Genomic DNA, 56,054 nt, shown 5'->3' with positions numbered 1-56,054 from the left:
GACCGTCGATGATCGCGCGTTGAAGCTTTTGAATTTCCATGATTACCGTTGATACAAATGATGTTGAACAATGTAGTCCCATACGGCGGATGGGACCTGCGCGCGGACTTCGTCTTGCGACGCGCCTCGTGCGCCTTCGTGTGATGCGCTCGCTTCCTCGCGGATCGCCGTGGCGGATACGTCGATGAGAAGCGCGGTGTCGATCAGCATGTGACCGTGCGTGCTGGCCTGCAAGACTTCCGGGGATGCCTCGCGTGCTTCGAGTTCAGCGGCGACGGGCGCGGGCAGCGACGCGACATCGAAGCCGGGACGCGTCTCCACGCAGACATGCGCGAATTCGAAGAGCCGTTTCCAGTCGCGCCAGGTATTGAGCTTGACCAGTTGATCCGCGCCGATCAGCAACGCAAGCGATGCCTCGGCGCCTTCCTGCTCGCGCCAGCGGGCAAGCGTCTCCACCGTGTAGGTCGCGCCTTCGCGCTCGACTTCATCGGTGGCGACGGTGATCTTCACGCCCTCGATGTGCAGCGACTGCGCCGCCGCGCGCGTCATCGCCAGCCGGTGATGCGGCGCCGATACGCCTTCCTTCTGCCACGGCTGACCCGCGGGCAACAGCACGAGTTCGGTCAGGCGCAAGAGCGCGGCGAAGCGGCGCGCGAGCGCCAGATGCCCTTCGTGAATCGGATCGAAGGTGCCGCCCAAAATGCCGACGCGCTTTTTGCAAGGTGTGCCCGGCGCGATCACAGCCATTGCCGGCGCACCAGGAAGTCGGAATAGAGTCGCGCTTCCGGCGTGCCGGGCTCGGGCGCCCAGTCGTAGCGCCAGTTCGCAACCGGCGGCATCGACATGAGAATGGATTCGGTGCGCCCGCCGCTTTGCAGACCGAAGTGCGTGCCGCGATCGAACACGAGGTTGAACTCGACGTAACGTCCGCGCCGATATGCCTGAAACGCGCGTTCGTGCTCGCCGTAAGGCGTGTCGCGGCGCTTGTCGATGATTGGCAGATACGCTTCGAGAAACGCGTCGCCGACGCGCCGCATCATCGCGAACGAACGCTCGAAGCCGGGCTCGGAGAAATCGTCGAAAAAGATGCCGCCGATACCGCGCTGCTCGTCGCGATGCTTCAGATAAAAGTACTCGTCGCACCACGTCTTGAAGCGCGGATACAACTCCACACCGAACGGGTCGAGCGCGTCGCGGCAGACGCGGTGGAAATGCCGCGCGTCGTCCTCGTAGCCGTAAATGGGCGTCAAGTCCATGCCGCCGCCGAACCAGAAGATCGGCTCTTCGCCGGGCTTGACCGCCGTGAGCATGCGCACGTTCATGTGCACGGTTGGGCAGTGCGGATTTCTCGGATGCATCACGAGCGACACACCCAGCGCCTCGAAACCGCGCCCGGCGAGTTGCGGACGCGCGGCGCTAGCGGAGGGCGGCAGCGCGTCGCCCGCCACGTCCGAAAAGCCGATGCCGCCGCGCTCGAAAAACTCGCCGCCTTCGAGAATGCGCGTCACGCCCCCGCCACGCAGATGCGCGCCGGGCTCGCGAGTCCAGGCATCGGTCGCGAACGAACTGCCGTCGAACGCGCCGAGGGCATCGGCAATACGCGTCTGCAAGCCCGTCAGGTATTGACGGACGGCGGCGATATCGTGGGCTGCGTCGTGCTGGTTCGTTTCACTCATCGATTGCTGCAATGCGCCATGACAGGCGTTATGTGGATTCTCTAAAAACGCGCTGCCGGACGCGGAGGTCCGGCAGCGCGGGAAAAACGGCTCGATTTCAGGCGAAAAGCCTTATCCGTGCTTGCGGTTCACCGCCCGGTAGCCAATGTCCCGGCGATACTGCATGCCATCGAACGAAATCTGATTCACTGTATCGTAGACCACGGACTGCGCGCCGCGCACGGAATCCGCCAAACCCACGACACACAACACGCGCCCGCCTGAAGTGGTGAGCTTGCCGTCCGTGAGCGTAGTGCCCGCATGGAACGTGACGGCGTTGTCCGTTTCAGGCGGAATGCCGTTGATGCGGTCGCCCTTGCGCGGCGTCTCCGGGTAGTTGTGAGCCGCGAGCACGACGCCCAGCGCCGTGCGCCGGTCCCAGTCGAGCTCCACGCTGTCCAGCTTGCCGTCGATGGCCATCTCCACGACCTTCGAGAAATCGCCCTTGAGGCGCGCCATGATCGGCTGCGTTTCGGGGTCGCCCATGCGGCAATTGAATTCGAGCGTCTTGGGCGTGCCGTTGGCGTCGATCATCAGGCCCGCGTACAGAAAGCCGGTGAAGCGGATGCCGTCGTTTTCCATGCCGCGCACGGTCGGCAGGATGATCTCGCGCATCACGCGCGCGTGCAGTTGCGGCGTGACGATCGGCGCGGGCGAATACGCGCCCATGCCGCCAGTGTTCGGGCCCTTGTCGCCGTCGAGCAGACGCTTGTGGTCTTGGCTGGACGCGAGCGGCAGCACGTGCTTGCCGTCCACCATGACGATGAAGCTCGCTTCCTCGCCGGACAGGAACTCTTCGATCACCACGCGCGCGCCTGCGTCGCCGAGCTTGTTGTCGGCGAGCATGGAGTCGATCGCGTCGTGTGCTTCCTCTGCGCTCATCGCGACCACCACGCCCTTGCCGGCAGCGAGGCCATCCGCTTTCACGACGATCGGCGCGCCTTTCGTGTCGATGTAGGCGTGCGCGGCGGCGGCGTCGGTGAAGGTTTCGTAGTCGGCCGTTGGAATGTTGTGGCGCTTCATGAACGCCTTCGCGAAGTCCTTCGAGCTTTCGAGCTGCGCGGCTTCCTTTGTCGGCCCGAAAATCTTGAGCCCGCGCGAACGGAACAGATTGACGATGCCCGCGGCGAGCGGCGTTTCCGGTCCGACGACGGTCATCGCGACATGCTCGCGTTCGACGAAATCGGCGAGCGCCGAAGGCTCGGTGATGTCGATATTGCGCAGGCGCTCGTCCTGCGCGGTGCCGCCGTTGCCGGGCGCCACATAGACGATCTGCACGCGCGGCGACTGGGCGAGCTTCCAGGCCAGCGCATGTTCGCGACCGCCGGAACCAACGACGAGTAACTTCATTTGAATCCCCGAAAAGCTTGAGTGAAAGCAGTAGCCGCGCGCTGACGCCGGGCGGACCAGGCCAATGCCCGAGTCCACGCCGTCACCGGCATGACAGGTCGAAGGCGGCTCGCGCGGACTTCAGGCTGCGTCACCTGCCTTCTCATCAAGCGAAAGCCGTTCCAGCATCGCGGCCCGCCGAGCGCGGCGGACGGGCGCAACAGCGGCGCTTATTCGTCGTTGATGGCGGCGTTTGTATAGACTTCCTGCACGTCGTCGAGATTTTCGAGAGCGTCCAGCAGTTTTTGCATTTTCAGGGCGTCGTCGCCGCTGAATTCCACTTCGCTTTGCGGCTTCATGGTTACTTCGGCGAGTTCCGCCTTGAAGCCGGCGGCTTCGAGCGCGTCCTTCACCTTCTGGAAGTCGTTGGCGGGGCTGATCACTTCGATGCTGCCGTCGTCGTTCGTCACCACGTCGTCCGCGCCTGCTTCGAGCGCGGCGTCCATCAGCTTGTCCTCGGGCGTGCCCGGCGCGAACAGGAACTGGCCGACATGGTCGAACATGAACGATACCGAGCCGTCCGTGCCCATGTTGCCGCCGAACTTCGAGAACGCGTGGCGCACTTCCGCGACCGTGCGGGTGCGGTTGTCGGTCATGGTGTCGACGATGATCGCCGCGCCGCCGATGCCGTAGCCTTCGTAGCGGATTTCCTCGTAGCTCGCGCCATCGACGCCGCCGACACCGCGCTGGATCGCGCGGTTGATGTTGTCCTTCGGCATGTTGGCGTCGTACGCCTTGTCGACCGCGAGCCGCAGCCGCGGGTTCGAGTCGACTTCGCCGCCGCCCATGCGGGCCGCGACCTGGATTTCCTTGATGAGGCGCGTCCAGACCTTGCCGCGCTTTGCATCGGCTGCGGCCTTCTTATGCTTGATGTTGGCCCATTTCGAGTGACCCGCCATTACCTTTCTCCATCGCGCGCGGACGTCGTGCCGCGCCTTGGTTTGCTGTGATGCTGTAGATGTCTGTTCGATGCGCTGCCGCGTCTTTTTAAACGGCAGCCGGGTTCGTGCGTCGGGCGCGCGGCCCGAAGGCAAGCCAGTCAGGCTCGCGGCAAGATCCGATTAGGAACAGACCGAAATTTTATCATGCTGGGATGGCTTGGCAGGCGGCTTGCGTCGATTGGGGAAAACGAGCGGGCGAAGGCGAATTCGGGGAAAGTGCGCCGCGCAAAAGCCATCGCACAATAAAAAACCGCCGCGCATGTCGCGCGGCGGTCTCGAGACTTGATTTGCGAAAACGGGTTGCGATCAGTTCTTCGTGCCGAACAGCCGGTCGCCTGCATCGCCGAGACCGGGAACGATATACGCATGATCGTTCAGATGCGAATCCAGCGAGGCGACGTAAAGCTTCACGTCCGGATGCGCGTCCTGGAACACCTTCACGCCTTCGGGCGCCGCCACCAGCGCCACGAACACGATATTCTCGGACAGCACGTTGCGGCGCTTCATCACGTCGACGGCGTGGACGGCCGAGTAGCCGGTCGCGACCATCGGATCGCACAGAATGAAGACGCGCTCCTCCAGGTCGGGCGGCAGGCGCACGAGATACTCGACCGGCCGGTGATCTTCCGCGCGATAGACGCCGATATGACCGACGCGCGCCGAGGGGATCAGGTCGAGCAGCCCGTCCGACATGCCGATGCCCGCGCGCAGCACCGGCACGATGGCGAGCTTTTTGCCCGCGATCACGGGCGCGTCGATCTCGACGAGCGGCGTCTCCACGCGCTTGGTCGTGAGCGGCAAATTGCGGGTGATCTCGTAGCCCATCAGCAAGGTGATTTCCCGCAGCAGTTCGCGAAACGTGCGCGTGGACGTGTCCTTGTCGCGCATGTGGGTGAGCTTGTGCTGGATCAGCGGGTGATCGGTGATGAAGAGATTGGGAAAACGGCTGTCCTGTTTCATGGGTCTCGCGCGTTCGCGCGTCCTGCTGGTGTGCTGCTCGTGTGATGGGATGCCGTCATGGGCGATGCGTGAGCGCCGGCGCTCACGCCGCGCGCCGGGCGGACAGTGGCGACAGTTTACCGAAAACCCCGCCGTTGCCTAAGAACATTTGCCGCATTCATCGGCAAGCCGCATGGCCCGCCCGACGTTGCCGCCCCGATTCTCTTAGAATTGCGCGGAAGGCGTGACGGTCATCTCACGCGCTCCGAACCGAAACAGTCGAGACAACCTCTGGAGGATGGACGATGGACATGGGAATCGCAGGGCGCACCGCGCTCGTCTGCGCGGCAAGCAAGGGACTCGGGCGCGGTTGCGCCGAGGCGCTCGCAGCCGAGGGCGTCAATCTCGTCATCACCGCGCGCACGGCGGAAACGCTCGAAGCGACGGCCGCCGCCATCCGCGCGGCCTATGGCGTGGACGTGAAGACCGTGGCCGGCGACATCGCCACGCCCGAGGGCCAGGCCGCCGCGCTCGCCGCGTGTCCACAGCCGGACATCCTAGTCAACAACGCGGGCGGGCCGCCGCCGGGCGACTTCCGCAATTTCACGCACGACATGTGGATCAAGGCGCTCGAAGCCAACATGCTCACGCCGATCGAACTCATCAGGCAGACCATCGACGGGATGATCGGGCGCGGTTTCGGACGCATCGTCAATATCACGAGCTCGTCGGTGAAGGCGCCGATCGATGTGCTCGGGCTCTCCAACGGCGCGCGCTCCGGGCTCACGGGCTTCGTCGCGGGTGTGGCGCGCAAGGTGGCGTCCACGGGCGTGACCATCAACAATCTGCTGCCCGGCACCTTCGACACCGACCGCGTCGCCGTGACGTTCGAAGCGCAGGCAAAGGCGCAGAACATCAGCATCGACGAGGCGCGCAAGCGTCGCGCGGACGCGCTGCCCGCTGGACGCTTCGGCGAGCCGGACGAGTTCGGCCGGGCCTGCGCGTTCCTGTGCAGCGCGCATGCGGGCTACATCACCGGGCAGAATCTGCTGATCGATGGCGGCGCTTATCCGGGCACGTACTGAACGCAGCCGCGCAGCGCGCGCATCAGCGCGAAAGGCGCACTTGATTCTCGACACATGGCGAACTGAACCGACGGAGACATTCAAGCGATGACCAAGGCAATCCGATTCGACAAGACAGGCGGCCCCGAAGTCATGAAGTGGGTCGACGTGAACGTGGGCGAGCCGGGCAAGGGTGAAATCCGCGTGAAGCATCACGCGGTCGGGCTCAATTTCATCGATGTGTATTTCCGCACCGGGCTTTATCCGATGCCGCTGCCCAACGGGCTCGGCATGGAAGGCGCGGGCGAAGTCACGGCGGTGGGCGAGGGCATCACGCAATTCAAACCGGGCGATCGCGTGGCGTATGCGTCGCGTCCGCCGGGCGCTTATGCCGAGGAACGCGTGATGGCGGCGGATTTCGTCGTCAAGCTGCCGGATGCGATCAGCTACGAAGATGCCGCGTCGATCATGCTGCAAGGACTGACCACGCAATATCTGCTGCGCCGGACCTATCGCGTGAAGGCGGGCGAAACGGTGTTGATCCACGCGGCGGCGGGCGGCGTCGGCCTGCTCGCGGTGCAGTGGGCGAAGGCGCTCGGCGCGACGGTGATCGGCACGGTCGGTTCGGACGAGAAAGCGGAGATCGCGAAGGCGCATGGCTGCGATCACGCGATCGTCTACACGCGCGACAACTTCACGCAGCGTGTGCGCGAGATCACCAACGGCGCGGGCGTGCCGGTGGTCTACGATTCCATCGGCAAGGACACGTATATCGCGTCGCTCGACAGCCTCTCGCCGCTTGGATACTTCGTGAGCTTCGGCAATTCGTCGGGTCCGGTGCCGCCTATCGATTCATCCGAACTCGCCGGGCGCGGTTCGCTTTACTTCACGCGTCCGACGCTTTTCAGCTATATCGCCAAGCGCGCCGATCTGGATGCCATGGCGGCGGAACTGTTCGAAGTCGTGTCGTCGGGGAAGGTCAGGACGAACGTGCGGCAACGTTATTCGCTGGCCGACGCGCCCCGCGCGCATGAAGACCTCGAAGCGCGCAAGACGACGGGCTCGACCATTCTTTTGCCTTGAGCCTTTCCCGCGTGACGGATTCTCACTGAAACTAAGAAATAGAACAGCATCGATATGAGCGAGCCGTCCGTCACCGTCGTCCTGATCGAGGACGAAAAGCAGATTCGCCGCTTCGTGCGCGTGTCCCTGGAAGCCGAGGGCATGACCGTGCACGAAGCGGAAACCGGCCAGCAAGGTCTGATCGAAGCGGCGACGCGCAAGCCCGATCTCGTGATCGTCGATCTGGGGCTGCCGGATACCGATGGCCTCGACGTCATTCGCGAACTGCGCGGCTGGACCGAATTGCCGGTGATCGTGCTCTCGGCCCGCACGCAGGAAGCGGAAAAGGTCGCCGCGCTCGATGCCGGCGCCGACGACTATCTCACCAAGCCGTTTGGCGTTTCCGAGTTGATGGCGCGTATTCGCGCGCATTTGCGGCGGCGCAATCAGGCGGCGGGCAGCGAGACGCCGGCCGTGCGTTTCGGCGATGTCACCGTCGATCTCGCGTTGCGGCGCGTCACGAAAAACGGCGAGAGCGTGCATCTGACGCCGATCGAATATCGCCTGCTTGCCACGCTCGTGCGGCATGCGGGGCGCGTCTTGACGCATCGGCAATTGCTGAAGGAAGTGTGGGGACCGTCGCATGTGGAGAGTCCGCATTATCTGCGCATCTACATGGCGCATCTGCGGCAGAAGCTCGAGCGCGATACGGCGCAGCCCGAGCATATCGTCACGGAAACGGGCGTGGGATATCGGCTCGTGGGAGTCGTGTGACGTGCGTCGTTCGAATTACGCGGTGACCGCGGCGTAGGTATCGAGCACGGCGTCGAGCGGTTCGTTTCCGCCGACGAAGCCGATGACCCGATCCCGCACGCCAAGCGCCACGCAACGCAGCGCAATGCGCGCGACATCCTCGCGCGACACGTCGGGCATCTCGACCGTGGTCTCGTCCGCGAGCGCAATCGTGCCGCGCGCGGGTTCGTCGGATAGCGGGCCAGGACGCAGGATCGCGTAAGGCACGCCGCGCCGCATGACGTAGGCATCGGCTTCGCGTTTCATGCGCGAGTAATGACGCAGGGAAAGCGGATTGCGCTCCGGATGAAACGCGGTCAGCGCGCTTACGACGACGAGTTGCCGCACGCGCCGGCGCTTTGCGTAATCGGCGGTGCGCATGACGGCGTCGCGATCGATCGCACGTTCCTCGTGCACGCCTTCGCTCTCGGACGATCCCGCCGCGTAGATCACGTGCGTGATGTCGTCGAAGACATGCGAGAAGTCCTGATCGAGATCGCCGAGCACGATTTCGGCGCCCAGCGCCGCGAACTCGCTCTTGTGCGCGGATTTGCGAAGCAGCGCCCGAAAAGGCGCGGCGTGGTCATGAAGACCTTGCGCGATAAGCCGGCCCGTGCGGCCGTGCGCGCCGATCAGCAGAACTTTCATCGTCTTCATTGAGTTCGCTCCCTTGCGGTGGCCGGCTCGACAATCAAAGTAGGCGATTTCGGCGCCTTGTGCTATCCGTGCTTGCGCGGCCTCGCGTCACTCCACCGCGCTTGCCGGCCGCGCATTGCCACGCCGCCGCGCGCGCCGTTCCTCTGCGCGCACACGGAAGCGGTCCATATACAGATAAACCACCGGCGTCGTATAGAGCGTCAGCATTTGACTCACGATCAGCCCGCCGACGATTGCGATGCCAAGCGGCGCGCGCATCTCCGATCCTTCGCCAGTTCCGAACGCGAGTGGCAGCGCGCCGAGCAGCGCGGCGGCGGTCGTCATCATGATCGGGCGAAAGCGCAAGAGACACGCTTCCTCGATGGCATCGCGCGAAGTCTTGGCGCCGTGCCGCGTGGCCTCGATAGCGAAGTCCACCATCATGATCGCGTTCTTCTTCACGATGCCGATCAGCAAGATGACCGCGATCAACGCGATGATGCTGAACTCCGTCTTGAACAGCAGCAGCGCAAGCAGCGCGCCGACGCCCGCCGACGGCAGCGTGGAGAGAATCGTGATCGGATGGATATAACTTTCATACAGAATGCCGAGCACGATATACACGGCCGCGAGCGCCGCGAGAATCAGGATAGGCTGGTCGTTCATCGACTGCTGGAACGCCTGCGCCGTGCCCTGAAAACTGCCGTGGATGGTCTGCGGCACGCCGATTTCGGCCATCGTTTCGTAGATCGCGGCGGTGGCCTCCGAGAGCGACTTGCCCGGCGGCAGATTGAACGAGATGGTGGAAGCCACGAACTGGCTCTGGTGATTGACGGAAAGCGGCGTATTGCCCGGCCCGAATTTCGCGATGGCCGAAAGCGGCACCATCGTTTCCTGCGATGTGGAAACCGCCGCGCCTGACGACGAACTCGACTTGCCGCTCGCCGCGATGGCGTTGGTCGCCGAATTCTTGACCGAAGCGAGCGCCAGCGCGGCGGCTGTGTCGGAACTGCTGGTGGACGAGCCGCCCGCGCCGGTCGAACCGGTCGCCGAGGTGGACGCCGTCGAGTTGGCGCCGGAAGTGGTGGTCGAATTAGTCGATGACGTGCCGCTCGCCGTGCCGCCCGACGTGCTGATGTAGATCTGTTTAAGCATCTCCGGGTCCTGCCAGTATTTCGGCGCGACTTCCATCACCACGTGGTATTGCGACAGCGGGTTGTAGATGGTCGAGACCTGGCGCTGGCCGAAGGCGTCGTAGAGCGTGTTGTCGATCTGCGCTGGCTTGATATTCAGACGCGCGGCCGTGGCGCGGTCGAAGGTCACCATCGCTTCGAGACCGCCTTGTTGCTGGTCGGAATTCACGTCGGTGAGTTCGGGGCGCTTGAGCAGCGCCTCGGTGAGCTTGGGCGCCCACGTGTAAAGGTCGCTCGTGGTGTCGGACAGCAGCGTGAATTGATACTGCGCATTCGACTGCCGCCCGCCCACGCGAATATCCTGAACGGCCTGCAGGAAGGTGCGCGCGCCCGCGACATCGGCAAGCGGCTTGCGCAGACGGTTGATGACCTGATCCGCCGACACCTTGCGTTCGCTCTTCGGCTTGAGCGAGATGAACATGAAGCCGGAATTGGTCGTGCGCCCGCCCGTGAAACCGGCGACGCTGTCCACGGCCGGGTCCGATTCGACGATTCGCATCATCTCCGAAAACTTGCCTTTCATCGCCTGAAACGAGGTGCTCTGGTCCGCCTGAATGCCGCCGACGATACGCCCCGTGTCCTGCTGCGGGAAAAAGCCCTTCGGCACGATGATGTACAGATAGACGTTCAGCCCGATGGTCGCGAGCAAAATGAGCAGGATGAGCCGCGGGTGCCCGAGCGCCCAGCCAAGCGTTCGCGCATAGCCGCGCTGCATGCGCTCGAATTGGCGTTCGAGCCAGAGCGCGAGCCGGCCTTCTTTCTTCTTCTGATGCGGCTCTTGAAGCAGACGCGAGCACATCATGGGCGTGACGGTGAGCGACACCACGAGCGATACGGCGATCGCCAGCGACAAGGTCAGCGCGAACTCGCGGAACAGGCGCCCGACGATACCGCCCATCAGCAGGATGGGCAGGAACACGGCAACGAGCGAAATGCTGATGGACAGCACCGTGAAGCCGACCTCGCGCGCGCCGAGTATCGCGGCCTGCATGCGCGGCACGCCGTTCTCGACATGCCGCGAGATGTTCTCCAGCACGACGATGGCGTCGTCCACCACGAAGCCCGTCGCGATGGTCAGCGCCATCAGCGAGAGATTGTCGAGCGAGAAGCCGAGCAAATACATCGCCGCGAAGGTGCCGATGATCGATATCGGCACGGCGACGCTTGGAATCAGCGTTGCGCGCCAGTTGCGCAGGAACAGGAACACGACCATCACGACGAGCGCCACCGCGATCACGAGCGTGAGTTCAGTGTCGTGCAGCGAGGCGCGGATGGTGGTCGAGCGGTCCGCTGTCGGGGTGATCAGGACATCGGCGGGAAGGGCGGCTTGCAGTTGCGGCAGCATGCCCTTCACGCGGTCGATCGTCTCGATGATATTCGCGCCCGGCTGACGGTACAGAATGACGAGCACCGCGTGCTTGTTGTTGATGAGGCCGAGATTGCGCAGGTCTTCCACGGAATCGACCACTTCGCCGACGTCCGAAAGATGCACCGCCGAGCCGTTGCGATATGCGACGACCAGATCCTTGTATTGCGACGCCTTGCTCGCCTGATCGTTGGTGTAGAGCTGGACGTGGTTGTCCTTGAATTCGATTGCGCCCTTCGGACTGTTCGCATTCGCCGATGCCAGCGCCGCGCGCACGTCTTCCAGCCCGATGCCGTAGTGAAACAGCGCGCCCGGTTCGAGTTCCACGCGCACGGCCGGGTTTGCTGAACCGCTCACGTCCACTTCGCCGACGCCCGGCACGGTAGAAAGCGTCTGCTGCAGCACGGTCGCCGCGGAGTCGTAAAGCGCGCCCGCGGTTCGGGTAGGCGAGGAGAGCGCGAGCACCAGGATGGGCGCGTCCGCCGGGTTCACCTTGTGGTAGGTCGGGTTGCTGCGCAGCGCGGTTGGCAAGTCGGCGCGCGCGGCGTTGATGGCGGCCTGCACGTCGCGCGCGGCGCCGTCGATGTCGCGGTTCAGGCCGAATTGCAGCGTGATGCGCGTGGTGCCGACCGCGCTTTGCGAAGTCATTTCGCTGACATCGGCGATGGAGCCGAGATGCCGTTCGAGCGGACTCGCCACGCTCGTCGCCACGGTTTCGGGACTTGCGCCCGGCAACTGCGCCTGCACGGAGATGGTCGGAAAATCCACTTGAGGCAGCGGCGCGACCGGCAGCTTCACGAACGCGAACATGCCGGCGAGCGCGATGCCCACCGCGAGCAGCGTCGTCGCAACGGGCCGGTCGATGAAAATGCGCGACATGTTCATGGCTTACTCCGCGTCGGCGGCGGGCCGCGGCTCTTGCATGCCGCCGCCGAAGCGCGCGCGCAACCGGCGGCCGAGCGAATCGAATGCCAGATAGATCACGGGCGTGGTGAAGAGCGTGAGCAACTGCGAGACGATCAGACCGCCGACAATCGCGATACCGAGCGGATGCCGCAGCTCCGAACCCGCGCCCCAGCCGATCATGAGCGGCAGCGCGCCGAGAAGCGCGGCCATCGTCGTCATGAGAATCGGGCGAAAGCGCAGCAGGCACGCCTGGAAGATCGCGTCGCGCGGCGACTTGCCTTGATCGCGCTCGGCTTCGAGCGCGAAGTCGATCATCATGATGGCGTTCTTCTTCACGATACCGATCAAGAGCACGATGCCGATGATGCCGATGATGTCCAGATCGTGCCCGGTGACCATCAGCGAGAGCAGCGCGCCGACGCCTGCGGACGGCAGCGTCGAGAGAATGGTGATCGGGTGGATGAAGCTCTCGTACAGCACGCCGAGCACGATATACATCGTGACGATGGCCGCGAGGATCAGGAACAGTTCGTTCGAAAGCGAAGCCTGGAACGCGAGCGCCGCGCCCTGAAAGCGAATCTGGAACGACGCGGGCAGACCGATGTCGTTCTTCGCCTGCTCGATGGCCTTGACCGCCGCCCCAAGCGATTCGCCCTTGGCCAGGTTGAAGGAAACGGTCGTCGCCGGGAATTGGCCCAGATGCGTGACGAGCAACGGCGCCGCGCGCTCGTGGAACTTGGCGATGGTGTTGAGCGGCACCTGCCCCGTCGTCGAAGTGGACGACGGCAGATAGATGCCGTTCAGGATCTCGCTATAGTGCGCGTCCGAAGGCTCCGATTCGAGGATCACGCGATACTGGTTCGACTGCGTGAAGATGGTCGAAATGATGCGCTGGCCGAAGGCGTCGTAAAGCGCGTTGTCCACCGTCGCGGGCGTGATGCCGAAGCGCGCCGCCGTCGGCCGGTCGATTTCGATATACACCGACTGGCCGTTTTGCTGCAGGTCGGTCGCCACATCCGTGAGAATGGACGTATGTTGCAGCCGCTCGACGAGCTTCGGCACCCATTCCGCGAACTCGGACGGGTTCGGGTCGGTCAGCATGAACTGATATTGCGTCGGACTGACGGTGGAATCGATCGTCAAGTCCTGCACCGGCTGCATATACAGCTTGATGCCGGGAATGTCCGCGACGTCGCTCTGAATGGAACGGATCACGTCGCTCGACGTGTTGCTGCGGTCGTCGCGCGGCTTCAGGTTGATGAGCATGCGCCCGCTGTTCAGCGTGATGTTGGTGCCGTCCACGCCGATGAACGAAGTCAGGCTTTCGACATCCGGGTTCTGCAGAATCTTCTGCGCGAGCGCCTGCTGCTGCTCGGCCACGGCCTGATACGACGCGGCCTGCGGCGCTTGCGTGATCGCCTGGATCACGCCGGTGTCCTGCGTGGGAAAGAAGCCCTTCGGAATGAAGATGTACAGCACGGCGGTCAAAACGAGCGTCAGCAGGGCGACGACGAGCGTCGCGGCTTGCCGCTCCAGCACCCATTCGAGCGCGACGGCGTAGCGGCCGATCACGTAGTCGATGAACTTGTGGGCGCGCGCCTCGAAGCGCTTGCTGTCTTTGGGCGGCGTGTGGCGCAGGAGTTTTGCGCACATCATCGGCACGAGCGTGAGCGAGACGATAGCCGAGATCACGATGGTCACGGCGAGCGTGATCGCGAACTCGTGGAACAGACGGCCAACCACATCGCCCATGAAGAGCAGCGGGATAAGCACCGCGATCAGCGAAACCGTCAGCGAAATGATGGTGAAGCCGATCTGCTTCGAGCCTTTCAACGCTGCTTCGAGCGGCGGGTCGCCTTCCTCGACATAGCGCGCGATGTTTTCGATCATGACGATGGCGTCGTCGACGACGAAGCCTGTCGCGATGGTCAGCGCCATCAGCGAAAGATTGTCGAGTGAAAAGCCGCACAGGTACATGATCGCGAGCGTGCCGACCAACGACAGCGGCACGGAAAGACTCGGGATGATGGTGGCGTAGACGTTGGCGAGAAACAGATAAATTACCAGCACGACCAGCACGACGGAGAGCGCGAGTTCGAACTGCACGTCGCGCACCGACGCGCGGATGGTCGTGGTGCGGTCCGTGACGATGCGCACGTCCAGCGCCGCCGGCAGCGATTGCTGCAAGCCTGGCAGCAGCTTCTTGATGCCGTCCACCACTTGAATGACGTTCGCGCCCGGCTGACGCTGCACGTTGAGGATGATGGCGGGCGTCGCGTCGACCCACGCGCCGAGCTTGGTATTCTCCGGACCTTCGACGACCGTGGCGACATCGGTGAGCATGACCGGCCGGCCGTTCTTGTATGCGACCACCGCGCTTTGGTACGCACTTGCATCGGTCAACTGGTCGTTCGCATTGATGGTGTAGTTGCGCGACGGGCCGTCGAAATTGCCCTTCGGCGTATTGACGTTGAGGTTGGCGATAGTCGTGCGCAAGTCGTCGATATTCAGCCCGTACGAGGCCAGCGCTCGTGTGTTCGCCTGAATGCGCACGGCGGGGCGGTTGCCGCCGCTGATCGACACGAGACCCACGCCCGCGACTTGCGAAATCTTCTGCGCGAGGCGCGTGTCGGCGAGATCCTGGACCTTGGTGAGCGGCAGTGTCTTGGAACTGATCGCGAGCGTGATGATCGGCGCGTCGGCGGGGTTCACTTTCGCGTAGATCGGCGGGGCGGGCAGGTCGGACGGCAGCAGATTACCCGCCGCGTTGATGGCGGCCTGAACTTCCTGCTCGGCGATATCGAGCGGCAAATCCAGACTGAACTGCAAGGTAATGACCGACGCGCCCGCCGAACTCTGCGACGACATCTGGTTCAGGCTCGCCATCTGCCCGAACTGCTTTTCGAGCGGCGCGGTGACGCTGGAGGTCATCACATCCGGCGACGCGCCGGGGTAAAAAGTCTGCACCTGGATGGTCGGATAGTCGACCGCGGGCAGCGCGGACAGCGGCAGAAAACGTAGCGCGACGAGGCCGACCAGCATGATCGCCGCCATCAGAAGCGCCGTGCCGACCGGACGCAGGATAAAAAGGCGAGATGGATTCATGCGGCTCTGGTTGCTCTTGGCTTAACTGTCACTGCTGCGGTTGCTGACGACGATGCCCGCCATGCCGCGCACCCGAAGCTGCCGACGCGGAAGCCGCCGCCGATGCACCTGAAGCGCCGGATGCGCCCGAAGCACCCTTGGCCTTGTCCGCCGGAATCGTGATCTTCGCGCCTTCCTTGAGCCGGTCGGAGCCGTCGATCACCACGCGCTCGCCGGCCTGCAGACCGGTTTTGATGCTGGTGCGCTCGCCATCGACGGGACCGGTTTTCACGTTGCGCACCGTCACCGTATTGTCCGGCTTGACGACATACACGAACGATCCCGATGAGCCGTTCAGCACCGCCGAAGTCGGAACGATAAGCGCGTCCTTGATGACATCGACGAGCAGCTTCGTGTTCACGAACTGGTTCGGAAAGAGCCCGAGTCCTTTGTTGTCGAAGGTCGCGCGCAGCTTGACGGTGCCGGTGGTGGTGTCGATCTGGTTGTCGAGGGTTTCCAGATAGCCCGATTCGAGCGCAACCGTATTGGCGCGGTCATATGCCGTTACCGACATCTTCGTGCCCGCGTGCAGCGGCTTCAGGATGGCGGCAAGGTTGTCTTCCGAGGTGGTGAAGATCACGCTGATCGGCTGCAATTGCGTGATGACCACGACGCCGTTGGTGTCGCCCGTCGTCACGTAATTGCCGGGATCGACCTGACGCAGGCCGACGCGTCCCGACACGGGCGCCGTGATGCGCGCGTAGGTGAGATCGAGCTTGTAGGTATCGACGTTGGCCATGTCCGACTTGACCGCGCCTTCATACTGCTTGACGAGCGAGCCCTGAGTGTCGACCTGTTGCTTGGCGATGGAGTCTTGCGAGAGTAGCGTCTGATAGCGCTGCAAGTCGAGCCTCGCGGTCTGCAACAGCGCCTGATCCCGCGCCAGCGTGCCTTCGGCGTTACGCAGCGAAATCTCATAAGGACGCGGGTCGATCTGCGCGAGCACGTCGCCCTTCTTGACCATCTGGCCTTCCTTGAAGGCCACGTCCATCAGCGTGCCATTGAGCTGCGTCTTGACCGTGACGTTGGCAAGCGGCGTGACCGTGCCGAGCGAATTGATGACCACCGGCATCTCGCCTTGCGCGACGGTCGCGACATGCACGGGCTGCGGCTGATTCATCGCGTTCGCGCCGCCGCCGCGACGGCCGCCGCCCTGACGTGCATCCTGTGGTTGACCCGAGGCACTGTTGCGGCTCCACGGATGCCACCAGGCGACGGCTCCCGCGACAATCAGCAAAGCGATCACGAGCGGGACGAGCTTGCGCCGCCTTGGCGGACGTTCCCCGAGCGTGGTCGTGGCAGGTCGATCAGGCGAGTTGGACGGTTTCTGCGGTTGTCCGGGAGAATTCTTTTGGTCGTCCATCGGTTCTGTGGCTGGTATTTCGAGTGATTCGTTGGAGCGCCCAAGGCGGCGCGCGAACGCCAGGCAGGACAGCGCAATCTGCAAGCCGCATCGAGGCGAGGACCTGAAAGCAGGCGATGAGCACATGAAGCTTTTTCGCGACGCGTTCGAAGCGCTGCCGCGCATGACGAAACCGCAACGAAGAGACACGACGCATACAAGCCGCACCAACGCCGCGCAGTCGTGCGAAGCATGATGCTACGTCCCGCATCGAGGCCCGTCCACCCACCTTTCTTTCGGCTGATTACGAGTGTTACACGCGGCCTGACATGGCTTTCGCACGATGCGAGCGCAGGCCGGCCGAACCCGTCGATGGGTCGGCCGGCCAATACGTTAGGGGTGTCAAGTCTACTCGGTGGCGCGCAAGTCCGTAGAGGCAGCCATCGCGATGGCCGCCGATGCGGCGCCGGACGTGCCGCCGATCTCATGCGCGATCTGGCTCACGCAGCGCAGCAGCGCGGGCGCGACTGTTTCGATGAGCGTCTCTTCGGGACACTGATGTGCCGCGCCACCGCAGTTCACGGAGTAACGCTCCTCCGACGGACCGATGAAGCCCGCCGCGACCGCGTTGAGCCCCAGATGCCATTCGCCGATCGAAACAGCGAAGCCATTGCGATGCGTGTCTTCGATACCGTGCCGAAGTCCCATCGCGATGAGCGGCCAGTCGTCGCCGGATGCGATCTGCAGACTACCGATGAGCGTCTCGCGATCCGCCTGCGACAGCACGGACAAGTACGCGCGCCCCACGGCGGTACGGGTCAGGTCCATCCTTCCGCCCACTTCAAGACGTGAGACGAGCACGGCCGAACGCGGACGGATGGCATCGATAACGACCATTTCCAACCGGTCCCGCACCGCCAGATGCACCGACAGGCTGGTTTCCTCGGCGAGCGCGATGAGGTAGGGACGCGCCCGAGCACGAATATCGAAATTGCGTAAGAATCCGTTGCTGAATTCCAGAACAGAGGCGGTCAGCACGAAACGCTCGCTGTCGGGCAGCCGCAGCAGCAGGCCCGCGCCGACGAGCGTTGCTGTGATACGCGACACGGTAGGTTTGGGAATGCCGGTCCATTCGGTAAGCTCTCGGTTGCTGACAGGGGCATCGGCGGCAGCGATACGGCGTAGAACGTCAAGACCGCGCGCAAGCGCCGTGACTTCTTCGCCCTCTCTCTCTCGGTTTTTCCCGGTCTGGTAGCCGGCTTTTTAATGTGTGCATTCTTATTTTCTGAAACGTAGTTTCGGATGCGGGCTGACGCTAAATAACCCGGATGCCGCCTAAACTTGCAAGCGGTGCAAGCCTCTCATCAATAAGCGGTATACGGGTTGAAACATTTCTCTTGTTAGGGGTTTGCAAAGATTACCTTGGGCAGAAGTTCTGCGCCGGAGATTTTGCTTGACTTGGGCAGCAATCCCATAAAAAATGGAACCGAATTTCGAAACTGGTGGGGCGACGTGCACAGTAGCTTTCCGCTCCCCGCTTGAATGACCGGCTCTCAGGTTCTAGCACGGCCCTCGGAATGGCTAGAACTTTTAAGGCGCTATGGAAACATAGCGCCTTTTTTTTCGCCCTATGTTTGCGGTAACAAACGCACTGAATATACGCTGAAAGCAGAAATGGCGTCGGACTGGAAGCTAGCTTGCTTCGGCGCGAAGGGTTGCGGAGACGCTGGAAGAGGGCGAGGCGCGCGCCCGAAGGCCGGGCGCGTGGACCGATAGCGGCGCGCGATGCGCCGCCGGTGAGTCGATTCAATCGAATTCGTTGAACACACGGCGCTGCCGAAGCAGCCGCTTGCCGCGCATGATCCAGTACACGCCGGCAAGTAACAAAAGCAACGCGACGCTCAAAACGAATACTGGCGAAATGCGTTCGGGCGCTGGCTGACTGGTGGCGATCAAAAGCGCCGCGAAAAATGCCGCCGCCGCTTGATAGTAGGCGCGCTTGGCCAGACTGCGGCGCATCTGGTGCGTGGTAAAGCGGGAGACAGGAGGACGGGTGAAAGGCTCGAAAAGCAGGACCCCGGCGAAGAGGGCCACGACGAAATTCATATAAAGCATGGGGCAACGTTGGCGCGAAGAGATGTGGACTGGCGGCGAATATATGCGAGTCCCATGCCTCTCAAAACCAGAAGTGTCCTAAATGTAGAGGGAAAACTCTATTACATTCGCGGGGAGTTAGAGGGTGTTCAAAAGTTAGGCAAAGCCGAGAAGAGCCGGTAAGGGTTTTCCAAGGTTCCCTTGTGATGCAAGCTTTTCAAAACGCTTCTTTTCCAGGTGCCAATTCGAGCTTTCGCGCTTAGGCAAAATGCGCTCAAAACGTTGCCATCCAGGGTCAGCGTATGATGAGCGCCATTTCCAAGAGGAACAAATCGCCCTCAGGCGTGCGGACTTCGCATCGAGATTCATGCAGCACTCAGGCACCACATCTGGAAGGAACGACCATGCAGACTTCGCCCATGACCCGAATCGGGATCGCGCTCGCCGCGCTCGGTGTACTTGCCGCGTGCGAAAAGCACGATGCATCGGCAGGACAGGCGGCGGGCGCGCTCAACAACCTCGCGAGCCAGACCCAGCAAAAGTTCGATCAGGCGGCGAGTTACGTCGGCCAGAAGGTCGATTCCGCCAAACAGACAGCTCAGCAGAACATCGACAACGCCGGCTCGATGCCCGATATCTCTGCGAGCAGCGTCGCGGCGACGGCACGTGCGAATCTGCAGAACGCGGCGAGCGCGACCAACGCCGCCATCACCGACGCGGCCAGCGCGACGGGCGCCGGTTTGCAGAACGCTGGCCGCAAGTTGCAGGACTGGTCGAAGGACGGAAGCGCATCGGGCACGGCGGGTAACGCGGGTACGTCGGGCACTTCGGGCGCGAGCCCGACCACCGACACGAGCGGCGCCCGCACGGAAATGGACAAGTAAGCAGCCGGCGCGGACTTAACATTCCGTTACGTCCGTTTCGGCCGATGCCTTTACCGCAGCCGCTAAACTGGCGGTCTTTCGGAAATCGAGACAGTTATGAAGTCACGCAAGCTCGCGCATGACGGCGCGCTGGCGATCGTCGCGATATTTTGGATGGCCGCGCTTGCGCTTTTCTCGCCCGCCGCGTTCGCGGCTCCGGCGCTCACGCTGCCTTCGTTCGAGGAACTGATCAAGCCCGCCGCACCCGCATCCGCTCCCGATGCGGCTTCCGGCGTGACGGACCCGGCCGTATCGGATGCCGACATGGTGCGCTCGCTCGATACGGTCATCTCGACGCTCGACAGCGATCGACAGCGCGGCGCGCTCGTCGCGCAATTGAAGAAACTGCGCGAAGCCAAGCGCGCGGCCGAGACGGCTGGCGCGGCATCGGGCGCGGTCGCGGTCGATTCAGCCGCTGCGTCAGGCGCAAGCGCGCCCGCGGCCACGCCGTCGACGGCATCGTCGGTCGTGGCGAGCATGGCGCAGAACGCGGGCTTGCTGGGCGCGATAGCATCGGCGCTCACGAACATCGAAGCCGACGTGAAGCGCGGCAAAACGCCGATCGCGTACTGGGGCGGGCGCTTCAACGCGGCCGGCAACGAACTCTTCACCATCGTCACGAGCCAGAGCCGCGAGCCGTTCGGCCGCACGCTCTTCAATTACTTCGCGATGCTAGTCGGCTGGGGCGCGTGCGCGTTCGTCCTCGTCTATGTGCAGCGGCAGGTCCACGCGCGTTACGGCATCCAGGCCGGACTGCATTCCAACCCGACCACGCGCGAATTGCTGCTCTTCGCGCTGCGGCGCGTCGCGCCTTATTTGTTCGCGTTCCTCGTCGCGCTGGCCTTCGTGCGCATGATGCCGCTTTCGCTCGGCCGCACGCTCGCGATGGTCACGGCCTACGCCATCGTGGCGGGCGCGGTGTTCTCGGCGATCTGCCTCATCATGTTTTCGCTGTTCGGCTCGGCACACCGGCGTGTGGCGGTGAACGTGCTGATCATCCGCGCGCGGCGGCTCCTGTTCCTGATCGGCACGTTCGGTGCGCTCGGCGACGCGGCCGCCAACTACGACGTCGCGCAGCAACTCGGCACCAATCTGTCCGCCCTGATCTCGACCTTCGCAAACATGGGCGCGGCGGCGCTTACCGCGTATTTCGCGCTGGCGTTCCAGCGGCCGGTCGCGCATCTGATCCGCAGCCGCACCTACGAGCAGCGCAACACGCGCAAGGCCGCGACCGAGACCTTCGAAGTGGTCGCTTCGTTGTGGCAGGTGCCGTTGCTGCTGCTGGCGTCGGCGTCGGTGGTGGCGACGCTCGCGGGCATCGGTACATCCGAGAACGTGTTGCAGATGGCGATTGCGACCGCCGGACTGCTCGTCGTCGCGTTCTTCCTGTCGGCGATCGTGATCCGCATCACGCGGCCGAAGTCGCAGAAGCCGCGCCGCCAGTCGGCTTACGTGCGGCGGCTCGTGAAATTCGTCGGCACGATGATCGTGACCGGCGTGTGGCTCGTATTCCTCGAACTGTCGTCGCGCTTCTGGGGTTTTTCGCTCGCGCACATGGCCGAGGAGAGCGTCGCGGCGCGCGGCATCACGCGCGCGTTCGCCATGATCGTGCTGACGTTCTTCATCGTCTGGCTGGTGTGGATCCTGATCGATACCGCCATCCAGGAGACGTTGCGGCCCGATTCCACGCGGCGCGGCACGCGCGGCCCGAGCATGCGCGCGCGCACCATGCTGCCGCTCGTGCGCAACGTCGTGTTCGTCGTGCTGCTGATGATCGCGGGCATCGTCACCGCGGCCAATCTCGGCCTGAACGTCACGCCCTTGCTGGCGGGCGCGGGCGTGATCGGGCTCGCGGTCGGCTTCGGCGCGCAATCGCTGGTCGCGGATCTGATCACGGGGCTTTTCATCATCATCGAGGACACCATTTCCGTTGGCGATTCGATCGAGGTGGAAGGCGGCCACGCGGGTATCGTCGAAAGTCTGACGATCCGCACCGTGCGCCTGCGCGACGGCCAGGGCGCAATCCACGCGATTCCCTTCTCGCAGATCAAGACGGTGAAGAACCTGTCGCGCGACTTCGCCTACGCCGTGTTCGAAGTGCGCATGCCGTTTTCGGCGGATGTCGACGAAATCACGCAAATGATTCGCGAAGTCGGAGTCGAGCTGATGGACGATCTGCGCTATCGGCGCGAGATGCTGGGTCCGGTGGAGGTCTGGGGACTGGACCGTTTCGATCCGAACTGGATGGTCGTGAAAGGGCAGATCAAGACGCGGCCGCTGCAGCAATGGAGTGTGGCGCGGGCGTTCAATCTGCGCATCAAGCGGCGGATGGACGAGGCGGGCATCGAGATTCCCGTGCCGCGGATGCATGTGCAGATGAGCCGCACCGACCTGCATGCCGCGTTCGAGCCGCACGCCGATGGCCGCGCGCAGCGCATCTGGACGGGCGAGGAGCGGCTGCTCGAAGACGAGGAATTGGTGGATGCCGATCCCTCGAAGGCCCGCGATGTCTCGCACGAACCGCGTCCCGCGCCGCCGCCGACGGACCAGTCCGTGCAAATTCCGCCGCAGATTCCCACGGCAGAGCCGGGCAAAGGTTGAGACGAACTCGTCGTCAGGCCGCGAGCAAGTCGTTCACGTGCGTGGCAATCTCGTCGCCCGCGACGCCGTAGATATGCAGCGAGATCGCGCGCGCGGTGGCATCGGCGGGATTTCCCAGGCGGTGAATCGCGCCTCGGCCCGCCTGCACGAAGGAGACGTCGCCGGCCTCGCGCGCATGATGCCGCGTTTCGATGGCTGATGCCGAAGGCGCGTCCCAGCGATAAAGCGTCTCTTCAAGCGTCCCGTCGATCACCGCATAGCCGCACCACGTTCGATGACCGTGCACCGGACTCGCCTGTCCCGGCTCCCAGACGAGCGCGGCGATGGCGTAGCGGTCAAGCGGGTCGGCCGCCAGCAGATGACGGCGATAGCCGCGCGCGCCGCTCTCACGCTGGTCGAGGCGCAGCAAGCTCGTATCGGACGAAGCGCGCCGCAGAGCCGCACGCACGCGCGATCCGAACGACAAGGCATCGGCGGAATGGAAGGCGGCATCGATTTCATCGCAGAGCCGGTTTAGCGCCGAACCGCCGCGTAGCGACGCCGGCGCTTGATCCCGAGGCCGCGAAAGGCGGCTGAACGCTTCGAATTTCATGATGACGGCACCGGTTTTCGTTGTGTTTCGCGAACAACATTTATACCGGCTTGCGCCAAGAATTAGTTTCCATATAATTCCGCTCGAAGAACCAAAAATAGAATAATTTCCTATCGGGGGTGCGCTGTGGGAATGGACCTTATCGATCGCAAGCTGCTGGAATTGCTGCAGACCGACGTGACGATGCCTATCGCCGAGCTTGCGCAGCGCGTGAATCTTTCGCAGACACCGTGCTGGAAGCGCGTGCAGCGCTTGAAGGAAACCGGCGTGATCCGCGCACAGGTGGCGCTATGCGATCCGAAGAAGCTGGGTGTCGGCACCACGGTGTTTGTCGCGGTACGCACGAATCAGCACACGCAGATCTGGGCCGAGGACTTCACGCGCGCCGTGCGCGACATTCCGGAGGTCGTGGAGGTGTATCGGATGAGTGGCGAGACGGACTATCTGCTGCGCGTGGTGGTATCCGATATCGACGATTACGACCGCGTCTATAAGCAGCTCATTCGCGCCGTGCCGCTCTACGATGTCAGTTCGAGCTTCGCGATGGAGCAGATCAAGTATTCGACCGCATTGCCGGTGCGTCCCACGCTCGAATCCTGAGGCGTGACTTGTTTTCAGATGGCGGTTGGCGCTTGCCCGCGCCATGCCACTTCGGTCCGCACCAAGCGCCTGCCTGTGGAAGGCGCGGCATGCTCGATTCGCCAAAAAAAACCGCCCGTGGAGGGCGGCGTAACGCGTCCAGTCACTAGGTATTCCGGTCTAGCCCTTACTGCCCCGGCCGGAATCAGACGCGCATGGAATCGAAGGAAGTATGGCCGGTGACGCGGTGCCTCTCAAGCGGGACCGTGCAGCAAAGAATTTCGCGGTGCTTGGCCGTCTTCCGAAACGGCGCGCGCGGACATGCGGCAGATCGAGGAACGGTCGGCGCAACGCAACTGAAAACCAGTGCGGGTACTATCACGGGTTGATGACGAAACGCGCCAGGAGACGCAACATCCGCCATGACCGATGACCGCAACGACCGCCGCCCGGATAGTACCCGCAACGGCGCGCCCAAGAAGAAGAATCCGACATTCGGCGTCGGCGCGTTTATCGTCGTCGTGGTGTTGCTCGTGATCGGCACGCTCGCGTATAACGCGATTCGAGAGAAGCGCGACTTTGATCAACAGAACGCGACGCCTTCGCCAGCGAGCGATGCGCGGCCGGCCGTGCCGGCGATCGGAGCGTCGCAGTAGCCGAGCCCCTCAAACCGGCAAGCGAATCTGCGCCGCATCCTTGCTGATCAGCGCGGACGCCGTAAGCATCTGCTTGCATTGATGCGCAAGCAGTTTGAGATCGTGAAGCGCATCGGCGGGCAACGCCTGCGTGCGTTCGGCGTTCGTGACCATGGCGTCGAGTTCGCGGCGCAGTTCCTTGATGTCGTCCGCATTCGCCGGTGTCGCTTCTTCGCGCGCGGGCTCCGGCAGCGCGCCCTGTGCATCCGACAGATTGTCGCGCACGATTCCGAAAGTCCGTTGCAACGGTTCGAACGCCTGACCTTCGGCTTCGTTGATCGTTTGCAGAAGCGGCGCCGCTGCCGTGATCTGCGACGCGAGCACGTGACTTTGCACGAGCAGATCGTTGAGTTCGGCGACATATTTTTGCTGCGCCTTGGGCTCCAGCATCATTCGCTGGAACGCTTGCGCGAGATTGGCGAACGCAATGTGCACGTTCTTGCGCGCGAGCCGGTAGCGGAAGTCGCGGTCCAGCGCGGTGGCGGCGACGGTCGCGGCAGCCGATGCGCCCTTGCTGGTGGTCGCCGCCGTGCTCTCGCCGATGCTCACCGACGACAGCTTTTCCGCCGTTGCGCTCGCGGCACGTACCGCCGATGCCGTCACGAGATTCGGATCGAGCGCGGGGGTATCGACGGTGGATTCGTTGGCGGCTTCTTTCGCGATCACGATGGTCGATACGGCGGCGTCGTCTAGCGTCTGTGTCGCGGTGGCCGTGGCAACGGCGGCCGGTGCAATCGAATCTTGCGTGCGGGTGCTCGCACCCGCACCCGCACCCGCACCCGCACCCGCACCCGCACCCGCACCCGCACCCGCACCCGCACCCGCACCCGCACCCGCACCCGCACCCGCACCCGCACCGCCACGCGCTTTACTCTCCGCTTGCCCCGTGCTCGCGCTCTTGGCCTTCCACCACCAACTCGCCTCGAGATAATTGCGCGTCGCGCCAAGCAGATCCTTCACGAGCTTGCCCATCAGCCGATATTCCCAATACGGGAACAGATGGCTCGCCGCGATTGCAATCGCGCAACCGACCACCGTATCGATAGCCCGTTCGCCGATCAGCCGCATGCTTCCCGGCGCGAGCAGATGAAACATCAAGAGCACATACGACGACGTGAACACCACGCTCGCCGCATAGTTGAAGAGCAGCAGGCTGTAGCTCATCACCATCGACGCGAACATCACGATGAGCAGAATGTGCGGCTCCTTCACGAGCAGAATCAGCGCGATGGTCAGCGCGCAGCCTATCGCCGTGCCGATGATCCGCTGCGTGTTGCGCTGCTTCGTGAGCGAATAGCCAGGCTTCAGAATGATGACCGTGGTCATCACGATCCAGTACGCGTTCGTGAGCGGCAAGAGCCGTCCCAGCCAAAAGCCGATGCCCACCGCGATCGTGACCCGAAGCGCGTGCCGGAAGCTCGGCGAGGCCATCGTGAGATTCGAGAAAATCTGCATGAACGGCACGCGCCGGCTCGATATGAAACGCGACAACGCATGGTCGATCTGCACTTCGGTTTCGATCAGGCTCGCGTCATCGCGCGTGCGGCGGCGCATCTTGTCGATCAGGCGCGTGGCGCTCCACAAACGGCGGAACACCGCCGCCGCGGCCGCGTAGGCTTCGGCGTTCTTCTCGGGCATGCCGTGCTTGCGCATGAGTTCGAGTTCGTACTCGATAGCGCGCAGCTCCGCCTTCATGCTGATCTGCCTGGGCGCGGAACTGTTCTGCAATACGGCCAAGCCGATTTCCTCGAGATCCGCGCTCGCCTTGTGCATCAGGTCGCGATAAAAGATCAGCACGTCCGAGCCCGCGAACGTCTTGCGCACGAGCGGATAGTCCGTATGCGCGCCGACGAAGAACTCGTGCAGATCCACCACGTTGATGAACAGATTGAAAAGCCGCGCGCGCCGCGCGTCGAGCTTGCGGCTTTTTACTTTCGGCAGATTGCGCAGCACGATGTCGCGCGCGGCTTCCTGTTGCTCCACCGCCGCAATCTGCTTTTCGATCAGCTTTCGGTAGCATTCGTCGAGATCGGCGTCGTTGTCATAAAACTCGGCGCGCGCCTGCAAGTACTCCGCGCAACTGAAGATGCTCTGCGCCAGTGCCTGCTGTTCGATGCGATACACGAGCAGCCGGCGTCACGAGCGTGGCCCAGTACGTGTACCAGAGGCCGCCCAGCAAGATCCACGACGCGTTGACGAGCGCCTGCATCGGCGTGAAGTGCTCTTCCAGCGTGACGACCATCATGAAGAGCGTGGCGAAGCTGATCTGCGGCCAGCGGTTGCCATAGACGACGATCAGCGAGAGCACGAAGGTGAGCGGCACGACCGTGAGCCATAGCGTCAACGGATGCGCCGTCGCAATGCCCGTGGCGAGCGCCGAAAAGAAGCCGATCACCGTGCACGCGAGCATCTCGTTGTGCTTGTATTTGAGCGGACCCGGCATGTCGACGACACACGCGCCAAGCGCGCCCGTCGCGATGGTGAAGCCCAGCTCGCGATTGTGAAACACGATGAGCATGAGCACGGCGGGCAGCGACACGCCCAGAGCGATCCGCAAGCCGCCGAAGAAATACTGGCTGTAAATGAACTTCCTGATTTCGAACGAATAGCGCATCGACTTCCTGGTTTGACGCTCGTTATGACCACGGGCGAAGCACGCTCCGGACCCAGGCGGTCAGGCGGGTTGAGTCTATCGCACTTGTCATGCACTTATAACTCACTTGCGCTTCGTTCGGAACTCGGCCGAATGGCCAGCTTTTCGGCGCCTCGCGGCCTTTGTTATGCTCACGTGAAAAGCGCCGAACACATCTTCAAGGGAGCCCACCGATGAGCGACAGCATCGCCGTGCCGCCGCACGAGATCGAGCTGACGGCCGTGCGCGCGCAGGGTGCGGGCGGGCAGAACGTCAATAAGGTATCGAGCGCCATTCATCTGCGCTTCGACATCCGCGCATCGTCGTTGCCGGAGCACATCAAGGCGCGGCTGCTCGCGCTGTCGGATAGCCGCGTGACGCGCGATGGCGTGGTCGTCATCAAGGCGCAGGAATATCGGACGCAGGACATGAATCGCGCGGCGGCGCTCGCGCGGCTCGACGAGCTGATTCGCAGCGTGAGCATCGTGCGCCGCAAGCGCATCGCGACCAAGCCAACGCGCGGTTCGCAAGTGCGGCGCGTCGAAGGCAAGGTCAGGCGCGGGGCGATCAAGGCCGGGCGCGGGCCGGTGCACGGCGACTGAAGCGGGATTCGAGCGAGAGTTGAAGCGGCGCGTCAGCCGTGCTGCTTCGCGGGCGATACATCGAGCGGCCCGAGCATGATCGTCTTAAGCCTGCCGCGTCCGAGCACGCGCGCGAGTTCCGCGAAGACGCAATAGTTGAAGACGAGCGTGACAAGCAGAATCTGCACGGCCCAGAATTGCGGCCAGTTCAGATGGTCCAGCAAGTCCTGGTGCGCGGCCGCAAGACTATGCGTCTCTTTCCAGAACTCGAACAAGCGCTCCAGGTAATGAAGCACCAGCGCGACGAGCGTATAAATGACGGTTTTCCATCCCGCATTCCAGATGAGCGGGCGCTCGGGATAGCGATTGATGAACGGAAGCATATCGGCGAATAGAACCGCCTTGCCGAGAATGAGTGAGGCGACGAGCACGGATGCCGACGCGGGAATCGACAGGCCGGCGCCTTTCACCATGAGCGCGTGCACGACCATCACCACGTGCAGCACGACGAAGAAGAACAAGGTGGGCGGCAGCATCTTCATCAATTCGTGCCTGGCCTTCGCGAAAAAGTCGTGCATGGTCTGCTCCAGGAAACGCATGGATGCGCATGCCGGCGCGTTGCACGAAATGCAACGCGCATCCGAACAATTCGATGAATCTCGCACTGCGGCAGCGGCTGCGCTGTTTGCAGTCTAGTTCAGCCTACGAGCTTGCGGCGTCCTGAAAACGGCAGGCGCTTGATCGCGCCGGTGGCGAGCGCGGTGCCCGCAAGCACGACGGCGCAGCCTTCGAGCATGACGAGCGACACCCGCTCATGCAGAAACAACGCGCCCCACAGAATGCCGAAGAGCGGAATGACGAAAGTGACGGTCATCGCGCGCGCGGGACCGACGACCGCGACCAGATGGTAGTAGATGAAGTACGCGATACCCGTGCAACCCACGCCCAGCGCGAGCACCGCCGCCCATGCAGGCGCGGAGACCGGCGCGGCGGGCCACGTGACGAAGGCGATAGGCGCGAGCACGAGCGTCGCGCCGATCATGCTGCCCGCGGCGTTGGTCATGGCATCGACGTCCATCAGATACTTTTTCGCGAAGTTGCCCGCAACACCATATAGCGCCGATGCCGCGAGCGCCGCGGCCGCCGCCAACACGCCCGCCGCGCCCGATCCCGCCGATCCGGGCGAGCCTTCTATCTGATTCCACACGAGCAGCAGCACCCCCGCGAAACCGATCGCCGTGCCGATAGTGCGCAAGGTCGTGAGGCGGTCCTTCAGCCAGAGATAGGCGACGAGCGCGCCCCACAGCGGCGTCGTCGCATTGATGACGGATGTGGCGCCGGCCGAAAGCGTCAGCTCCGCATAAGCGAAGAGGCAGAACGGCGCGGCCGAATTGAGAATGCCGACGATGAGTAGCGGTAGCGCACGCTTGCGCATGATCGCGAGACTGCTCGAAAACTGGCGGCGGCCGAGCAGCATGGCGACGAGAAACACGGCGCCGATGCCGACGCGCAAGGCCATGAGCGGCGCGACGCCGAACTCGGCGACGCCCACGCGGATAAAGAGAAACGACGCGCCCCAGAGCGCGGCGAGACAGACGAGTTGCAACAAATTGACGGGTGACATGACGATGCGGACTTCAGTGTTCCAAGGAAAAGTCCGCGCATGTTAGCACCGCGCCGCGTGCCGTCGGTCATCGCGCCGATGAGACCGCAAGGAACAATCAATGTGGCGGAATCATCCACGTCAACACGTTCTGCTGCAGCCACACGAGAATGCCGAGAATGATGGTGAGCAGAATCGAATGCTTGAAGGTGCGCGCGAAGACGAGTCCTTCCTTGCCCTTGAGTTCGGTCGTGGCGACGCCCGTCGAAATGTTTTGCGGCGAGATCATCTTGCCCATCACGCCGCCGGACGAATTGGTCGCGGCCATCAGCACAGGATTGAGATTGAGTTGATGAGCGGCGACCACCTGAAGGTTGCCGAAGAGCGCGTTGCCCGAGGTATCGCTGCCTGAGAGAAACACCGCCACCCAGCCGAGAAAGGCCGACACGAGCGGGAAGAACGGCCCGACCGAGGCCACCCCGAGTCCGAGCGTGTAGTTCATGCCCGAGTAGTTCATGAGATACGCGAGCCCGACGATGGTCGCCACCGTGAAGATGGCAATGCGCGTTTGCACCCAGGTATCGACGATAGCGTGGCCGAACTCGCTTGCCGGCAGCTTTACCAGGAGCGCGGTGATGATGGCCGCCACGAGAATCGCCGTGCCGGTGGCGAGCGGCTGGAAGTCCCAGATCGCGCCGTAGGGCTGATTGTAGAGCGTGATGTAGACCGCCTTGTCGAGCCCCGGCCACGGGACCTTCACGTCGCCGATGAGGAAGATCTTGGCTACCGTCCAGACGATCACCACGACCGAGACGACGATCCACGGCATCCATCCCTGAGCGGCCGAGACGTTGCCGCGCGCGTTGGCAAGGCGATCGACGTTCACCGCGAAGCGTTCGTCGGGCGCGGGCTTCCAGACGCGCAGGAACGCTATGGTGAGGATCAGCGAGACGAGCGAGGAGAGGACATCGGTGAGCGAATAGCTGATGTAGTTCGACGTGACATACTGCGTCAACGCGAACGCGCCGCCCGAGACGAGCAGCACGGGCCACACGCGCAGCATGTTGCGAAAGCCCGCGTAGATACCGATAACATAGAACGGCAGGAAGAACGCGAAGAACGGCAACTGGCGGCCGACCATCTTGGCGAGCGCATCGGTGGGCAAATGCGTGACCGCGCCGAGCACGGTGATCGGTACGCCGAGCGCGCCGAACGCGACTGGCGCCGTGTTGAAGATCAGCGTGAACGTGAGTGCTTCGAGCGTCGGAAAGCCGAGCAAGATCAAGAGCGAACTGGTGATGGCGATCGGCGTGCCGAAGCCCGAGATGCCTTCGAGCAACGCGCCGAACGAAAAGCCGATGACCACGAGCACGATGCGCCGGTCGTTCGGCAGGTTGTCGATCATCCACACGCGAAACGCTTCGAAGCGTCCCGAGCGTTGCGCGACGTTGTAGAGCAGGATCGCGGAGAACACGATCCACATCACCGGCCAGAGCGCGAACACGGCGCCGGCCGCGATGGAGTCGAGCGCGAGTCCAACCGGGAAGTGCCAGCCCACCATCGCGATGATCAACGCGACGATCAGTCCCGCAAGCGAAGCCTGCCACGCGGGACGGCGCGCCCAGCCGAGCATGACGAGTACGACGATGATAGGCAACGCGGCAACGATAAAGGAGAGCGCGAGCGAACCCGCGATAGGCTTGAGGATCTGATGGAACATCGGGTCTCCTGTGTCTCTATTCTTGGATGGATGCCGCGGTCTTCGCTGCTGGTTCGAGTGGTATCGAAGACTTTAAGCAACCGCATAACGCGCTCACTAAGAATAGGGCGAGGATGGCCCTCGTCAAGGCTTGAATATTGGCGTAAGGATGCCGGATGGAAGCGGAAAGGGACGTGACGCATCTGCTCCGTTCGGACGGTTGGTCACGCGTTTCGCGGGATGCGGCGCTCAGCTCTCGACGGTCGCTGGAGTAGCCGTCGTTCGTTGTGCCGCGCTGGATTCAAGACGCGATGCCGGCACTTGGCGAAACACCCAGAGCGCGAGCAGCCCAAGGGATGCGACCATCCACAGCAGGAAAAAAGCGAAGGCCATCATGTCCAATCCCCGAGAACGATAGGTAACGCTTGGGCTGCCACCCGCGCTGTCCGATAAGTAGGGATACCATTTAGCGATAATCGTGCCAAAGCACCGGCGTAATGCGCCAGGGCCTTGTCGGATAAGGAAAGTGACCGATCGTACAGAGCGGCAAGGCAAGCGAATTGCTTCTGCATTGCCGGAAAATGTTTCAGAGTTGTTACTTTTTTCGGTAATAGCGGCGCAGAATGCGACATCGACGCCGCATTCGAGCGTGGGGTTTCATTATTCAATGGCCATGGCCGCCACCGCCATGTCCACCGCCGCCTTGCCCACTGCCACCGCCGCCGTGCCATCCGCCGCCACCGCCGTGCCATCCACCGCCGCCGCCATGCCATCCGCCGCCATAGCCGCGTCCCCAGCAACATCCGCCGCCGCCCCAGTAGCCGAAGCCGATCGACACCGACGGATAACCGTAGCCGTAGTAACCGGGGTAAGCAGCATATGCGGGATAAGCGGCGTAAGCGGGATAAGGTGCGTACGCGTAAGGATAGGGATAAGCCGGCGCATACGGCGTGCTCGTATAGATCGTCGAGTAGTCGACTGTCGGCGCGGCCACTGCGTACTGAGCTTGCGACGGCGCGTTCGCGGCACTGACGCCCGAAGCACCTTGCGCCGGTAACGCGAACTCACGTTGCGTGTAGGCAGCGGGAACCGGCGGATAGTAATAAGCAGGGTAGTCGGGATACGGCAGGTAGCATCCGCCGAGAAGCAATCCGGCAGCAAGCGAAACGGCCGCTGCCCTGTAACCGAAGATGATGCGCGGGGAAATCATGATGCTGCTCCTTGCTTGCGGCTTGCCGGACTCTACCTATGCGATTGCGAGGAAGGGTCCGTTAAGAAGGAGCTTACTCGATCGTTGCGGCGTGCGCGTCGCGCGTCCGCTAACAAGCCTCGGCGTGTATCAATCCTGAAACAGCCCTCGATCGAAGCGGCGGCAAGCATCACTGCTTGCCGCATGAGATGACTGTGGATCGCCCACTTACTTCCCGACTTGATTGCCGATAACCCCGCCTACTGCCGCGCCCCCCAGCGTCGATAACGCGCTTCCGCCGATCACGGCCCCACCCGCGGCGCCAACACCAGCGCCAACGGCCGTATCGCGTTGACGCGTCGTCATGTTGTCGCAGGCCGTGAGTCCGGCGAGAAGGGAAACGACCACTGCTGCGGCGCCGATTTGTTTGATGATTTTCATGTCGACTCTCCAGAACGATTGATCAATGAAACGGCCGCGGCTTTGCCCACGCGTCCTGCCGTTCGATCACGATCTGGCTTTCATCGACGGACGCCGCAACGTTTTTTTCGCCGGTTCGTTCGTTTATCAGCAGGAAAGATGCCCGAAACGGTGCACGCGCGCGCCATGCAAAAACGGTCTGCAAGGAAGCACAGGCCGTTGCGTACAGTCAGCGTTTGCTTCAGGTCGGCTGATAAATCTCCGCGCCCTTCCTCACGAACTCGATGGCCTTGGTCTGCATGCCCTTGGCGAGCGCATCGCTTTCGGAGACGCCTTGCTTGGCCGCGAAGTCGCGCACGTCCTGCGTGATCTTCATCGAGCAGAAGTGCGGGCCGCACATTGAGCAGAAATGCGCGACCTTGGCGGAATCCTTCGGCAAGGTTTCGTCGTGAAACTCGCGCGCCTTGTCGGGATCGAGGCCGAGGTTGAACTGGTCTTCCCAGCGAAACTCGAAGCGTGCCTTGGATAGCGCGTTGTCGCGCACCTGCGCGCCCGGATGACCCTTCGCCAGATCGGCCGCGTGCGCCGCGAGCTTGTAAGTGATGATGCCGGTCTTGACGTCGTCCTTGTTCGGAAGTCCGAGATGCTCCTTCGGCGTGACGTAGCAAAGCATGGCGGTGCCGAACCAGCCGATCATCGCCGCGCCGATGCCCGAGGTGATGTGATCGTATCCCGGCGCGATGTCGGTGGTGAGCGGCCCGAGCGTGTAGAAGGGCGCCTCGTCGCACCATTCCAGTTGCAGGTCCATGTTCTCCTTGATGAGCTGCATCGGCACATGGCCGGGGCCTTCGATCATCACTTGCACGTCGTGCTTCCACGCGATCTGCGTGAGTTCGCCGAGCGTCTTCAGTTCACCGAGCTGGGCTTCGTCGTTCGCGTCGTAGATGGAGCCGGGACGCAGGCCGTCGCCGAGCGAGAACGAGACGTCGTACTGCTTCATGATCTCGCAGATGTCTTCGAAGTGCTCGTAGATGAAGCTTTCCCGATGATGCGCGAGACACCATTTCGCCATGATCGAGCCGCCGCGCGAGACGATACCCGTCATGCGGTTGGCCGTCAGCGGCACGTATTGCAGGCGCACGCCCGCGTGAATGGTGAAGTAATCGACGCCTTGCTCGGCTTGCTCGACGAGCGTGTCGCGAAAGATTTCCCAAGTCAGGTCTTCGGCCTTGCCGTTGACCTTCTCGAGCGCCTGATAGATCGGCACCGTGCCGATCGGCACCGGCGAATTGCGGATGATCCACTCGCGCGTCTCGTGAATATGCTTGCCCGTGGACAAGTCCATCACCGTGTCGCCGCCCCAGCGGATCGCCCAGGTCATCTTGTCGACTTCCTCGCCGATCGACGAACTCACCGCCGAATTGCCGATGTTCGCGTTGATCTTCACGAGGAAGTTGCGCCCGATGATCATCGGCTCGCTTTCCGGGTGATTGATGTTCGCGGGGATGATCGCGCGGCCGCGCGCCACTTCATCGCGTACGAACTCGGGCGTGATGGCCTTCAGGGCGTCCTTGTCGAACGGCACCGCGCCGAACGACTGGCCGGGATGCTGACGGCCCATCATCGCGGCGAGTTTTTCGCCGTTCGGACCGCTCGTCTTGAGGCTTTCGAGGTATTCGGCGCGGCGCTGATTCTCGCGAATGGCGATGTATTCCATCTCCGGCGTGACGATGCCCTGCCGCGCGTAATGCATCTGCGACACGTTCTTGCCGGGCGTCGCGCGTCGCGGATGACGATGCAGATCCGGGAAGCGCAGCTCGGCCGTTTTCGGATCGGCGGCGCGCTCGCGGCCGAATTCGCTCGAAAGACCCGCGAGTTCCTCGGTGTCGCCGCGCGCTTCGATCCAGCCGGCGCGCAACGCGGGCAAACCGGAGCGGATGTCGATCTTCGCGTCCGGATCGGAGTAGGGGCCGGACGTGTCGTACACGTACACCGGCGGATTCTTTTCGCCGCCGAAACTGTCGGGCGTGTCGGACTGCGTGATCTCGCGCATCGGCACGCGGATGTCGGGCGTCGAACCCGTCACGTAGACCTTGCGCGAGTTGGGCAGCGGCGCGATGGCGGCTGCATCGACGACGGCGTTTTCGGACAGGAACTTGGGATTCGCATTCATGTGCTGTTTCTCCTTTTCAGTCGCAGGGACGGTAATTGACAGCGAGCACGCGGGCGATCGAATGAACGACGAACAAACGAACGCCGGCGAGCTCGGCTGATTCAGGAGCTAGACAGGGAGGAACGAGATGGAAAGGTGCGGGCCCGAGAAGACGTGGCGCGTGAGAGAGATACCGTGCGCCGAGGCCCGAACGCTTCCCTGCGCTGGCATTATCCAGATCAGGTTCAAAGGGTATTTCTCACCCACATTGCACGGGCCATTCAGTCGACGCAGCCGGACGAATCGCGATGTGCAACGCAGGACCCCCGCGTTAGCAGGCGTCACCATACATCGTGGCGTGGCATCTTGGCAACCGTTCGCGAAGTTTGCGCTGAAGCGCAGGCGCTTACTGCATAATGGCGAGCGCGCGATTTTCGGTACTTACCCGGATGTCGTCAGCAGTCGCCCCGCCTGTCGCTTCCGCACTTCTTTCGCTCCGTCATGCCGTCCATCGTCAGTCCCGCCTCGTTCGTCACCTGGCGCGCGCGTTCTTCAAGCTCATGCCCCGTTCGGTCGATTGGCGGCAGTCCCCATTGCAAGTCTCTTGCCCCGATCCGGGCGCGCTTCGCGGAGTAATGCATGTCTGCCGTACCTCCGCGTCTGCCGCTCGGTTTTCCCGACCGCTTTCCGTTTCGCGCTCCTCGCAGCCTCAAGGGACGCGTCGCGCTCGCGCTGGCCGTCGTTTATCTCGTGTGGGGATCGACGTATCTCGGCATTCACCTGGCGCTCGAATCGTTTCCGCCGCTCATGCTTGGCGGCCTGCGTAACCTGTGCGCTGGCGTCGGTCTCTTCGTGATCGCCGTGCATCGCAAGGCGGTGTGGCCGACGGCGCGTGAAGTACGGAATGCAGCGATCGTCGGGACTTTGCTCGAAGGTTTGTCGAGCGGGATGATGGCTTACGGCATGCGCACGGTGGGAACCGGCACGGCTGCCGTGATGGTGGCTACCGTGCCGCTCTTCGCGACGATCTTCACCGCGCTTGCCGGGCGCAGTGTGGCGAAGGGCGAATGGTTTGCGGTGGCGCTGGGTCTCATGGGTATCGTGTTGCTCAATCATGGCGATCCCTCGCCGAGCTCGACCGTCGGCACGCTTGCCATCTTGTGCGCGGCAATTTTTTGGGCGGGCGGGGCGCATTTGGCAAGCCGTCTCTCGCAGCCTTCCGATCTGCTGATGTCGACTGCGTTGCAGATCGGGCTTGGCGGGCTTATCGCGACTGTCATCGCGTTCGTGTCAGGCGAGCGCCTTGGCCAAGTGAGCATGGGCGCGGGGTTTTCATTCTTGTATCTCGTCGTGATTGGTTCGATGGCCGCGTATGTCGCTTATAACTTTCTCATTCGGAACACGAGCACGATTGTCGCGACGAGTTGTCTTTACGTGAATCCGGTCGTCGCGGTTTCATTGGGCGCTTTGTTGCTTGGGGAAATCATCACGCAGTGGACGGTTGTTGCCACGGTCGTGATTTTGATGAGCGTTGCGTTGTCGTTTTGGTTTGATTATCGGCGGCGGGGGTTGATTTGAGCTGCGCGCCTTCCGCCTTTCCTTTTGTAAAAATCTCCTCCGCGCGCTGCATTCGCTCGTATCCGGCGCCGCTTTAGTCGGCCTTCCAGCTCGGCCCGAGCAATTCCTCTAACGAATAACAAAGCCTTGCGGCGCAAGGCTCGCCGTCATATCGGCCGCCTCTGCGCACCGATGCAGGGCATGCGCATTGCTCAATGCCGTCACCCTCGAACGACAGTTTCATCGGCATGACACGAAAGCCTGTCGTTCAAGGGAATAGAAGCAAAAGAGAGAAGGGGTCTTCCGAGGCGCGCCGGGCAATACGCATGATCACTTAAGCATGATGCTCGCAGCGCGGACCGGACAACAAAATCAATGACTAAAGCTAAGGAAGGTGGAAACATGAAGCTCATCCGCACAGTCACCGCGCTTGCCGCCGTCGCCTCGATCCTGTCCGCTTGTGGCGGCTCCGACGACGTAGGCAAGGAACTCGGACTCACGAATCCAGAAGTCCACTTCATCCACGCGATCCCGAGTGCCCCCAACGTCGACTTTTACGACAACGGCAAGGTGCTGCAAGCGAATCTCGGCTACCAGACGGTGACGAACTTCGCAAACATCGATACGGGCCAGCAGAACTTCTCCTACGCCGCCGTCAATACGACGACGCAACTCGCGACCGACACGAGCATCTCGAATGCCGCCAAGGGTCACGAGTACACGGTGATCGCGCTGCCTGACGCGGGTTTCCTGCCGTCCATTGCCGTGATCGACGATCCGTTCGACAAGGGTCTGCTCTCGAACAGCGCGCGGGTGCGCGGCTTCAATGCGTCGGCGAATGCGCAGACTCTCGATCTGTATCTGGTCGCACCGGGGACGAACATCGCGACCGTCAATCCGACGATGGCGGGCGTCGGCTTCAAGAACGCCGTGCCGGCAACGACGCAAGACTCGCTCTACGTCAACGGCGGGACGTATCAGCTGGTCGCGACGCTGCCGGGTTCGAAGACGCCGGTGTATGCGTCGGCACCGTTCAATCTGAGCAACAACGCCGATTGGCTCGTGACGACGCTGCCTTCAGGCAACGCGCTGTCGCAAGTGATCCCGAACAAGATTCGCGTGCTCGTTGCGCAGGGCGGCAATACCACGACGCCTGCAATCGAGCTGCCGGACACGCTGTAGGTTGAAGCGCCCGGGTAACAGGGCGCAGACATCGACGAACCCCACGCTGCCGCACGCGTGGGGTTTTTTCGTTCGAAGAGGAGCGGGTTTATGACCTTCGCAGACATCCGGCCGCCTAACTACGTGCGAACGTCGCCGATCACGCGAGGCAAGCAAGCCTCAGGTGCCACGCATCCACGCTCTTTCACGTACTAAAGACAAACGAAAAAAATCCCGCCAAAAACATGACGGGACGACAGAAAATCAGCACGAAACATCAACGCGATGAGCGCCTGGCTCACCGCGCCGCGGCCAATTTACTTATGCTCTTCGGCCGAATTCGAAATAGCCTGACCGCCCTTCGAGATATCCTGGCCCGCGCCCGACATGGTATTGCAGCCCGCGAGCGCGGCGGTGCCGGCGATCAGCAGCAAAGCGATGATTCGAGTCATGTGTGTTCCCCTTGAATTAGAAACTCGGGTAGCCCTTCGAGGCTTCCGTTGTGATCAATCATAAAAAAGCGGCGTAGTCGACGCTGTAGGCGCGCACGGGTTTTTGGTGTCGGCCGTCTCTGCTATTGGCGTAAGTATCGTCCTACGTAATCAAGCAAGCGGAACGGCCGCCGGCGTGCTTGCATCGATGAACGCACCCGCGCTGCGCTCGCGTGGCATCGACACGCTGATGCGCGTGCCATGCGGCGCCACGCGTTCGATCTCGAAGCGCCCGCCGCGCGCCGACACGCGCTGACGCATGCCGACCAGGCCGTGCGTCTGCGTGCGCTTCAAATCCTGCGGACGTATGCCGATGCCGTCATCCGCGATAGCGAGCGCAACGTCGTCACCATCGAGCGCGAGCGCGATTTCGATGCGGTTCGCGCGCGCGTATTTCGCCGCGTTCGTGAGCGTCTCCTGCGCCACCCGAAAGAGCGCGATCTCGATAGCCTCGCCGAGCTTTACATCGTCGCCGGGAAGATCGAATTCGACGCTCCAGCCGTTGCGTTGCGCGGCTTCATCGGCGAGCGAGCGCAGCGCGGTCACGAGACCGAAGTTGGCAAGCACGGTCGGCCGCATGTCTTCGATAATCCGCCGCTTGAGCGCAATTCCCTGGTCCAGATTGCCGATGGCGCGCGCGAGCTTGTCGGACATGGCGGGTTCGCTCGTCCTGAGCTTGCCGCGCACCCACGCGACATCCATCTTGCTCGCGGTAAGAATGGAGCCGAGTTCGTCGTGCAGTTCGCGCGCAAGTTCGGTCTTTTCGTTTTCGCTCACGGATTGCAAATGCCACGCGAGCGCTTCGAGCTGACGCGTGCGTTCGAACACGAGCCGGTCGAGTTCCTCCTGCTGCGTAATGAGCTTCTTCTGCACGCGGTCCTGCTTGTCCAACTGGATACCGAGATTGCGGAACAGCAGCAGGAACAGGACGATGTTGAGCGCGCACAACGCGCCGACGCACAGCGTGGAAATGCGCTGATCGGCGCGGCTTGCATCGAGCGCGTGCTGCGCGCGTTGCTCTTCGTTCAGCCGCAGGAGGGCGAGCGCGGCATCGAGCGTGGCGCTGGTGTCGGGCGACGGCGTCGCTACGACGCGTGCGCGCATTTCCGCATCCGCGGGCGTCTTCGACAGATCGGCGAGATGCGCCTCGCCTTGCGCGATGTTCTCGTCGGCGGCCGCGCGAATCTGCGCGAAGCTCGCAAGCGCGGCGTCATCGCCGATGCGGCGGTAATAGCTATCGAGCGATGTCAACGCGCGGCGCACGCGCCCGGCCGTTTGCGCGAAGTGGCTCTTGTAGGTGTCGTCGGCGGCGAGCGCGAAACCGCGTTCCTCGGCGCTGAGCGTGGCGATATCGGCCGCCAGCGACGATAACTGCGCGGTGGCGCTTTTTGCATCGAGTGCGGTCTCGTACTCGGCCGCGATGCGCATGCGCCCCGATTCCAAAATCACGAGCCCGCCGACGGTAATGACGATAGCCACCGTCATCGCGACCGCCCAGCTATAGCGATGCATCCATTCGTTGATACGCGTCGCGCGCCGGGCGAGTCCCTGTGGAGTTTCAGATGCTGCCGGCGCGGCGTCTTTTAGAACGTGGCTCATGGTGTGTTTCTGCGGTTCCGGCGGGCGTCGTGAGCCACGCCGGCAAAGCCGTTTGAAAGCGGATGTCGGTGGATTCCCACAGCAAAAAAGGAGCCAGCCCGGATGCGCGCGCCCAAAGGCCCGGCTAGCATGGGTTCGTCATCATTTTTCAATCATTCCAACGGGGAACGATCATGCTGAAGTGGGCATTGTTTTTCGCGATCGTGGCCGTGATCGCCGGTCTTCTCGGGTTCACGGGTGTGGCGGCGGGCGCTGCGACCATCGCCAAATTCTTGTTCGTGCTGTTCCTGATTTTGTGCGTCGTGTTCCTGGTACTCGGTTTCGTCGTCACCAAGAAAATAGTCGATTAGCGACCAACTCACTCGCGCCCGAACCTGAATCAGACCATCAAAAGCAAGTCAGGGGGATTCCATGCTTCATTACGCTGCCGTTTTCTTCGTCATCGCGATAATCGCGGCCGTGTTCGGCTTTACCGGCATTGCCGCGGGCGCCGCGGAAATCGCCAAGATCCTTTTCTACATTTTCCTGGTGGTGTTCGTCGTCACGTTGCTGCTGGGCGTGTTCCGAACCTGACGTACGCCTGAAAGCCTTGCCGCACCGGGCCGCTCGCGCGGCCCGCGCCTTTTCCGCGCCTTTTGCGAGGCATTGGTGGGAGCAGGCATGGCGCGTGCATCGGAGTTTTTGATTGGATAGCAGGGCCCTATGAACGAAGCGGCACGCGTAGGCCTGCTCTAGCGAACGTCTTTCATCAAATATCAAGGAGCGAACCAAATGTCCAAATCGTCTGCTGTACAAGCCGCGCCGACTCAATCGCGGGACGCATTTGTCCTCGACGTGGAAAAGATCCGCGCCGATGCGCGCACGCACATGGACGAGGGCCCGGTCACGCCGAGCTACGGCGCCGACCGCGAAGTCGTGCTCAAGCTGCTGAACGACTCGCTCGCGACGGAAATCGTCTGCACGCTGCGCTACAAGCGTCACTACTTCATGGCCAAGGGCATTCATTCTGAAGCTGTGGCGGCAGAGTTTCTCGAACACGCCAACGAGGAACAGGAACACGCCGATACGCTCGCGGAGCGCATCGTCCAACTGGGCGGGGCGCCGAACTTCGCACCCGACAGCCTGAAGTCGCGCTCGCATTCCGAGTACAAGGAAGGCTCGGACCTGATCGACATGATCCGCGAGAATCTGATCGCCGAGCGGATTGCGATCGATACGTATCGCGAGATCATTCGCTATCTCGGCGACAAGGATGTCACCACGCGCCGTATCTTCGAAGACATCCTGGCGGTGGAAGAAGAGCACGCCGACGACATGGCCGATCTGCTGGAAGGCCGTAACGGCTAAATAGCAGGGCATGCCGGCATGACGTCACGCGATGCGCGGAACTCGTCCGAGACCGCGCATCTTTTGCGTGGGCGCATGCGTACAATGGCGGCTCATCCCTGATTTCAAGCGCGAATGATCCGAGTCCTGATAGCCGACGACCATGCGATCGTACGCAGCGGTTTCAAGCAGTTCGTCGCGGACGAACCCGATATGGAAGTGGCGGCGGAAGCCTCCACTGGCGACGAAACCATCGCGCACGTGCGCGTTCAGGCGTTCGACGTGGTGTTGCTCGACATCGCGATGCCCGACAAGAACGGCGTCGATACCTTGCGTGTCATCAAGCAGATTCGTCCGGAGCAGGGCGTGCTGATGCTGTCGGGCTATCCCGAGAGTCAGTACGCGATCAACTTGTTGAAGGCGGGCGCGAACGGTTATCTGAACAAGGACGCGGCGCCGGAGGAAATCGTCCGGGCGATTCGCACGGTGGCGCGCGGGCATCGGTATCTGTCGGAATTCATCGCCGACGCGCTCGCCGACAAGCTCGACAAGCCTGCCGCCGAACGCCCGCACGAGGCGTTGTCCGAGCGCGAGTTTCAGGTCTTCTGCAAACTCGCGGCCGGGCGTATTCCGACTGAGATCGCGGAAGAGCTGCATCTGTCGGTGAAGACGGTGAGCACGTACCGCGCGCGCGTGCTCGAAAAAATGAGGCTGGCGAACAACGCGGATCTCACGTATTACGCAATCAAGAACGGCCTGATCGAATAGCGCGACGCGCAGTCGGACGGCAAGCTGAACCGGAGGGCGCCCGAAGTGGGCAAGCACATCATCACCGACGACCGTGCGCAGCAACGCGAAGCGCGCGACACGCCGCTCGCGGTGCTGCTTATCGAGGATTCCCCGCTGATCCGGCGCAGCCTGACCGAAGCCATCGACGCGCTCGGTCCGTGGCGCGTGACCGCGTTCGCCGAGGCTCCGGACGAAGCCATCGCGCTCTTGTCGTCGCAGCGGTTCCATGCGGTGATCATCGACTTGCAACTCAGGCACGGCTCGGGCATCGAGGTACTGGCGTGGTTGCAGGAGAGCGGCAAGGGATCCATACACGACGAGGCCTTTGTCGCGGTGCTCACCAATCACGCGTTGCCGACGTATCGCGAGCGCTGCCAGCAATATGGCGTGCGCCATTTCTTCGATAAATCGCTGGAGTTCGATCGGGTGCTGGATGCGCTTTGCCGGCACGCGCGGGAAAGAGAAGGTGAGCGCGGTTAGCGATCCCCGCCGCCGGAATCCGCCAACGAATCCGCCGCTTCCCGCCCGCGCCAGTGACTGAACGCCGCCAGCGCCGTCGCAGCCAGCCCGACCAGGCAGACGCCCGTCCATCCCATTGCGTGCCAGGCGAGCGAAGCCAGCGCCGATCCCAACGCCCCGCCAATAAAGTAAGCCACCATATAAACCGTATTCACGCGGCTGCGCGCCTCCGGCTTCAATGCGTAGATGCGCGACTGGTTGGATATCTGCGCGGCCTGCACGCCGATATCGAGCACGATCACGCCGATGACCAGCCCCGCGATGCTGCGCGCCGAAAACGCGAACACCACGAACGACAGCGCAACGAGCCCGATGGACAACGTGATCACCGCGCGCGGCCCGCGCCGGTCCGCCGACTTGCCCGCAAGCGGCGCCGCGAGCGCGCCCGCCGCGCCGACGATACCGAATAGTCCCGCGGCCTGCGGTCCCATGTGAAACGGCTCGCCCGCGAGCAGGAGTGTGAGCAGCGACCAGAACGCGCTGAATGCTGCAAAGAGCGCGCCGCCCGTGAGCGACGCTTCGCGAAGCCCGGGATTCTCGACAGCGAGATGCCACATCGACACGAGCAGCTTGCCGTAGGGCAAGGTAGACGTCGGACGGCTCTTCGGCAGCCGCGCAACGACGACGACCGCCAGCACGATCGTCGCGATCACTGAAGCGCCGAATACCGCGCGCCAGCCGAAGTATTCGGCGACGAAACCCGACACCGTCCGCGCGAGCAGGATGCCGAGCAATAGACCGCTCATCACCGTGCCGACGGCATGACCGCGCTCGGCGGCTGGCGCGAGTTCGGCGGCGAACGGCACGGCTTGTTGCGCGATGGTCGCGACGACGCCAATGGCAAGACTCGCGGCGATCAGCACGGCGAGCGTCGGCGCGATGCACGCCACCACGAGCGCCACGCCGAGCGCGGCCAGTTGGAGCAGGATCAGAAGCCGCCGGTCGAAGCGATCGCCGAGCGGCGCCAGCACGAGCATGCCGAGCGCGTAGCCGAGTTGCGTCGCGGCGGGCACCGCGCCGATCAGATACGCGCTGCCGGGAAACGAGCCACGGAAATCGCCCAGCAGCGGCTGATTGAAGTAGATGTTGGCGACCGATACGCCCGCGATGGTCGCAAGCAGCCAGAGCGTGGCGCGCGAATAGTGCTGATGATGACTCGAGGAATCGGACGAAGCGGTCATGGTTGCCTTGAGTTGAGCGCGAGAACGGCGGCGAGCCGCCGTGGAGATGCGCGCTTCCGGTCGCCCGCTTTACTGCGCGGCATCGTCCGTGGGCTGCGGCTTCTTCACGAGCCTGGCGGGCGCGAGCCATTGAAAGCCGGTCAGCGTGTTCTCGGCGAACGTGCATTCGGCGGCGGCGGGCGTCTGGACGATTTTCGTGGCGGGCGGCTTGGGCTGCGTCGGGAATTCGCCGCGCACGACGACGCGCGAACCGTGGTAGCTTGCGCCCGATCCGGTGAGCTTCAGTGGCGCGCTTGCGGCGTCGGGATACTCGGCGCGCACGCGGTCCTTGCACGTTTCGACGTTGCGGTAATAGGAAGTGCAGCCGGACAAGAGCACGAGCGGAAGGCAGACCAGCAAGAAGAGGCGGGAACGGGTAATCATTGGTGAACAGGGTGAATGCTCGGCCGCGCGAGGGCGCATCGGAGCGAAATCAGGGGATGGCGAGCTTTATAACATGCGGGCGCGGCTTGCGTGACCGCATCGGCGTCGTGCTCGTTGGCGTGCTTGCCTGTCGTGCATGCGGCGCGCGGCGGTAGCACAATCGGCGAATAGCGTTTCGTTTTGTGGAGGCCATCGTCATGCGCAAAGATATCGAAGCCGGCGAATATCTGCTGGCGCTCAACGCGGAAGAAAGCGAAAACGAGTCCGGCGCGGGCTATGCGGTTCGTGTGCGGGTGGCGCGCATCGACGGAAAAGCGGTGCACGGCTCGCGGCTGGTCGATGATTCCGGCGAGATGATCGGCCCGCACGGTCCGTTCGAGACGATAGCGGGAGCCCTCGCGCATGGCGAGGCGTGGGGGCGCCACTACATCGCGCGCGTATTGGCGCACGGGTTGTAACGGCGGGTGGCGGCGCAGGGAGGGATGTCATCCCCGCGAGGCGAGGGTGCGCGCGCGAATTATCGGCCGCTAGACTTGGCCTTACCGCTCGGTCCTGCGCCGATCGGCTCAAGCCAGTTTGCGGAGATTGCCATGACGCCCGTTGCGCTTTACGTCACGCCGAACTATATCGCCTCGGTTCGCCGGGGAAGAGGACGTGAATGTTTTGGAGGCACCGTGAGGTTTATCGGTGTGGATGCGTTGCCGTTCGATATCGAGCATCTCTGCCTGCTCGACCGCGAAACGCCGATCGAAGCCTTGTTCGATGCAGTGAGGGATGCAGAACGCTTGTTGAATGCGGTGTGATCCGCAGTGTCGATGAAGCAGGCAGGCGAAGGAAAGCGCAACGGGGTTGATCCCGCAGCGGGGCGCGGTCTCGGCCCGCAGCGCTATCACCCGCGTGGTGGTTTCAATTGTGTTCGTGGTCGTTCAAGTCTGAACGGAAACAGCGCGCGCCGCGATAAAAGACGACTGGCTTTATGCTGTCGATTCAGCGTGAAACCATGGGCGAGTGGTACCGGGGACCGGACTTGAACCGGCAAGCCGTTAGGCGGCGGATTTTAAGTCCTGATGCACTGTATATACGAACAGTATATTGGCATGAGTCTCACGGTAAGACAAGGCGTTCGGTCGGTCATATGCTGTATATAAAAACAGTGCTGTAGAGTGCGTTGGCAGAAAAATGCACACCCTACCCGAGGTCTCGGCGCGCGTAAGGCCCTCGCGGGCCCATGCCGATATCTCAAACGGACCCAGGCGAGCGGCGCGGCGGGCCGTTCAAAAGGCTGAAACAGTTAAAATCCTGATACCCTGAACTCGCGTAACGGACGGTATGCGATTACTTGTGGCGATGGACTTGATAGCCGACCTTGACTCCTTAACCGTCGAGCGATTGAGTGGTCTTGGGCATCGAGCGCACGCACGCGAAACAGCCTTTGATCGGTTCGCTATGTTATGTACATACACGGAGCGAACGATTCCGCCGACTCCATATGCGGTCCAATTTTCGATCGAACTAACTCAAAACCCCAAGTTCAAGGTTCGCCGAAAGGCGCTGGAAGAAATAACGTCCCGACTTCGAGAGGGCAAGAGTGTGAGGCCCTACCTCTCGAAGCAGGCAGTGGTGCCTGCGCACAAGGATTATCTGCTGCTGTCATGGGGCGTCCATCACTTGCATTTAAACAGCATTGACACCGCAGGCAAGGATGGTTTCGTATCTCGCGAGCGCGGAAAATCCGAACTTTTGCTGCTGCGTCTGGATGGCGAAAAAGCCTACTTGATCGACATTGTGTCTCACGCCGAGCCCTATCTCTTTGAAAACCCGCGACTGCTGGAGATCGTTGATCGCAACTGGCCGGAATTGCACATAGCGCCAAACATGGTTACTGGAAACATCTTTACGCCGCAGCAGATCAAAGCGTTGCGTTCAAACGGTGCGAACTATGCGATTACGGTCAATGGTCGAACCATATTCCCTAAACCCGTGATGGCGGGCGGCGTCCCAATGGAAGTGCAGATGTGGTATCGAGTTCTGCGGGACGAGTTAACCGACGTAGAAACTGATGTGCGTCGCAGACTTTACGAGTTTTTCCCATACAAGGCGTCGCCCGCATTCAGCTGGCCCGCCATTCACGGAGTCCGGTTGGTCGGAATCGAAGGAGACTATTTCGTTCTTCAGGACCGCGCCACGCTGCGTATATGCCACGCACGGCGAGTAGGAGCGAAAGCCCAAGAAACCCTCAAATCTTAGAGCGCGGCGGAGCGGTGTGAGACAGACTGTACGGATAACCTGTCCGCGCTCTTAAGGTCGCTTGAATGCACTCCTGAGTCTATCTGCAATGTCGTCTGTGTCAGCGACGGATAGCTCAGGGACATCGCCCCATTCGGTTCCACCAACATCCAGCGTTCCGGCGACATGAAAGTGAACGTGGCTAATAGCTTGTCCGGCTGGTACGCCGTTGTTTTGCCATACCGCGATTCCCGGTCTCGCGTAGCACTCGTCGATTGCGTGGGCGGCGTCGCGCACTGCAATCATCAGCGCGCTCGCCTCTTCATTTGTCAAGTCCAAAACTGTACTGATGTGACGGACAGGAAGAATCAGCAAATGCGGATAGCCCCGCTGTTCCCGTGTCACCAAAGTCGCTGTAAGTGCCGTACGGGCCAGAATGGTAAAGGGGCGCTCTCCGCGAAGATAGGCGCAAAAAGCGCAGGTTCCATCATCGGGAAGGTCAATATTCGACATACGTTACGATGGTCGGAGGGAAGAAAGGAACGATTGCAGTTCTAGTCTATCAAGCTTCTCGTAGTCTCGGTCGCGCACGACTATTCTGAGTTCGTCGCATATCTTTTCTTTCCGTGACGCAAACATGAATGACAAAATAATAAAGCGGATTGAATCTTGTGCAGGTAACACGCTCGACAAGCGTGCCTGCCCTCCACCGATTACAGGAATTGAAACTGATTTGCCATTACCATGCGTGGAAATCGCGCCCCATAGTGACAACAGACTTTTCCAAACATCGTCAATGGAAGCACGAGCCTCATTGCTTTGATTCATTCGGCAATACGCCAAGAAGAAAATATTCCGTCCACCGTGTTTGACAACTGCCACCGACCCGATACCGTAAAGTTGAGTTTTGCCTTCCTTATCAATCTTACCTTCAATGGCTTTACCATGGAGAGCCGCAGATAGTTTTTCGTCCAAGTCACGCCGATCCCCGCCGAAGAGAACGTCAAGCGCTTGGCCTTGCAGACTTTCTTTCGCAATGATTGGCGTCTCGGTGTCAAACGTGTCACAAGTACCAACCACCAAATGTTCATTCTGCTTAAGGATATCACCCTTAATAATCCGAATACGCATATTTGGGGCGTTGTACGCAGCTTCGATGGGGCGTGGCCATGACAAGAAAAGTCCAACGACGAGACTGATCAAAATCACCGCGAGCAGCGTATGGATACCTTGAAAATACGTCCAGGCTGGAAAAAGAATATTCGTAAATTGCAATGTGGCAGATATAGCGCCGGCACAGGCAAAAAAATTGAGAAAGAAATGGCGCCAAAATCTCCACTTCATCATGTCATTCAAAATGTTCACGCTTAAATTCCATTAATAGGATGGTCCGCCCCTCCCGAAATGGCGTAATCTGGGTTGACACCGATTACTGAGTAAGGAGGTGTGTGATGAGTCAGCAATGCTCAACGGCGATCGCCCGCTTGGGAATTGACATTGGCAAGTCTGTGTTTCATGTCGTCGGCCTTGATACTAAGGGCAACCCTGTGTTCCGAAGCCGATTCAATCGTGAGCGGCTACTTCAGTTTCTGGCCCGAGCAGCACCGACGATCGTCGGCATGGAAGCGTGTCCGGGAAGCAACTGGTTGGCGCGCAAAGCGGCTTGTCTCGGGCATGAGGTACATATTGTTCCTGCGCAGTTCGTCAAGCCGTTCGTCAAGTCTAACAAGACTGACCTCGGCGACGCGGAAGCCATCGCCGAGGCAATCTCCAGGCCGACGATGCGCTTTACTGAGCCCAAGACCGAAGCGCAACTCGATCTGCAAGCACTGCACCGGGTCCGCGAACGGCTGGTGCGTTGCAAGACTGCGACCGTAAACCAAGCTCGTGCGTTTCTGCTCGAGTACGGGCTGACTATCGGCGCAGGTCCTGCGTATTTTGTCCGCGATATGCCTGGAATTCTCTCAGACGATGGCAATGGTTTGACAGCAGCGATGCGAGAGCTTTTGCAGGAACTGTGGCAAGAGCACCGATCCCTCGAAGCGCGACTCCTGCAACTGCGTCGCCAGATCGAAGCCATCTCCGGTGCCGATGATGCCGCCACACGACTAACTTCCATCCCTGGCATTGCACACCTGACGGCAACGGCCATTACGGCTTTTGCAGGCACTGGTACACAGTTTAAGTCCGGTCGCCGCTTTGCCGCGTGGCTTGGACTTGTTCCCGGTGAGTTTTCGACCGGCGGCAAACAGCGTTTGCTTGGGATCACCAAGCGAGGCAACCCGTACTTGCGCAAGCTGTTCGTACACGGCGCGCGAACGTGCGTATCACATCTCGATCGGAGCAAGGACCATCTGGGGCAGTGGATTTCTCAGATGGAAGCCAACGGTGTGCATCGAAATAAAGTGATCGTCGCTCTTGCCAATAAGCTCGCGCGTATTGCGTGGACCGTGCTCACCAGGAAAGGAACGTTTTATCTGCGGCAACCGTCCGCATAACAGGAATCACATCGCCCTTCTAAGTTTGCAGACGCGCAATTGATGACGAAACAGTGCACTGGCGTTCGGTAAGCCCGGGACAAAAAAACGGCTCTTGAGGTCCCACCATTTATTGGGAACCGAACGCGCATATCCCATCATGGCCTTGCCGCCAAAAGCGGCTGACTCGCGAGAGGCCGGATACATTTACGCAAACTGCTTTGCTGTCAATGCTCGCTTGCAAAACCGGGGCGGACCATACATTTTTTTATAGTGTTCATCGGGATAATAGTGAGGGCCCTTGTTGTTTCTCCCTGCATATCCGGAGGCATAATTATCCAAGGCGTATCGAATGATCTTCGGCTGATAGGAAACGGATAGCGTGTAATAGTCCTTGTCGAGGAAAGGCGTCGGTATAAACGCCGTATCGATGTTGCGATCCCCATCCAAGTTCGCGACAACGACGGGCAAATTTAATTCAATAATTACTTCGACCTCATGAGCCAAGAACGACATTCCGTCGCCGCCCTTCTTTTTCGCATGACTGCTGCCCAGCAAAACGATTTGTTTTGCATTCTTTAATCGCTCACGCAGATTTCTTTTGATAGTTTCTGGTTTGCTGGTATCGCGGGAAATGTAAAGATCGTGGGCGTCGTAGAAGTTGAATTCGAGATGTTCATTGTCCCGCCACGCCTCCATTAAACGGTAGTAGTGGATGTCTTCGCTCGCAAAGGCTACATAAGTCTTGTTTCGATAGCTCATATCCACCCCGGAATAATCGTCTCGACCATGATATGCGTTCGGCATATCCCTATTGCTGCTTGCCGTTTGTATTGTAACGAGAAAATTCAACTGGTGACGATTCCTGAACCTGCGACGCGACAAAAAAACAGTTGCACGGAACTCGCTGCGCAGATAATCACAGTCTCATATGCTGCAGAATCAGGTGCTTGTGTGCCGTATTCATGTAGTGTGGCGAGCCGATGGAGAAGCGACGAGTCACGATCTGCTCGGTGCATTTACGTTACAGCCGGTTGGCGGCTTAGCGTGCCGTTCGCGTGTGGTGATTCCCTCGCGCTTGACACTGGCGGTCGCAACGCGAAGGCGGTCGCCCTCTGCTTCTGCGCGGATCGTAAACCATTCGCGACGGCCTTCAGACGATAGACAGGCGTGGTCTGACGTTCTGCGGGGATTCCCATTTTTTACAGCATTTCGACCGTCGCCCCGGCGCGCGCGTCTGGCACATTCCACACGCGGAGTAAATAGCCGATATCAAATGGGATCAATGACCCAAACGCGCCAAGTTTCAGCCATATGTCACTGTTGAGCGAGCGTCGATTCATGGCCGGTAGTGCTCGTTTGCACGAACACCACGACGTTGACAATGGAGACTTCCGGCATCGGCACGGCGGCACGCTGATTCAACTGGTGCTATCGGCCATGAAGAGACTTTCGTCTGACGCATCGGTGAGACGTTCAGACGGCCGCTTCACTCTGCAAACCGTCATTCGATCGCCTTGTGCCCGCGTCGCAGTGTAGTAATCGTCGAGGCCGTGCATGCCGATGATTTCATCGCGGGAAACGCCAATGAACCCGAGTAGCAAGCCAAATTGACGGTGGGAGGCGGGGATTCTCTGCTCACGCTTCAACCGGGAAGGGATTGACGCTTGCGAACGTCGTAAGCTCAAACATGAAGCGTGCGACCGTGATCTCCACGGGCGGTCGCCATAGTGCTCAACGGTTTTAAACGGAGTCCTGCCAAGGACGATGCGGTAGTCCGCGCTCGTATATCGCACCGTGCGCCGATGATTCGGATCCTGCCCGCATCAACCACGTGCGAACAACGGAGAACTCCGGCTGGCAATCGCCATACCCTTCGCACATTCGATCACCTTCGGGGCGAGCGCGTCCATCCGTTCCGCTGTCATACGGATAGACGGTCCAGCGATACTAATCGTGCCAAGTGGCTCGCTGTTCTCGCCGAGCCGTACTACCGCGGCGATGGCACTCGTCCCAGACTCATAGGCATCAAAAACAACCGCATATCCTCGCTGGCGTGCCTGTTCAATCTGTTCAAGCAGTGCACGGAGCGATTTCGGCGCACCGGGTCCCATCTCCCGGACGCGCTCCATTCCCTGACGCGATATCAACGCCAGCGCGCGCTCCTCATCGAAAGCCGCGAGATATGCGATGCCGTTTGCCGTCGCCGGAAAGTAAATCTCGAGTCCCGCGTCCGCGTCTAGCCGCAGCCCCGTGCGAGCGCCTTGCGCCTTCGCCACCCATATCAGGTCATCTCCCTCCGCCACTGCAAGCCGGACCAGCTCTCCACTGAACTCGGCAAGGTCATCGAGCAGGGGTTGAGCAGCGTCCGTGATGCCGGTCGCCGCGAGGTAGCTCAGTCCGAGGGATGCGAGCTTAACGGTGAGCCGGTACTGCGAGGTATTGGGGTCCTGCTTCACATAGCCCGTTTCCTTTAGATCCGTGAGCAGCCGATGTGCGGCGGTACGTGGAATGCCAAGGCGGTCGCCGACTTCGGACATCGGGAGCCCGTGGACGTGGTGGGAAAGCAGCTCGACGATGGCGAGCGCTCGGTCGCGGACGGCAGTCATGTGGGGTTTGCAAGGATGAACGTAGGCCCATTTTATCCCATCTGGATTGCTGTTCCATTTGGAAATTATCGTGTTAACCCTAAAAGTGGTTTACTATTCCATTTGGTAAATTAAACCAAAAACTTGGATGCCGACATGAAGCTAGCCATTGACTCCTACAGTTACCACCGATATTTTGGCGAGGTGTATCCCGTGCTGGAGGAGGATCCGGGCACGCGGATCACGATGGAGGGCTTCGTCAACCGTGCGCAGGCGCTTGGCGTCGATGGTGTCTCGCTCGAATCGTGCTTCCTGCCGACGCCAACGCCCGACGAAATCACCCGTCTGCGCAACCAACTCGACCGACTCGAACTTGATCGCGTTTGGGCATGGGGTCATCCGGGTGGCCTGCACTCGGGCGCGGCGCCGGAAGAAGTGGCGGACCTCAAGCGGCATACGGAAATTGCCGCGGCGGTCGGCGCAAAAGTCATGCGCATTTGCTGCGGCGGCCGCCGCACGCGCATCGATGACTGGTCGGAGCACAAGGCCCGTCTGATTCCGCTGCTGCGCGATGCCGCAAGCCACGCCAGAAGCCACGGTGTCGTGCTCGCCATCGAAAACCATATCGACCTGCTCGCTGACGAACTTGTCGAGCTTATCGAGATCGTCGATTCGCCCGCGCTCGGCGTGTGCCTCGACACCGCCAACAATCTGCGCATGCTCGAAGACCCTGCGGTCGCGATCGAGAAACTCGCGCCGTATGCACGCGCGACACACATCAAGGACATCACCGCAAAGAGTGGCAATCCGCGCGAGTTCGCTTTCTGGCCAAGCGTGCCGCTGGGACAAGGTCTCATCGACATTCCGCATGCCTTCGACGAGCTACGCAAGCACGGCTATGCCGGCTTGCTTGCACTCGAGATCGATTATCTGCATCCCGCCTACGAAGACGACCAAAAGGCTATCGCCGACAGCATCGAATACATGCGCGGACTGCTTTAAGCACGCCGCATTCAAAGAAACCCGGAGACGACATGAGCATCCCTGCCAAGCAACTGAACGTCCAGGAATTCCTGGATTCGAGGCCGTTTGCCGGCTTCCACTGGAAAATTCTTTTTTTGAGCCTCGTGGTCCTGATTCTCGATGGCTTCGACGTCGTCGCGATGGGCTTTATCGCGCCTGCGCTGATCGCTGACTGGAAAATCAGCCGCGCCGCGCTTGGTCCGGTGCTCAGCATGGGGCTGTTCGGCCTTGCAATCGGCGCGCTCACCGGCGGGCCGCTGGCGGACCGTTTAGGTCGTCGCAAGGTCATCATTGGCGCCGTCATCTTCTTTGGCGTGATGAGTCTTGCATCCGCATGGTCGCCGAACGTCGAAGTGCTCTCTGTCTTGCGCTTTCTGACCGGACTCGGTCTGGGCGCATCGCAGCCGAACGCCGCGACGCTGGCATCCGAATATGCTCCCAAGAAGCATCGGTCGGTCATGGTGACGGTAATTTACTGCGGGTTCACGCTGGGTGCAGCCGGTGGTGGCTTTCTCTCCAGCTATCTCGTTCCGACCCACGGCTGGCATTCGATTCTGGTGGTCGGCGGTATCGTTCCGCTCCTGTTCGCCGTGATGCTGTTTTTCGTCCTGCCGGAATCCGCAAAGTTTCTGGCCGTGAAGCACGAAGGACGTATGGCGCTCGCGAACATCATCAACAAGATTCAGCCCGGCACGGTGGACGCTTCCACCCAACTCGCAACGGCCGAACGCGGACACGCAGGCAAGGGCGCAATCCGACTCATCGTGTCGAAGCCGCACACCGCCGTCACGCTGGCTCTGTGGGTCGGACTGTTCATGAACCTGATGACGGTCTACTTCCTCAATAGCTGGCTGCCGATCATCGTGAAGGACAACAATTTCTCGCTCGCCGACGCGGCGCTGGTGGGTGCGATGATGCAGGTGGGCGGCACGCTCGGCAATATCGTCATCGGTTGGGAGATGGACCGCTTCAAAGCGCACAAGGTCATGATCGCGACGCTGCTTGCAGCGCTCGTCTTCACGATCGCGATCTCGCAGCTGAACGTCGGCCTCGCCGGTCTCATAATTCTCGTTTTCCTGCTCGGCTATTGCACGAACTCGACGAACACCGGCTGGACTGCAATGGCTGCGAGCTACTATCCCACTGAAATGCGTGCCACCGGCACCAGCTGGATGACGGGCATCGGCCGCTTCGGTGCCATCTCCGGCGCATCGATTGGCGCCGTGCTGCTGAGCTTTAAATGGAACTTTGGCCAGCTTTTTCTGTTCCTGACGGTTCCTCTCGCAATTGCCATCGTCGCAGCGTATGTGCAGGGCCGTGTCCGTAGCAATGCGGCACCCGTGCTGGGCAATGCAACCACGCATTGAACTGAGGAGAGCATCGATGTCTGTAACACGAGTGGGTCTTATCGGCGCGGGCGCAATCGGTCGCGCGCATTTGGTCGGCGCTGCCCAGGCCGAAGGTGTCGAGATCGTTGGAATTGCAGACCCGAACGTCGCTTCGAAGGCGCTGGCCGACGAGTTCTCGATACCGTGGTTCGCGGACCACCGAGCACTCGTCGACCAGATGAAGCTCGACGGTGCCATTGTCGCAACTCCGAACGCCTTGCATGTGCCGATGTCGCTGGAGCTGATCAACGCGGGCATCGCCGTGCTCGTCGAGAAGCCCGTTGCCGATACAGTCGAGGAAGCACTGCGCCTGGCGAAAGCTGCAGCCGATGCAGACGTGCCCTTGCTCGTGGGTCATCATCGTCGACATAACCCGATCATCCGGACGGCACGCTCGTTGATCCAAGATGGCAAGCTGGGTCGGCTGGTCTCCGCGTCCGTGCTCGCGACCTTCCTCAAACCGGACGCCTACTTCAACGAAGCATGGCGCCGGACGACGGCGGCCGGACCGGTGCTGATCAACCTCATCCATGAGATCGACTTGTTGCGCTTCGTTTGCGGCGAGATCGCAAGCCTGCAAGCCATTACTTCCAATGCGGTTCGCGGCTTCGAGGTCGAGGATACGGCTGCCGCCATCATTCAGCTAAAGAACGGCGCGGTCGCGACGATTACCCTGTCCGATACGGCAGCATCACCTTGGAGTTGGGACACGTCTTCCGGCGAAAACGCTTCGTTTTCGAAAAATTTCATCGAGAGTCACTTCATCTCTGGGACCGATGCCTCCCTGGCGCTGCCTACCTTGCGCATGTGGCACTACGCGGGCGAACGAGGTTGGTTCCACCCTCTCGCGGATGAACAAGTGCCCTACGCATCCGCAAACCCGTATGTTGAGCAGATGCGCCACTTCGGAGCTTTCATTCGAAAAGAGGAGAAACCGGTTTGCGATGGCTTCGACGCTGCAAAAACGCTTGAAGTCACAGCATCTGTGCGACGGGCTGCCCAATCTGGAGCAGCCGTTCGTTTTGGCTGACCGCTGGCACGGGATCTCGAACTAACGAGGTTTCGCGGAAAGGACTGCTTTATCGTCGGAAGCAGTCTAGGTGCGAAAGAAGTCTCTAGGCCCGCTTTGGGTCGATTTCGCCCGTTGGTCGGGAGGTGAACCGAAGTTCGAGAAGACCATGGCACCAACGGCAAGTGTCGAGAGTTGAAAAGCGGTCCCGCCCGCGGTCAACGAACGTCAGCAATGGCCGACGAAGGTGCATTTATCCTCGATACACAGATGGCCGGCTTCAAGGTGAAACCGACATCGCAAACAAACGCGAATTTCCTCCGCTTCGGCGTGTTACTGAGTTGGACTTGGACGCAAGATACGAGACTTCGTTCTTCCAACGCTTGTGTCCTCGACTGTCGGTGTGTTCGCGAGGCAAACTAGCCTAGACCAGTGAAGATAGCTTTCCTTATTTGGTCGATCCTATTCGCTCGATCGCGTTCGCCAGCTTTTCTGTGACTAAGTGGCTATATCGTTTTGTCGAAACGATCGATAGATGCCCGAGTACCCCGCCGACGGTGAAGAGGTCGACGCCGGCGTTAATCATTTCAGACGCGGCTGCGTGCCGCAAGTCATGGAAGCGCGTCTTTGAAAATCCAGCGGCGGCGCGAGCTGATTCGAAGTGATTGCCGAACACGTTTGCGCTGACCGTGAAGCGGACGTTGCGAGCGAGCACCGCGATGCGTGGATGGATCGGAATTATCCTGGGCATGCCGTTCTTCGTGTCAGTCAGCGCAAAGCCTTTCTTCGTCACCGTCGCACGCAAAATCTCTGACTTGCGCATGCCCGAATAGAACGCGATGCGAATCGCGGCACGTACTTCTCGGTGCTTACACGCTCGTGCGATCAGAAGCATTTCACGGCGCTGTGGATAATGATGGCGTTCGTTGCTCACTGACGGCATGACCATCCTTGCGGTCTGATCCTCGGCGAGCATGCCGACCTTGTGAGCGTACTTGATGGCGGCGCGCAGGTATGCCAGCACGTTCTTGATCGATGCATCAGTCAGCGGCCGCTTGGTCATGCCATGGTGATCTCTCGCAGCGCGCATGGAGGCAGCGATTCGAATTGACCAATCATGTAGATCGAGCGCGTCTTGCTCTGCATATTCGGCGCTCCATTTCTGGAGGATGCGGATACGCTTCTCTGCGTCCTTCCAGCGATCCTTCTTATCGACGACGTGCTTGCGCACGCACTCACCAATCGTCACCGTCGGGCGACGCTCTCCGTTCGCGATTGCGTAGATTTCCGCTTCCCATCGTCTTGCGAGGCCGTCCGCTTCTGCGGAAGAAACTCCAAGAGGGAGAAGCTTTGTTTGACGGATACGTTCGCCCTTGATGATCCGGTTGAATGTCCACCGGTAGCGCTTGCGTCCGTTTTTTGTAACGGTTTCGATTGGCATGATTCAAGGTATAAGAAGAGGGAACGGAGGTCATACACATGCGTTTTGCGCGTGAGCTTAAAACGTTTGATGTACGCTCCACGAGTGTCGAGTCTGCTGATCATCTTCGGTGGCACGCCGAGTATCTCGGCGGCTTCCAATGCAGTTACCCGCTTTCCGGATTCGATAGGCATGTGCTTCCCCAAGGTTGCGGTTACTCAGCGCGGCATCCTTGTCTTACACCTTGATGAAGTGATGTTGATCGTTCAGTGTGTAGAGCGCATACGGATCGAGACCCTCTTCGCCTATATGCCCGACTTTCATGCGATATCTCTGTTCAAAAAAATCCCAGTACCAAATGCTGATCTGGCCTTTCAGGCCGGCGCTTGCTCTTCCTTGAAAGCCTACGATGGCCGTTCCGCAATCTTCTGCTGTGGCGACCCCGCCGCTTCCGGCGATGGCAGTCCCACGTCGACCAGCTGAGGAGATACCGCGAAAGCCAGCGGTCGCTGTTCCGCGAGATCCAACTGATGCGACACCGCGATATCCGGCGACGGCTATCCCATCACTCCCAGCAGATGCTGCGCCGAGTGCCCCGACAATAACGGATCCGCCATCGCCAACAGCG

At 61.5% G+C, this 56,054-nt stretch carries 54 protein-coding genes, 1 pseudogene and 1 riboswitch (2 of these 56 only partly in view); of the genes and pseudogenes, 22 read left to right on the top strand and 33 right to left on the bottom strand.

Translation table 11 applies throughout. From position 1 onward, the window contains the following. The 6 genes from rsfS to upp all read right to left on the bottom strand — a co-directional run. Positions 1-40, bottom strand: the 5' end (the start) of a protein-coding gene (gene rsfS / locus P9292_RS20370) for a ribosome silencing factor (protein ID WP_244827534.1). It extends 416 nt beyond the left edge of the window; the window shows 40 of its 456 coding nt (coding positions 1-40); the start codon lies at positions 38-40; its stop codon lies beyond the left edge, outside the window. A gap of 2 nt (positions 41-42) precedes the next feature. Further along, the gene (locus P9292_RS20365) at positions 43-747 is read right to left on the bottom strand and encodes a nicotinate-nucleotide adenylyltransferase (RefSeq protein ID WP_309960968.1); all 705 of its coding nucleotides are present in this window, start codon (positions 745-747) and stop codon (positions 43-45) included. After that, positions 738-1,676 carry an oxygen-dependent coproporphyrinogen oxidase gene (gene hemF / locus P9292_RS20360; protein WP_250508821.1) on the bottom strand — a complete coding sequence of 313 codons (939 nt, stop codon included), beginning with the start codon at positions 1,674-1,676 and terminating at the stop codon, positions 738-740. The genes P9292_RS20365 and hemF overlap by 10 nt, the downstream gene beginning before the upstream one ends. A gap of 111 nt (positions 1,677-1,787) precedes the next feature. Continuing rightward, positions 1,788-3,065: a phosphoribosylamine--glycine ligase gene (gene purD / locus P9292_RS20355; RefSeq protein WP_244827537.1), complete on the bottom strand. Its 1,278-nt coding sequence runs from the start codon at positions 3,063-3,065 to the stop codon at positions 1,788-1,790. A 209-nt stretch (positions 3,066-3,274) separates the two neighbouring features. Continuing rightward, a complete protein-coding gene (locus P9292_RS20350; protein ID WP_244827538.1) occupies positions 3,275-4,003 on the bottom strand; it encodes a YebC/PmpR family DNA-binding transcriptional regulator in 729 nt (242 codons plus the stop codon). Between the two features lie 348 nt (positions 4,004-4,351). After that, positions 4,352-5,005 carry a uracil phosphoribosyltransferase gene (gene upp / locus P9292_RS20345; protein WP_244827539.1) on the bottom strand — a complete coding sequence of 218 codons (654 nt, stop codon included), beginning with the start codon at positions 5,003-5,005 and terminating at the stop codon, positions 4,352-4,354. A gap of 284 nt (positions 5,006-5,289) precedes the next feature. Here upp and P9292_RS20340 point away from each other — a divergent pair, with 284 nt between their 5' ends. The 3 genes from P9292_RS20340 (at position 5,290) to kdpE (ending at position 7,884) form a co-directional block, all read left to right on the top strand. Further along, the gene (locus P9292_RS20340; protein WP_244827540.1) at positions 5,290-6,069 is read left to right on the top strand and encodes an SDR family oxidoreductase; all 780 of its coding nucleotides are present in this window, start codon (positions 5,290-5,292) and stop codon (positions 6,067-6,069) included. An 87-nt stretch (positions 6,070-6,156) separates the two neighbouring features. Continuing rightward, a complete protein-coding gene (locus P9292_RS20335; RefSeq protein ID WP_250464263.1) occupies positions 6,157-7,131 on the top strand; it encodes a quinone oxidoreductase in 975 nt (324 codons plus the stop codon). 54 nt (positions 7,132-7,185) lie between these two features. Then, positions 7,186-7,884 (top strand): two-component system response regulator KdpE, encoded by a 699-nt coding sequence (gene kdpE, locus P9292_RS20330; RefSeq protein ID WP_250464265.1) that lies wholly within the window; start codon positions 7,186-7,188, stop codon positions 7,882-7,884. A 15-nt stretch (positions 7,885-7,899) separates the two neighbouring features. Here kdpE and P9292_RS20325 read toward each other — a convergent pair whose 3' ends face one another. The 7 genes and pseudogenes from P9292_RS20325 to P9292_RS20295 form a co-directional block, all read right to left on the bottom strand. Beyond that, positions 7,900-8,559: an NAD(P)H-binding protein gene (locus P9292_RS20325; RefSeq protein ID WP_244827543.1), complete on the bottom strand. Its 660-nt coding sequence runs from the start codon at positions 8,557-8,559 to the stop codon at positions 7,900-7,902. Between the two features lie 87 nt (positions 8,560-8,646). Then, positions 8,647-11,982, bottom strand: a complete 3,336-nt coding sequence (locus P9292_RS20320; RefSeq protein ID WP_244827544.1) for an efflux RND transporter permease subunit — start codon at positions 11,980-11,982, stop codon at positions 8,647-8,649. A 3-nt stretch (positions 11,983-11,985) separates the two neighbouring features. Continuing rightward, positions 11,986-15,108 carry an MdtB/MuxB family multidrug efflux RND transporter permease subunit gene (locus P9292_RS20315; protein WP_250525626.1) on the bottom strand — a complete coding sequence of 1,041 codons (3,123 nt, stop codon included), beginning with the start codon at positions 15,106-15,108 and terminating at the stop codon, positions 11,986-11,988. Positions 15,109-15,136: 28 nt separating this feature from the next. Then, on the bottom strand, positions 15,137-16,510 hold the full coding sequence (locus tag P9292_RS20310) for an MdtA/MuxA family multidrug efflux RND transporter periplasmic adaptor subunit (protein WP_244827546.1): 1,374 nt from the start codon (positions 16,508-16,510) through the stop codon (positions 15,137-15,139). 387 nt (positions 16,511-16,897) lie between these two features. Further along, a pseudogene (locus P9292_RS20305) lies at positions 16,898-17,731 on the bottom strand (IclR family transcriptional regulator); the annotation flags it as partial. A gap of 564 nt (positions 17,732-18,295) precedes the next feature. After that, positions 18,296-18,604: a hypothetical protein gene (locus P9292_RS20300; RefSeq protein ID WP_309842260.1), complete on the bottom strand. Its 309-nt coding sequence runs from the start codon at positions 18,602-18,604 to the stop codon at positions 18,296-18,298. Positions 18,605-18,739: 135 nt separating this feature from the next. Continuing rightward, complete coding sequence (locus P9292_RS20295) at positions 18,740-18,952, bottom strand: hypothetical protein (RefSeq protein WP_309960965.1); 213 nt, start codon at positions 18,950-18,952, stop codon at positions 18,740-18,742. Positions 18,953-18,987: 35 nt separating this feature from the next. Between P9292_RS20295 and P9292_RS20290 the strand changes: the two genes are divergently transcribed. Beyond that, the gene (locus tag P9292_RS20290; protein ID WP_309842263.1) at positions 18,988-19,467 is read left to right on the top strand and encodes a hypothetical protein; all 480 of its coding nucleotides are present in this window, start codon (positions 18,988-18,990) and stop codon (positions 19,465-19,467) included. A gap of 96 nt (positions 19,468-19,563) precedes the next feature. Further along, on the top strand, positions 19,564-22,107 hold the full coding sequence (locus tag P9292_RS20285) for a mechanosensitive ion channel family protein (RefSeq protein ID WP_244827551.1): 2,544 nt from the start codon (positions 19,564-19,566) through the stop codon (positions 22,105-22,107). A 13-nt stretch (positions 22,108-22,120) separates the two neighbouring features. Here P9292_RS20285 and P9292_RS20280 read toward each other — a convergent pair whose 3' ends face one another. After that, a complete protein-coding gene (locus P9292_RS20280; protein ID WP_309960963.1) occupies positions 22,121-22,699 on the bottom strand; it encodes a cysteine dioxygenase family protein in 579 nt (192 codons plus the stop codon). A gap of 132 nt (positions 22,700-22,831) precedes the next feature. Between P9292_RS20280 and P9292_RS20275 the strand changes: the two genes are divergently transcribed. Further along, a complete protein-coding gene (locus P9292_RS20275; RefSeq protein ID WP_244827553.1) occupies positions 22,832-23,299 on the top strand; it encodes an Lrp/AsnC family transcriptional regulator in 468 nt (155 codons plus the stop codon). Between the two features lie 401 nt (positions 23,300-23,700). Beyond that, the gene (locus P9292_RS20270) at positions 23,701-23,934 is read left to right on the top strand and encodes a hypothetical protein (protein ID WP_244827554.1); all 234 of its coding nucleotides are present in this window, start codon (positions 23,701-23,703) and stop codon (positions 23,932-23,934) included. 9 nt (positions 23,935-23,943) lie between these two features. Here P9292_RS20270 and P9292_RS20265 read toward each other — a convergent pair whose 3' ends face one another. Together P9292_RS20265 and P9292_RS43215 are read right to left on the bottom strand one after the other, a co-directional pair. After that, entirely contained in the window at positions 23,944-26,097 is a 2,154-nt protein-coding gene (locus P9292_RS20265; RefSeq protein ID WP_409015180.1) for an FUSC family membrane protein, read from the bottom strand. Further along, entirely contained in the window at positions 26,015-26,587 is a 573-nt protein-coding gene (locus P9292_RS43215) for an FUSC family membrane protein (protein ID WP_409015179.1), read from the bottom strand. Before P9292_RS43215 ends, P9292_RS20265 begins: the two co-directional genes overlap by 83 nt. Before the next feature lie 212 nt (positions 26,588-26,799). Between P9292_RS43215 and arfB the strand changes: the two genes are divergently transcribed. Continuing rightward, positions 26,800-27,207: an alternative ribosome rescue aminoacyl-tRNA hydrolase ArfB gene (gene arfB / locus P9292_RS20260; RefSeq protein WP_250464280.1), complete on the top strand. Its 408-nt coding sequence runs from the start codon at positions 26,800-26,802 to the stop codon at positions 27,205-27,207. A gap of 32 nt (positions 27,208-27,239) precedes the next feature. Here arfB and P9292_RS20255 read toward each other — a convergent pair whose 3' ends face one another. From P9292_RS20255 to thiC, 7 genes are all read right to left on the bottom strand, one after another. Continuing rightward, on the bottom strand, positions 27,240-27,764 hold the full coding sequence (locus P9292_RS20255) for a hypothetical protein (RefSeq protein ID WP_309960961.1): 525 nt from the start codon (positions 27,762-27,764) through the stop codon (positions 27,240-27,242). A 119-nt stretch (positions 27,765-27,883) separates the two neighbouring features. Further along, the gene (locus P9292_RS20250) at positions 27,884-28,810 is read right to left on the bottom strand and encodes a DMT family transporter (RefSeq protein ID WP_250525650.1); all 927 of its coding nucleotides are present in this window, start codon (positions 28,808-28,810) and stop codon (positions 27,884-27,886) included. A 97-nt stretch (positions 28,811-28,907) separates the two neighbouring features. Beyond that, a complete protein-coding gene (locus P9292_RS20245) occupies positions 28,908-30,509 on the bottom strand; it encodes an L-lactate permease (RefSeq protein ID WP_250525651.1) in 1,602 nt (533 codons plus the stop codon). A 228-nt stretch (positions 30,510-30,737) separates the two neighbouring features. Continuing rightward, positions 30,738-30,884 (bottom strand): hypothetical protein, encoded by a 147-nt coding sequence (locus tag P9292_RS20240; protein WP_250464286.1) that lies wholly within the window; start codon positions 30,882-30,884, stop codon positions 30,738-30,740. A gap of 268 nt (positions 30,885-31,152) precedes the next feature. Beyond that, positions 31,153-31,698 carry a hypothetical protein gene (locus P9292_RS20235; RefSeq protein ID WP_309960959.1) on the bottom strand — a complete coding sequence of 182 codons (546 nt, stop codon included), beginning with the start codon at positions 31,696-31,698 and terminating at the stop codon, positions 31,153-31,155. Between the two features lie 207 nt (positions 31,699-31,905). Further along, positions 31,906-32,118: a glycine zipper domain-containing protein gene (locus P9292_RS20230; protein WP_244827561.1), complete on the bottom strand. Its 213-nt coding sequence runs from the start codon at positions 32,116-32,118 to the stop codon at positions 31,906-31,908. 220 nt (positions 32,119-32,338) lie between these two features. After that, positions 32,339-34,270 carry a phosphomethylpyrimidine synthase ThiC gene (gene thiC / locus P9292_RS20225; protein ID WP_309960956.1) on the bottom strand — a complete coding sequence of 644 codons (1,932 nt, stop codon included), beginning with the start codon at positions 34,268-34,270 and terminating at the stop codon, positions 32,339-32,341. A 177-nt stretch (positions 34,271-34,447) separates the two neighbouring features. Further along, positions 34,448-34,587: riboswitch (TPP riboswitch) on the bottom strand. A 301-nt stretch (positions 34,588-34,888) separates the two neighbouring features. On the opposite strand from thiC, the gene P9292_RS20220 reads away from it, so the two are divergent. Both P9292_RS20220 and P9292_RS20215 read left to right on the top strand, forming a co-directional pair. Then, complete coding sequence (locus P9292_RS20220) at positions 34,889-35,827, top strand: EamA family transporter (RefSeq protein ID WP_309960954.1); 939 nt, start codon at positions 34,889-34,891, stop codon at positions 35,825-35,827. A gap of 381 nt (positions 35,828-36,208) precedes the next feature. Next, positions 36,209-36,988 carry a DUF4397 domain-containing protein gene (locus tag P9292_RS20215; protein ID WP_309936222.1) on the top strand — a complete coding sequence of 260 codons (780 nt, stop codon included), beginning with the start codon at positions 36,209-36,211 and terminating at the stop codon, positions 36,986-36,988. Positions 36,989-37,284: 296 nt separating this feature from the next. On the opposite strand, the gene P9292_RS20210 is transcribed toward P9292_RS20215, so the two are convergent. Further along, on the bottom strand, positions 37,285-37,419 hold the full coding sequence (locus tag P9292_RS20210) for an entericidin A/B family lipoprotein (RefSeq protein WP_244827565.1): 135 nt from the start codon (positions 37,417-37,419) through the stop codon (positions 37,285-37,287). 150 nt (positions 37,420-37,569) lie between these two features. Further along, positions 37,570-39,057: a sensor histidine kinase gene (locus P9292_RS20205; RefSeq protein ID WP_244827566.1), complete on the bottom strand. Its 1,488-nt coding sequence runs from the start codon at positions 39,055-39,057 to the stop codon at positions 37,570-37,572. A 173-nt stretch (positions 39,058-39,230) separates the two neighbouring features. Here P9292_RS20205 and P9292_RS20200 point away from each other — a divergent pair, with 173 nt between their 5' ends. From P9292_RS20200 to P9292_RS20180, 5 genes are all read left to right on the top strand, one after another. After that, positions 39,231-39,407: a DUF1328 domain-containing protein gene (locus P9292_RS20200; protein ID WP_132450940.1), complete on the top strand. Its 177-nt coding sequence runs from the start codon at positions 39,231-39,233 to the stop codon at positions 39,405-39,407. A 61-nt stretch (positions 39,408-39,468) separates the two neighbouring features. Continuing rightward, positions 39,469-39,630, top strand: a complete 162-nt coding sequence (locus P9292_RS20195; RefSeq protein ID WP_040048814.1) for a DUF1328 domain-containing protein — start codon at positions 39,469-39,471, stop codon at positions 39,628-39,630. A gap of 198 nt (positions 39,631-39,828) precedes the next feature. Then, complete coding sequence (locus P9292_RS20190; protein WP_244827567.1) at positions 39,829-40,404, top strand: bacterioferritin; 576 nt, start codon at positions 39,829-39,831, stop codon at positions 40,402-40,404. 114 nt (positions 40,405-40,518) lie between these two features. After that, positions 40,519-41,151, top strand: coding sequence for a response regulator transcription factor (locus P9292_RS20185; RefSeq protein ID WP_244827568.1), 633 nt, complete (start codon positions 40,519-40,521; stop codon positions 41,149-41,151). A gap of 45 nt (positions 41,152-41,196) precedes the next feature. Then, on the top strand, positions 41,197-41,652 hold the full coding sequence (locus P9292_RS20180; protein WP_309960950.1) for a response regulator: 456 nt from the start codon (positions 41,197-41,199) through the stop codon (positions 41,650-41,652). On the opposite strand, the gene P9292_RS20175 is transcribed toward P9292_RS20180, so the two are convergent. After that, entirely contained in the window at positions 41,649-42,872 is a 1,224-nt protein-coding gene (locus P9292_RS20175) for an MFS transporter (RefSeq protein ID WP_309960947.1), read from the bottom strand. The genes P9292_RS20180 and P9292_RS20175 overlap by 4 nt on opposite strands. 69 nt (positions 42,873-42,941) lie before the next feature. Beyond that, positions 42,942-43,295, bottom strand: coding sequence for a hypothetical protein (locus P9292_RS20170; RefSeq protein WP_244827571.1), 354 nt, complete (start codon positions 43,293-43,295; stop codon positions 42,942-42,944). A gap of 182 nt (positions 43,296-43,477) precedes the next feature. On the opposite strand from P9292_RS20170, the gene P9292_RS20165 reads away from it, so the two are divergent. The 3 genes from P9292_RS20165 (at position 43,478) to P9292_RS20155 (ending at position 45,542) form a co-directional block, all read left to right on the top strand. Continuing rightward, positions 43,478-43,753, top strand: a complete 276-nt coding sequence (locus tag P9292_RS20165; RefSeq protein ID WP_244827572.1) for a hypothetical protein — start codon at positions 43,478-43,480, stop codon at positions 43,751-43,753. Positions 43,754-43,885: 132 nt separating this feature from the next. After that, positions 43,886-44,098 carry a hypothetical protein gene (locus tag P9292_RS20160; RefSeq protein ID WP_250464302.1) on the top strand — a complete coding sequence of 71 codons (213 nt, stop codon included), beginning with the start codon at positions 43,886-43,888 and terminating at the stop codon, positions 44,096-44,098. An 817-nt stretch (positions 44,099-44,915) separates the two neighbouring features. Beyond that, the gene (locus tag P9292_RS20155; RefSeq protein WP_309842317.1) at positions 44,916-45,542 is read left to right on the top strand and encodes a hypothetical protein; all 627 of its coding nucleotides are present in this window, start codon (positions 44,916-44,918) and stop codon (positions 45,540-45,542) included. A 51-nt stretch (positions 45,543-45,593) separates the two neighbouring features. Here the strand turns inward: P9292_RS20155 and P9292_RS20150 are convergent, their stop codons facing one another. Then, entirely contained in the window at positions 45,594-46,034 is a 441-nt protein-coding gene (locus tag P9292_RS20150) for an HIT family protein (RefSeq protein ID WP_309842319.1), read from the bottom strand. Between the two features lie 3 nt (positions 46,035-46,037). Then, complete coding sequence (locus P9292_RS20145; RefSeq protein WP_309842322.1) at positions 46,038-46,886, bottom strand: macro domain-containing protein; 849 nt, start codon at positions 46,884-46,886, stop codon at positions 46,038-46,040. An 86-nt stretch (positions 46,887-46,972) separates the two neighbouring features. Here P9292_RS20145 and P9292_RS20140 point away from each other — a divergent pair, with 86 nt between their 5' ends. Beyond that, complete coding sequence (locus tag P9292_RS20140; RefSeq protein ID WP_309960945.1) at positions 46,973-48,019, top strand: IS110 family transposase; 1,047 nt, start codon at positions 46,973-46,975, stop codon at positions 48,017-48,019. 186 nt (positions 48,020-48,205) lie between these two features. Here the strand turns inward: P9292_RS20140 and P9292_RS20135 are convergent, their stop codons facing one another. Together P9292_RS20135 and P9292_RS20130 are read right to left on the bottom strand one after the other, a co-directional pair. Then, positions 48,206-48,805: a TIR domain-containing protein gene (locus tag P9292_RS20135; protein WP_309960943.1), complete on the bottom strand. Its 600-nt coding sequence runs from the start codon at positions 48,803-48,805 to the stop codon at positions 48,206-48,208. A gap of 1,019 nt (positions 48,806-49,824) precedes the next feature. Continuing rightward, positions 49,825-50,607: an IclR family transcriptional regulator gene (locus P9292_RS20130; RefSeq protein ID WP_309960941.1), complete on the bottom strand. Its 783-nt coding sequence runs from the start codon at positions 50,605-50,607 to the stop codon at positions 49,825-49,827. A gap of 135 nt (positions 50,608-50,742) precedes the next feature. On the opposite strand from P9292_RS20130, the gene P9292_RS20125 reads away from it, so the two are divergent. Genes P9292_RS20125 through P9292_RS20115 form a run of 3 tightly spaced genes read left to right on the top strand, consistent with a single transcriptional unit; the run spans position 50,743 to position 54,027 of the window. Beyond that, positions 50,743-51,588 (top strand): sugar phosphate isomerase/epimerase family protein, encoded by an 846-nt coding sequence (locus P9292_RS20125; RefSeq protein WP_309960939.1) that lies wholly within the window; start codon positions 50,743-50,745, stop codon positions 51,586-51,588. Positions 51,589-51,620: 32 nt separating this feature from the next. Further along, on the top strand, positions 51,621-52,976 hold the full coding sequence (locus P9292_RS20120) for an aromatic acid/H+ symport family MFS transporter (protein ID WP_309960937.1): 1,356 nt from the start codon (positions 51,621-51,623) through the stop codon (positions 52,974-52,976). Next, positions 52,939-54,027 (top strand): Gfo/Idh/MocA family oxidoreductase, encoded by a 1,089-nt coding sequence (locus tag P9292_RS20115; protein WP_309964099.1) that lies wholly within the window; start codon positions 52,939-52,941, stop codon positions 54,025-54,027. The genes P9292_RS20120 and P9292_RS20115 overlap by 38 nt, the downstream gene beginning before the upstream one ends. Before the next feature lie 427 nt (positions 54,028-54,454). Here P9292_RS20115 and P9292_RS20110 read toward each other — a convergent pair whose 3' ends face one another. Next, positions 54,455-55,447: a site-specific integrase gene (locus tag P9292_RS20110; protein ID WP_309854007.1), complete on the bottom strand. Its 993-nt coding sequence runs from the start codon at positions 55,445-55,447 to the stop codon at positions 54,455-54,457. Positions 55,448-55,663: 216 nt separating this feature from the next. Then, positions 55,664-56,054, bottom strand: partial view of a hypothetical protein gene (locus P9292_RS20105; RefSeq protein WP_309854010.1) — the 3' portion only. The gene runs 449 nt beyond the window's last position; only the last 391 of its 840 coding nucleotides appear in the window; its start codon lies off the right edge, out of view; the stop codon is at positions 55,664-55,666.

The organism is Caballeronia sp. LZ001, assembly GCF_031450875.1.
Taxonomy (GTDB): Bacteria; Pseudomonadota; Gammaproteobacteria; order Burkholderiales; family Burkholderiaceae; genus Caballeronia.
Note: the sequence above shows the minus strand (reverse complement) of the source record. Positions and strands in the feature narration are given on the sequence as shown.

What these genes read in the sequence shown, in the direction of transcription:
- P9292_RS20200 (WP_132450940.1), top strand. Translation starts at nt 39,231, where the DNA reads ATGCTGAAGTGGGCATTGTTTTTCGCGATCGTGGCCGTGATCGCCGGT.
- P9292_RS20215 (WP_309936222.1), top strand. Translation starts at nt 36,209, where the DNA reads ATGAAGCTCATCCGCACAGTCACCGCGCTTGCCGCCGTCGCCTCGATC.
- P9292_RS20320 (WP_244827544.1), bottom strand. Translation starts at nt 11,982, where the DNA reads ATGAACATGTCGCGCATTTTCATCGACCGGCCCGTTGCGACGACGCTG.
- P9292_RS20210 (WP_244827565.1), bottom strand. Translation starts at nt 37,419, where the DNA reads ATGACTCGAATCATCGCTTTGCTGCTGATCGCCGGCACCGCCGCGCTC.
- P9292_RS20125 (WP_309960939.1), top strand. Translation starts at nt 50,743, where the DNA reads ATGAAGCTAGCCATTGACTCCTACAGTTACCACCGATATTTTGGCGAG.
- P9292_RS20230 (WP_244827561.1), bottom strand. Translation starts at nt 32,118, where the DNA reads ATGAAAATCATCAAACAAATCGGCGCCGCAGCAGTGGTCGTTTCCCTT.
- P9292_RS20235 (WP_309960959.1), bottom strand. Translation starts at nt 31,698, where the DNA reads ATGATTTCCCCGCGCATCATCTTCGGTTACAGGGCAGCGGCCGTTTCG.
- P9292_RS20255 (WP_309960961.1), bottom strand. Translation starts at nt 27,764, where the DNA reads ATGCACGACTTTTTCGCGAAGGCCAGGCACGAATTGATGAAGATGCTG.
- purD (WP_244827537.1), bottom strand. Translation starts at nt 3,065, where the DNA reads ATGAAGTTACTCGTCGTTGGTTCCGGCGGTCGCGAACATGCGCTGGCC.
- P9292_RS20175 (WP_309960947.1), bottom strand. Translation starts at nt 42,872, where the DNA reads ATGACCGCTTCGTCCGATTCCTCGAGTCATCATCAGCACTATTCGCGC.
- P9292_RS20270 (WP_244827554.1), top strand. Translation starts at nt 23,701, where the DNA reads ATGACCGATGACCGCAACGACCGCCGCCCGGATAGTACCCGCAACGGC.
- P9292_RS20335 (WP_250464263.1), top strand. Translation starts at nt 6,157, where the DNA reads ATGACCAAGGCAATCCGATTCGACAAGACAGGCGGCCCCGAAGTCATG.
- P9292_RS20315 (WP_250525626.1), bottom strand. Translation starts at nt 15,108, where the DNA reads ATGAATCCATCTCGCCTTTTTATCCTGCGTCCGGTCGGCACGGCGCTT.
- P9292_RS43215 (WP_409015179.1), bottom strand. Translation starts at nt 26,587, where the DNA reads ATGCGCTATTCGTTCGAAATCAGGAAGTTCATTTACAGCCAGTATTTC.
- P9292_RS20275 (WP_244827553.1), top strand. Translation starts at nt 22,832, where the DNA reads ATGGACCTTATCGATCGCAAGCTGCTGGAATTGCTGCAGACCGACGTG.
- P9292_RS20350 (WP_244827538.1), bottom strand. Translation starts at nt 4,003, where the DNA reads ATGGCGGGTCACTCGAAATGGGCCAACATCAAGCATAAGAAGGCCGCA.
- P9292_RS20205 (WP_244827566.1), bottom strand. Translation starts at nt 39,057, where the DNA reads ATGAGCCACGTTCTAAAAGACGCCGCGCCGGCAGCATCTGAAACTCCA.
- P9292_RS20160 (WP_250464302.1), top strand. Translation starts at nt 43,886, where the DNA reads ATGACGCCCGTTGCGCTTTACGTCACGCCGAACTATATCGCCTCGGTT.
- P9292_RS20115 (WP_309964099.1), top strand. Translation starts at nt 52,939, where the DNA reads ATGCGGCACCCGTGCTGGGCAATGCAACCACGCATTGAACTGAGGAGA.
- P9292_RS20130 (WP_309960941.1), bottom strand. Translation starts at nt 50,607, where the DNA reads ATGACTGCCGTCCGCGACCGAGCGCTCGCCATCGTCGAGCTGCTTTCC.
- P9292_RS20220 (WP_309960954.1), top strand. Translation starts at nt 34,889, where the DNA reads ATGTCTGCCGTACCTCCGCGTCTGCCGCTCGGTTTTCCCGACCGCTTT.
- P9292_RS20150 (WP_309842319.1), bottom strand. Translation starts at nt 46,034, where the DNA reads ATGTCGAATATTGACCTTCCCGATGATGGAACCTGCGCTTTTTGCGCC.
- P9292_RS20195 (WP_040048814.1), top strand. Translation starts at nt 39,469, where the DNA reads ATGCTTCATTACGCTGCCGTTTTCTTCGTCATCGCGATAATCGCGGCC.
- P9292_RS20245 (WP_250525651.1), bottom strand. Translation starts at nt 30,509, where the DNA reads ATGTTCCATCAGATCCTCAAGCCTATCGCGGGTTCGCTCGCGCTCTCC.
- P9292_RS20310 (WP_244827546.1), bottom strand. Translation starts at nt 16,510, where the DNA reads ATGGACGACCAAAAGAATTCTCCCGGACAACCGCAGAAACCGTCCAAC.
- P9292_RS20120 (WP_309960937.1), top strand. Translation starts at nt 51,621, where the DNA reads ATGAGCATCCCTGCCAAGCAACTGAACGTCCAGGAATTCCTGGATTCG.
- arfB (WP_250464280.1), top strand. Translation starts at nt 26,800, where the DNA reads ATGAGCGACAGCATCGCCGTGCCGCCGCACGAGATCGAGCTGACGGCC.
- P9292_RS20300 (WP_309842260.1), bottom strand. Translation starts at nt 18,604, where the DNA reads ATGCTTTATATGAATTTCGTCGTGGCCCTCTTCGCCGGGGTCCTGCTT.
- P9292_RS20135 (WP_309960943.1), bottom strand. Translation starts at nt 48,805, where the DNA reads ATGCCGAACGCATATCATGGTCGAGACGATTATTCCGGGGTGGATATG.
- upp (WP_244827539.1), bottom strand. Translation starts at nt 5,005, where the DNA reads ATGAAACAGGACAGCCGTTTTCCCAATCTCTTCATCACCGATCACCCG.
- P9292_RS20365 (WP_309960968.1), bottom strand. Translation starts at nt 747, where the DNA reads ATGGCTGTGATCGCGCCGGGCACACCTTGCAAAAAGCGCGTCGGCATT.
- P9292_RS20250 (WP_250525650.1), bottom strand. Translation starts at nt 28,810, where the DNA reads ATGTCACCCGTCAATTTGTTGCAACTCGTCTGTCTCGCCGCGCTCTGG.
- P9292_RS20295 (WP_309960965.1), bottom strand. Translation starts at nt 18,952, where the DNA reads ATGAATCTCGATGCGAAGTCCGCACGCCTGAGGGCGATTTGTTCCTCT.
- P9292_RS20280 (WP_309960963.1), bottom strand. Translation starts at nt 22,699, where the DNA reads ATGAAATTCGAAGCGTTCAGCCGCCTTTCGCGGCCTCGGGATCAAGCG.
- P9292_RS20240 (WP_250464286.1), bottom strand. Translation starts at nt 30,884, where the DNA reads ATGATGGCCTTCGCTTTTTTCCTGCTGTGGATGGTCGCATCCCTTGGG.
- P9292_RS20340 (WP_244827540.1), top strand. Translation starts at nt 5,290, where the DNA reads ATGGACATGGGAATCGCAGGGCGCACCGCGCTCGTCTGCGCGGCAAGC.
- P9292_RS20185 (WP_244827568.1), top strand. Translation starts at nt 40,519, where the DNA reads ATGATCCGAGTCCTGATAGCCGACGACCATGCGATCGTACGCAGCGGT.
- P9292_RS20190 (WP_244827567.1), top strand. Translation starts at nt 39,829, where the DNA reads ATGTCCAAATCGTCTGCTGTACAAGCCGCGCCGACTCAATCGCGGGAC.
- hemF (WP_250508821.1), bottom strand. Translation starts at nt 1,676, where the DNA reads ATGAGTGAAACGAACCAGCACGACGCAGCCCACGATATCGCCGCCGTC.
- P9292_RS20140 (WP_309960945.1), top strand. Translation starts at nt 46,973, where the DNA reads ATGAGTCAGCAATGCTCAACGGCGATCGCCCGCTTGGGAATTGACATT.
- kdpE (WP_250464265.1), top strand. Translation starts at nt 7,186, where the DNA reads ATGAGCGAGCCGTCCGTCACCGTCGTCCTGATCGAGGACGAAAAGCAG.
- P9292_RS20110 (WP_309854007.1), bottom strand. Translation starts at nt 55,447, where the DNA reads ATGCCAATCGAAACCGTTACAAAAAACGGACGCAAGCGCTACCGGTGG.
- P9292_RS20285 (WP_244827551.1), top strand. Translation starts at nt 19,564, where the DNA reads ATGAAGTCACGCAAGCTCGCGCATGACGGCGCGCTGGCGATCGTCGCG.
- P9292_RS20170 (WP_244827571.1), bottom strand. Translation starts at nt 43,295, where the DNA reads ATGATTACCCGTTCCCGCCTCTTCTTGCTGGTCTGCCTTCCGCTCGTG.
- thiC (WP_309960956.1), bottom strand. Translation starts at nt 34,270, where the DNA reads ATGAATGCGAATCCCAAGTTCCTGTCCGAAAACGCCGTCGTCGATGCA.
- P9292_RS20290 (WP_309842263.1), top strand. Translation starts at nt 18,988, where the DNA reads ATGCAGACTTCGCCCATGACCCGAATCGGGATCGCGCTCGCCGCGCTC.
- P9292_RS20325 (WP_244827543.1), bottom strand. Translation starts at nt 8,559, where the DNA reads ATGAAGACGATGAAAGTTCTGCTGATCGGCGCGCACGGCCGCACGGGC.